The following is a 57,671-nucleotide window of genomic DNA, read 5'->3' on the forward strand; positions in this document are numbered from 1 at the left end:
CGGTCGTGTGTGAGCGGTGCGGACTGAACGTCGTCGCGAGCCAGTTCATCATTCCCACCCGGTGGTGGGGCCTTCCGTCCATCGGCGAGACCGGTCCGGGGGAACGCCCCGCGCTGTCGCGCGGCGGACGGCCGACAGGGGTCCCAGGGTCGGGGCGGAGGGTGCCGCAGACGTGGTGGCCGACGCCGTGCGCGCCTTCGCGCGCGAGCTGGAAGCCGGCCACGAGGCCGCTGATTTAGTCGGGTTAGATGGGCACCACGTCTCCGGTGGAAGGCGAGATCGGGAGCCACTCGTCAGGTGATCCGGTGGGCTGCGGCGGAGTATCCCGGGATCGTTACCGTCGGTCGTCGCCATGTTGTGGCCGTGGGCCTCGGGGTCCGCCTCCCTGACAAGACGTGCGTCCCCGAGGCCCGACTGCCTCGGTTGCACATTGCGATCCGGCCGCCTCGTCTTTCTCCGGGACCGGTGAATGGAGTGCGGCGTGGAAGGGCGGGCCCGCACGGCTCGGGGCGGCACGGGCATGGTGCCTGCCATGCCTTGCCCGGGCGATGCCGTGTCAGCGGGTCATGAAGTGCCCATACCGCAGCTGCTGGGCTGCGGTGACGTGAACCCAGACTTTGATCACTGAAGGTGCCGGAAGCATTACGCTCCGATGTAGGGGGGTCTGCTTGCCGCGCTTTGCACGCGGTCGGGTGGGCCTGCCGTTCCCGTCTGGTTTGGATGGAGTGTTCGATGTCGATTCTGTCTGTGTCCTCTGGCCCGACTGCCGTGCCGGTGTTCATCGCCGACTTCGGTACGGCCTTCGAGGGTGCGGCGCGGGTCAGCGACTGGTCCGACTTTCGCGGGGTCGCCGGCGGGGGCGCGATCCCGGGGGTGACCGATCGGGTGCTGCGCGGGTACTTCGAGAACGGGGGTGGCCACTGCTACCTGGCCAACACCGCGGGCAAGACCGCGCGGGAGGCCCTGGCCGAAGTGGAGGCCTTCGACGAGGTGACGATCCTGGTACCGCTCGGCCTGTGGAACAACGGTGCCGACGCGGCCGGCGATACGGCGAGGGCCGTGACCGCCTACGCGGCGGCCCACCGGGCGATGGCCATTCTGCACGCCCACCAGGACTGCGACGCCCGGCAGGCCCGCGAGGCGGCGAGGTCGTTCAAGCTGGATGCCGACCAGAGCGCGCACGCAGCGCTGTACCACCCGTGGCTGATCCCGTCCGGGGACGGCGCTCAGCCGGTGCCTCCCGTCGGCGCCGTCGCCGGAGTGTGGTGCCAGGTCGACGGCAGGCACGGAGTGTGGAAGGCGCCGGTGAACGTCACGGTGCAGGGCATCGCGCGCCCGTCCCAGGCGGTGGCCGACAAGGAGCAGGGCGAGGCCCAGCCGGTCGACATCCTGCGCGAGTTCGAGGGCCGGGGCACGACCGTCTGGGGCACCCGCACACTCAACGAGACCGATGAACGGTGGAAGTACATTCCGGTGCGGCGTCTGGCCGACACGGTGGAGCGCGACCTGCAGAAGGGTTTCGTCTTCGCGATGTTCGAGCCGAACACCCAGCCGACGTGGGAGAAGCTGCGGTCCGAAGCTGACGCCTACCTGCGTGCCCTCTGGAAGAAGGGTGGGCTGCAGGGGACGAAGCCGGAGGAGGCGTACTCCGTCCAGATCGGCCAGGGCCTCACGATGACCGAGGAGGACGTCAAGGCCGGCAGGATCGTCATGAAGGTCGGCCTCGCCGCAGTCCGCCCCGCCGAGTTCATCCCCGCGACCGTGACCGTGACGGCCGACCGCACCTGACGAGCGGAGTCCTCCAGGCCGGCGCCGCTGCACGGCATCGTGTACCCGCGGCGCCGCTGTCACACTCACTTCCGCCCGCCCGGATGCCGTGAAGTCAGCCGGCCCGAAACGCTTCCTGCGCGACCGTCACGGCCTCGACACGGACGGCCCGCCCCGGGCCACCGCCGGCCCAAGGGGACTGCCCTGCCGGACTGGACGATTCGCACACGGGAATTCGGATCTGCGGAAGGCGTTCGACGTGTGTACTCGATCGGATGACTTCGCGGGTGCATGGGTGCCCTGTCACTGTCTGTCGCCGCTAGCGTCGATGACGTTCCGTCGGCCCGCAGCGAAGTGTGCTGCGAAACGATTCCGGGAGTGACTGTCATGCGCCGTACTGCCACTGTCCTCGCAGGAGTTACCGCCCTGTCCAGCGTGTTCGTCTCCTCGGCCGTCGCCGCGCCGGCCGAGATCGTCGCCCCCAACGCCAGGGCCGCCGCCCAGGTGAGCGCCCGAGGGGAGCTGGAGAGGCAGAAGAACGTGGTCGACAGCTTCGAAACCCCCAACCAGGGCGTCTACTGCGTCATCGTCGACCCGGCCGCCGGCATCGACCTCTCCACCGCCCTGATCCTGGCCAACGGCGGCCCCACGACCACCGGTGTCTCCGCCAGCGGGCTTCCGACATCGTCGTGCAACAACCGCCGGGACGCCATCACCGTGGTGACACTCGACAACGGCCGCCCGGTGGTCGGCAGCTTCACCATCGCCGTCCTGTAGTACGCCCTCACCGGAGCCGTGAGGGTCGCGAGATCGTGCCCGAGCCGTCAATTCCGCGGCGGGAAGAGGGCCTCCTGGGTGGCCTGGTAGCGGTAGGACTCGGTGCCGGTCTGGATGAGGGTGCGGCGGAAGGTGATCCGGTCGGCGATGGCCGCGCACAGGCGGGCATCGCCGAAGGTCTTGTCCCACTCGGTGAACGGCGAGTCAGGACCAGCGGGCGCCCTTCCCGGACCCATCCGGGTGACCTGAGGTCGGCAACGACCTCGGGGGTGACGTTCGGGTTCTTGGCGAAGTCGAAGTCCCGCAGCCGCTTGGGCCGCGGGAAGCGGGCCGTTCGAAGCAGCCGCTGCCGGCGGCGGACATCGCGGTCGGCGAGCTCGACCTGCAGCAGATCGCGGAGAGAACCCCCCTTGACCCAACACGGTGCCAGTCTTCGACGTCCGCAGCCCCGCCCAGGCCGTCGAAGCGCTGCCCTGCCGCCCCCGTTCCTCCTCTTCTTCGAACGCCGGCGCATGTGAACCGAAGGCCGGGGTGTCCAGGTGCGGGCACCCCGGCCGTCTGCAAGGCGCTGTAGGACGGGGCGGGCGGCACAGCGCCGCCCATGGGCGGAGGCGCTATGGGGTTGTGACGCTGGGAGTGTTCGGTGGTGTTGTGCCGGTCGCCGTAAGGTGGGACGGAACCGGGAGCGTTCCGTACGACATCGGGTGAACGACGTGCCAACACCATTCGTCCGGGGTCGCCTCCTGGAACCATCTCACCTGATGCCATGTCACTTTCCTTGTGTGCAGCTCGTATTGGCGAATCACCGGGAGTGGACTGGCATGGGTTCGATGCCGAATCGCCGGGGGCACCGACGCCGCTGGTTATGGCTGGCGGCCGTCGGAGGCGCGATCCTCGTCGCTTCCGCGGTCTACGTCGCCGCCAAGCTGACCGACAAGACCGGGAACAAGCCCCCCGACGTGGCCACCCTCATCGGGATGCCCGTCGCGATCGCCGGACTGGTGGTCGCCGTGTGCATGTGGGCGACGGCCTGCACCGCGTGGTGCAGGCCGTCGCCTTCCTGCCGGCAGTCTCGGAGGAGCTTGTCGTTCTCCATGCGGGCGAGGGCCTGGCCGTCGACGGTGTCGTCCTCGGGTGTGCGGGCAGGGCGCTCGCGACGGTTCAGGGCCGGTCGCGGAGTCTCCTCTTGTCGATCTTGCCCAGGGCGGTGAGGGGCAGCGCGTCCGTGAGGCGGATCCGCTTCGGCGCCCAGAGCGCGCCCCTGCGGGCGCGGACGTGCTCGGTCAGCTCGTCGGGGGTGGCACGCTGCCCCGGGTGCAGCACCACGGTGGCGGTGACGGCCTCGCCCCAGTGCGGGTCGGGGGTGCCGTACACGGCGACGGCGGCGACGGCCGGGTGGTCGGCGAGGACGTCCTCGACCTCGCGCGGGTAGACGTTGAAGCCGCCGGTGATGATGGTGTCCTTGATCCGGTCGATGATCGTGATCAGGCCGGTGTCGTCCCGGCGGGCTATGTCGCCGGTGTGCAGCCAGCCTCCTTCGAAAGCCGCTGAGGTCTGGTCGGGCTTGTTCCAGTAGCCGTCCATCACGAGCGGCCCGCGGACGCACAGCTCGCCGGGCTCGCCGTCCGGTACCGGCAGGCCGTGCAGGTCGAGCAGGGCGACCTCCACGCCGGGCATCGGCCGACCGCAGCTTCCCAGGACGTGCGGGTCGTCCCGGTGTTCGGCCGGGTCCAGGACGGTCAGCGCGTTGGGGGCCTCGGCCTGGCCGTAGTGCTGGCTGAGCACGGGCCCGAGGAGGCGGTGGGCCTCGGCGAGCCGGGCGGGGTCGGCGGGTGCGGCGCCGTAGAGGACCCAGTTCAGCCCCGACAGGTCGGCGGCGGGGAGCCGGGGGTGGTCGAGCAGGGCGTAGAGCATGGTGGGGACGACGAACGTGGCGCTCACCCCGTCGTGCTCGACCGCGTCGAGGACGCGGTCCGGGTCGAAGGAGGGGTGCAGTTCGAAGCTCGCGCCGCGCAGCAGGCCGGGTGCGACGAGGAGGCCGGCGGCGTGGGACATGGGGGTGGTGATCAGGAAGTGGGTGTCCGGCGGCCAGGCCCAGGTGGAGCAGGCCCAGGCGTTGGCGAGCAGGGAGCGGTCGCACAGCATCACGCCCTTGGGCTCGCCGGTCGTGCCGCCGGTGTAGAAGAGGTACAGGGCGGGGCCGCGTGGGTCGCCGGGGCCGGGGGTGGTGTCGGCGGCGAGACCGTCGAGTTCGGCGAGGGTGACCGTTCCGACGCCCTCGGGGCGGGCGCGGGAGGCGAAGCGGGTCTCGTCCACGACCAGGCAGCCGGAGGCGCTGTCGCGCAGGACGGTCCGGTCGGTGTCGGCGGTGGCCAGCGGGTGCAGGGCGGTGTAGCGCAGTCCGGCCAGGCAGGCGGCGGCCATGACGGTGAACGCCCGCGGGTCCGGGCCGCACAGCAGGGCCAGTCCGTCGCCGGGTGCGAGACCCAGCCGCCCGAACGCGGCCGCGGTGCGCTCGATCCGGTTCGCGGTCTCACCGTAGGTCCAGGTGCGCTTGGCCCCGTCGTCGTCGGTGAAGCGGAAGGCGGTGCGTTCGGGCCGTCTGCGCAGCGCGGAGAGGATCAGGTCGGCGTAGCCGGGGCTCATCGGGCTCTCCCCAGGATGGTCACGGCGGCGACCGCCTCCTCGATTCCGTAGAGGCCGCCGCCGTTCTCGGCGATGGCGACGCGCGCGCCGGGGACCTGGCGCTCGCCGGCCCGGCCCCGCAGCTGGGTGACCAGTTCGAAGACCTGCGCCAGCCCGGTGGCGGACACCGGGTGGCCGCGCGATTCGAGTCCGCCCGACGGGTTCACCGGAAGGGAGCCGCCGAGTGCGCTCGCGCCCGAGGCCGACCAGGGGCCGCCGTCGCCGATCGGGCAGAAGCCCAGGTTCTCCACCTGCTGGATCTCGCCGAAGGCGGTGGCGTCGTGGACCTCCGCCACGTCGACGTCCTGCGGCCCGAGTCCCGCCTTCTCGTAGGCGGCGAGCGCGGCCCGGCGGCCGATGTGCCGTCCGGCGTCGTCCGCCGCCCGGTCGGTGCCGGACAGCAGGACGCTGCTCAGCACCGCCACGGCCGAACCGTCGTGGGGGAAGTCGGCCCTGGTCACGACGACGGCGGCGGCGCCGTCGCTGACCGGTGAGCACATCGGCACCGTCAGCGGCCACGCCACCCGGCGCGCCGCCAGGACCTGGTCCGCGGTGAACGGCTTGCGGAAGTGGGCCCAGGGGTTGTGGACGGAGTGTGCGTGGTTCTTCGCGGCGACCGCGGCCAGCTGGGCTTCGGTGGTGCCGAAGCGCTGCATGTGGGCGCGGGCCAGGGAGGCGTAGATCTCCATGAACACCGAACGCTCGCCCTCGGGGACGGACAGCTCGGGCGGCAGGGGCTCGGACAGGGCGGCGAGCGCGGCGAGGGCCTCCTCGCGGTGGGCGACGTCCATGGCTCCGTCGAACACCGCCAGCCCCTGGGCGGGGTCGGCGCAGACCAGCTTGTCCACGCCGACGGCCAGGGCGACGTCCGACAGGCCCGCCCGGACGTGGGCGATGGCCAGCCACAGCGCGGTGGCACCGCCCGCGCAGGCGTTCTCCACGTTCACCACGGGCACGCCGGCGAACCCGTGCGGGCGCAGCGCGACCTGGCCGGGGATCATGTGCTGCCCGTCGATGGCCTTCTGACTGACCGTGGCGTGGAATACCGCGCCGACGTCGGCCGGGGTGAGTCCGGCGTCGCGCAGCGCCTCGTGGGCGGCCTGGCCAGCGAGGTCGCCGGCGGTGCGGTCGAGGTGGCGGCCGAAGGGGGTGGCGCCGACGCCGAGGACCAGTGCTTCGCGGTTCATGACACCACCCGGTTGCGCAGGATGCCGAGGCCGGACACTTCGAGTTCCACGGTGTCGCCGGGTTCCAGGAAGCGACCGTGTTCCAGCCCGCAGCCGGTGGGCACGGTGCCCGAGCCGAAGACCTCGCTGGCGTGCAGCCGGGTCGACCGGGAGGCGAAGACGATCATGTCGGCGAAGGTGTGGTGCATGTCGGCGGTGGTGCCGCGGCTGACCTCCTCGCCGTTGACGCGGGCGGTCATGGTGAGCTTGTAGGGGTCGCCGACCTCGTCGGCGGTGGTGATCCACGGGCCGAGGACGTTGGCGTCGGTGAAGTCCTTGCTCTTGCTCAGGCCCAGGCCGGTGGCGATCTCCTCCAGCTGGGTGTCGCGGGCGCTGAAGTCGTTGAAGACCGTGTAGCCGAAGATGTGCGCGGGGGCGTCCGCGGCCGTGATGTCGGTGCCGCCGCGGCCGAGCACGCAGGCGAACTCCAGCTCGTAGTCCCGCACCGAGGAGTACGCGGGCCAGGTGATGTCGCTGTCGTGGCCGGTCACCGAGAGCCGGTTGGTGAAGTAGTACAGCGGGCGTTCGAGCATGATGGCGGGCAGCTCGACCTGGTCGGCCGGGATGCCCTCGATCCGGGCGCGGGCGTTGCGGAAGTGGCCAGGGAAGGCGCCGAAGTCCCGGATCTGCACGGGCCGGGGCAGCGGGGAGAGCCAGCGCACCTCGGAGGCGGCGGCCACGGCTTCCTCCGGGGCCTGTTCGGCGAGCCGGTCCAGGGTCCGTCGTACGGGGTCGCCGCCCTCGACGATCAGCTGCATGGTGGCCAGCGCGGGGGCGTGCTCACCGGTCGTCAGGTGGTGGGCGCGGTCGAGCAGCAGCAGGCGTGCGCCCCGGTCGAGGACGAGGGCGGTGCGCTCGGCGCCCTGATGCTCCACGGTTGCGAGTTTCACGGTGGGTTCCTCTCCTCAGCGGGGTCCAGCAGGGGTCCAGCGGGGTCCGGGCTCAGACGAAGGCGACGACGCGGGCCGGGGCGGCGCTCGCGCGGGCGATCTTGATCGGGAAGAACGCCACCCGGAACCCGGACGGCGGCAGTGCGGCGAGGTTGGTCATCTGCTGGACGATGAAGACCTCCCGCTCGCGGCCGGCCCGGTGGCCGTCCCACAGCACGGAGTTGTCGCCGCTCTCGTGGAACTTGCGCGCCATCACGGAGAAGCCCAGGTCCCAGCCCCCGGCGTCGGTGCCGAGCACCTTGGCTCCGAGGCCGGCCAGGAAGAGCGTCGACTCGCGGCTCATCCCCGGGTAGCGGAAGAACTCGGGGTCGGACAGCCCGTAGCGCTCCTGGCCGGTGCGCAGCAGGATCGCGCCGCCGGCCGGGACCGGGGCGCCGTTGTCGGCGAGGGCGGCCTCCAGTGCCTCGACGGTGATCGGGGCGTCGAGCTCGCAGCGCCCCCGCAGGTCCAGCACGAGCGCCTCGCACCACAGCTCGTCCAGGGCGATGTCGGTGATGGTGCGGGCCGGCTTGCCTTCGCAGGTCGAGCCGTAGTGCAGCGGGGCGTCCACGTGGGTGCCGAGGTGGGTGTTGAAGTCGGTCAGCGTCTCCGCGCCCCAGCCCTCACCGTCGGGCAGGTCCTCGACGCGGCAGTGCAGGGCGGCGGCGAACTGCTCGCGGCCCTCGCCCGCGGGGTGGGCGTAGGCGATGGAAGGCGCGATCACCTCGGCGAACGGACGCAGCTGCTCGGGGAGCAGCTCGCGGTCGGCGGGGTCCAGCGTCCTGGTCAGGTCGATCAGTTCCATGATGACTCCCCTTGGTTATTGGACGTTCAGCATAGAACTGGACAGTCAGCATAGGCAAGCGGTCGCCGTCCCGGTGCCAGCCGATCGGCGTGACAGAATCGGCCGCGTCAGACGGCCATGACCTTGGGAAAGGACGCCGCGTGGGTGCGACCCGCAAGCAGGAGATCTCCGCCGAGACCCAGCGCCGGCTGGTGGCCGCCGCCTGGGAACTCGCCGCCGAGGGCGGAGCCGCCGCGGCGTCCGTCCAGGCCGTGGCGGAGCGCTCCGGCATCAGCCGGGGCTCCGTGGCCTGGCACTTCGGCTCGAAGGACGGGCTGCTGAAGGCGGTCGTCGAGGAGGCGTTCCGGTGGGGCGCCGACTTCCTGCGCGAACGCCTCGCCGCCGCCGGGCCGGGCGCCGGTGTCGAGGTGCTGATCGAGGCGAACTTCGCCCTGATGTCCCGGCCCGAGGCACGCATCTTCTCGACGCTCCTGATCGAGGCGGTGAGCCGCGAGTCCGCCCTGCGCGCCACCTACGCCGAGGAGTACGCCAAGATCCGCGTCCTGTACGCCGACCACCTGCGTGCGACGGGCGCGCACGTCGCCGACCCGGAGGCCGTCGCGGCGGCGCTGCTCGGCGGCACCCTGGGCGTCAACATCCAGCACCACCTGGACCCGGATCTGGACCGGGCACGAGCCGTGACGGCGATGACCGGCATCTACACCGACGCGCTGTCCGGCACCGGACCGCATGCCCCGTCCGGCGCCTGACCCCCGCCTGGACGGGGGAGGCACCTTCGCGGCTGAGGAGGACGGCTTGCCGGGCGCGGCCGGTGAGGTCGCCGAGTTCGGCGTACTCCACTGCGGCGAGTTCGGTGGCGGTCCCGGTGAGGACGGCGTCGGTGAGGTCCGCGTCGCCGATTGCGTGCAGGGCACGGCCGGCGCGCTGGGCGGATTCGGCCAGGAGGCTGTATTCGACGTCGAGCATGCCCCCAACGAGTTTGTCGAGCAGCACCTTCTGAAGCTGGAACCGGCCGGCGCCGTTCGCGACGCGGGGGTGGCTCGCCGAGCTCGAAGTCGGTGTCGTCGAGGGCACCGAGTCCTCATCTTCCGGAGCGCGTCCACCGGCTGAATCCGGTGAATCCGGTGAATCCGGTTTCCGCGACCCGGTCGACGCCTCCCGATTTCGCGTGTTTGAATTGCCCGGACGTGTCGGTGGACGCCGACCGGGACGGGGGAGGAAATGGCCAGGGCACGGAGGGTGGAAATCGATGCCGGCGCGGGTGGCTCAATGGCCGTCGAGTCGAATCGTTCCATCGAGCGGACAAATCCGTCGGCCCGGCGTGATTTCCGCTGGTACTGGCTCGGCCAGACCGCGAGTGTCGTGGGCCATCAGGTGGCGATCTTCCTCTTCCCCACCACCGCCATCGTCCTGTTCGACGCTTCCGATGTGGGCGTCGGTCTGCTGAATGCGGCGGGCACCGCCCCGTACCCGGCTCTGGCGCTCTTCGCCGGCGTCGCGATGGACCGTCGGCGGCGCAGGCCGGCCATGATGCTGTCGACCGTGGGCATGATGCTGGCGCTCGCCGCGATTCCGCTGGCCGCCGCCGCGGGGGTGCTGGGAATGGCGGAACTGTGTGCGGCGGCGCTCCTCGCCGGTTCGTTCGGCGTCCTCTACGACGTCGCCAACCAGTCGCACCTGCCGACCCTGCTGCCGAGGGACATGCTGCCGCGGGCGAACGCCAGGCTGGAGGTGTCGACCTCGCTCGCCATGCTCGGCGCACCGGCCCTGGGCGGTCTGCTGACTCAGTTCCTCGCCGGTACGACGGCCCTGGCGGTGGTCGCCGCCGGTTTCGTCATACCGGTCTTCACGCTCATGAGGCTTCGCACCCCGGAGCCTCCGGCGCCACGGCGGCAGGGGGGTTCGATGTCCGCCGAGATGAAGGAGGGGGTCGCGGCATTGTGGCGGCACCCGCTGCTGCGTGCCACGACGGTGGCCGCCGTGCTGCGGAACCTGGGGAACGCGGCCGCCTCGACGGTGTCGCTGCTCTTCGCCTACCGGGCCCTCGGTCTCCCGCCCGGCACCGTCGGAGTGCTCTTCACCCTGGTGGGCCTCGGCGGGGTGGGCGGCGCGTGGATGGCGGACCGGATGCTGGCCCGCTTCGGTCTGGGCGCGACCCTCGTCACGGCCTGCGCCTCCGGAGCGGTGTGGGCCGCGGCCCCGCTGGCGCTGTGGTTGCCGGCCGTTCCGACCCTGGTGGTGGTCGGGGCGGCGGCCTCGGTGTGGGTGCCGGTGTGGAACGCCACGATCACCACCTTGCGGCAGTCGGTCACCAGGGCGGATCTGCTGGGCCGCGTGCACGCGACGTCGCGGACCATCAACTTCTGCGCGATGCCGCTCGGGGCCCTGCTGGGCGGGGTGGCCGTCGATGTCCTGGGCGGCGCCATGGGCCCGGAGGCCGGTACGGGGTGGGCACTCGTGCTGACCGGGCTGGCGTCGGCGGCCGCGACCGTCGTGTTGCTCCGCTCCGGGCTGCGTTCGGTGCGGGAGGTTCCCGGCGCGGGGACCGAGGGGGCGGCGTGAGCCGCCGGCGGCGGAGGCGCCGGGTACGGACCGGGGAACGTCCCGCGCCGTCGCGGGACGTTCCCCTGGTGGTCAGCTCTTCTTGACGGCGATCGCGTGGGTGACGGCCGTTCCCGCCGCGAGCAGAACCGCGGCGGCGGCGGCCAGCACGCCCGTGGAGCCCAGGACGTCCGCCGACTTCGACGCGTGCTGGAGGTCGGTCAGCAGGATGTTGACCGGGGACACGCCCTTGCCGAGCATGGCGGCCAGCAGGAGCGCCAGGGCGACGACGAGTGCGTAGCCCTGCCGCCGGAACACCAGCCGTGAGCAGACGAATCCGATGGACATGCCGGTGAAGGCGCAGGTCAGTTGGGCCTCCGTGCCGAGGGCCAGATCGGCGGGGCCGACGGTGTGGGTTCCGAACAGCAGCGGCAGTGCCAGGCCGGCCCCCGTCAGCAGCAGGCACCAGACGGCAGCGGTCGCGACCGATCCGAGCACCATTCTCAGGTGGCTGCCCGCGCTGACGACCACGATCGAGCGATGCGGCGGGTCTTCCAGGCCGATCAGCGTCATGGTCAGCCAGGTGGAGCACAGCAGCATGGCGCCCGCCACCGCGGAATACGTGGCGGGGAGCGGGCCGGTGTCGCTGCTGGTCAGCACGGCGGCGAGGCCGATGAACACGAGCAGCGGCGCGAGGTAGCGCTGGGAGAGCAGCAGAACCGTGAACATGTAGCGGACCAAGGGGATCACCGGGCAACACTCCCGGCGTCGGTGCGGGAGCCGTGGTCGTGCGCGGCCCTGGCCACCGCGTCCACCGACCACCGGTGCTGCAGCGCCGTCATCAGTACGGCGTCGGAGTGTTCCCGGGTCACCCGCAGGATCGTGTCCTGGCCCCGGCGGGCGGCGTTTACCACGCCCGGGAGCGAGTACCAGTCCGGCTCGGCCGGGACCGCGCCGTCGGCCGGCACGGTCAGGACCAGTTCGACCACCGGGGCGGGGCCCTCGGCGTGCGTGCCGCCCCGCCAGACGACCCGGCCGTCGGTGATGGCGTAGGCGCCGGTGGCGTGCGTCCCGGTGATCGCCTCGCGGTGGTCGGTGAAGACCACCGCGCCGCGTCGGGCGGCCACTTCGTCGATGAACTCGCCCAGGACGCCGTGGGCCGAGGCGTCCAGGCCCGACCACGGTTCGTCGAGGACCAGCAGGTCGGGCCGGACGAGCAGGGCCTGGGCCAGCGCGACCTTCTGTGCGTTGCCTTTGGAGAGTGTGCGCAGCGACGCGGTCGGGCCGCCCACGAGGGCCAGCCGGTCCAGCAGGTGGCCTCCCCGCGCGCGGGCGGCGGAGGTGGACATGCCTCGGATGCGTCCCATGTGGGTGAGGTAGGAGATCGCCGAGATGCGTTCGTGCGCCGTGAAGCGGTCCGGTACGTAGCCGATGGTCGGCGGTCGGCCCGACACCTTGCCGGACGTGGGCTGCGACAGCCCGACCAGGATCTTCAGCAGGGTCGACTTCCCGGAACCGTTGGTGCCGACCACGGCGACCACCTCGCCGGCGGAGACCTCCATGTCCACATCGGTGAGGATCCACCGTCCTCCGCCATAGCGTTTGCAGACAGCTTTGCAGTGTAACAAGTCAACTCCCGGCTGTGATGTCCATACTCACGCTACTACAGTGAGGCATCGGGTCGGCGCGGATGTCAACAAGACGCACGCCGCGGTCGGCGAAAAGGGTCGCAAGCCTGTTCAGTCCTTCTTCCAAGTGTTCACCGGAGAGGGAACTGCAGGACAGTCGGAGGTGGTTCCGCCCCTCCTTCCCGGCATGGAAGTGCAATATCGGCGTAAAGAGCGCGCCGAATTCCTGGCCGGACCTTTCGAGCAATTCGTCGCCGACGGTGAACGGCACATCGACGACGACGAAGAAACCGCCGTGCGGGGTTTTCCGGGAAACGTCCGGGCACCGCCGGAACGGCGATTCCGGACCGCGAAGGTGGTGGGCCGGATCGCGCTGGTGGATCCGCCGGTCGCCGGAGGTCGCCCGGGTCGGGCTGAAGCCCGCCTCCGGCAGGGCGCCCCCGACGACGGCCTGCGAGATCGGCGCGGTATTCACGGTGACCGGCACGTCCACGGTCGCCACGAGGGCCCGGCAGCCGAGTGGCGCCGCCCGGTCCGCCGGCGCCACCGCGTCGAAGGCGGCCCGGTCCGCGGACAGCGTGTCGTCTCCCGGCCGCTGCCGCCCTCGACGAAGTCTCACTCCTCGGGCGCCGTGGCGGCGTGCGCCGCGCTCCGCAGGCCGATCAGGCCGCCCAGGCCGGGCGGCGCCGCCCGGCCTGGTCCGGCGCGTCCGTGACGGTCAGCCCGTATCCGCGGACGAACCCGGCGGTCCGGGTATCCAGGTCGGTGACGCGCGGAAGCGGATGTGGTCGACGGTCAGGTTCTCGAAGGGGCTGCGGTCGGTGTTCACGGCGTGGCGCGCCCACCCGCCGCGGCGTCCATCGCCGCGATCAGGCTGTCGGGACGCATGTCGGTCCAGTGCTCGTTCACGTGGTCGATGCAGGACTGGCGGTCGGCCTCGCCGTGGACGGCCTCCCAGCCGGCCGGCACCTCGGCGAACGCGGGCCACAGCGAGTACTGGCCCTCGGCGTTGCGCAGCACGAGGTAGGTGGCGTCGTCGTCCTCGAAGGGATTGGTCATCGGTCGGTTCCCCCTGTGTGTTGTGTGGGTGCGGTGAGTTCCCGGAGCCGGTCCGCGAGTGCCGGGCCGATCACGCCGAGGGCCTGTGGCCGGGTCATCTCCTCGTGCCCGCAGGCGACTTCGTGCGTTCGCAGCGGGCCGTCGAGGTGCGGCTCCCAGAGCTTCGCCTCGAGTCGGTCATGGTCCCGGTCCTGACCCCGGTCGTGGGCCCGGTCCCGGTCGTGGGTCGCGGCGAAGTGCAGCAGCTCCCCGTTGAAGACGCCCGGGGTGAAGGCCTGGGCGGCCCGGGCGACGCCCAGGTACACGGCCGCCAGGTTGTCCCGGACCCGGTCGTCGAGCTGCAGGCCGGCGGTCTCCCGCCGTACCGCCTCGGCGACCTCCTCGGGCGACGGGGCGGCGACCGGGGCCAGGCCGGCCAGCGGATAGCCGTCCAGCACCGCGAGCAGACCCACCTGTTCGCCGGCCGCCTGGAGCTGCACGGCCATCTCGTGGGCGATCAGACCGCCCGCCGACCAGCCGAGCAGGTGGTACGGACCCTGCGGGGCGACCCGGCGGATCTCGGCGACGTACGCCGCCGCCGCGTCGGCCACCGTCGCCGGGAGGCGGTCCGGCCCGCCCTCCAGCCCTGGCGACTGCAGCGCGTACAGCGGGTGGCAGTCGTCCAGGTACCGGGCCAGCCCGGCGAACGACCAGCCGAGGCCGGCGGCCGGATGGACGCAGAACACCGGTGCGCGCCCGCCGCCCGGCCGCAGCGGCAGCAGGACGTCCCAGTCGCCGCCGCGCCGGGACCCGTCCGCGGCACCGTCCAGGGCGGCCGCCAGCTCCGCGACCGACGGGGACTCGAACAGCAGCCGCAGTCCGAGGTCGAGGCCCAGCACGGTGTGGACCCGGTCGATCAGCCGGGCGGCCAGCATGGAGTGGCCGCCGGCGTCGAAGAAGCTGTCGTGGACCCCGAGGTCGGGAGCGCCGAGGACCTCCGCGAAGAGCTCGCGCAGGACCGCTTCGCGTGGGCTGCGCGCGGCGCGGTCCGGCTGTCCGGAGAAGTCCGGCTCCGGCAGCGCGGCACGGTCCAGCTTCCCGTTCGGCGTGACCGGAAGCGCCGGCAGGACGATCACCGCGGCCGGGACCATGTGGGCGGGCAGCAGCCCGGCCGCGTGCGCGCGCAGTTCGGCCGGGTCCGGCGCGTCACCGTGCGGTACGGCGTAGCCGATCAGCCGCGGCTCGCCCCGGCCGTCCTCGCGGACGGTCAGCACGGCCTGGGCGACGGCCGGATGGTCGAGCAGCGCGGCCTCGATCTCGCCCGGCTCCACCCGGAACCCGCGCACCGAGAGCTGGTGGTCGGCGCGGCCCAGGAAGTGCAGCCGGCCCTCGCGGTCCCAGCGGACCAGGTCGCCGGTGCGGTACATCCGTGAGCCCGGCGGGCCGAACGGATCGGGCAGGAACCGTTGCGCGGTCAGCCCGGGCCGGCCGAGGTAGCCGCGGGCCAGGCCGGGACCGCTCACGTACAGCTCCCCGGCGACGCCCGGCGGCACGGGCCGCAGCCGCTCGTCGAGGACCCGCACGCCGGCGCCGCCGATGGGACGGCCGATCGACGGGCGGTCCTGGCCGGTCAGCGGCTCGCTCATGGTGGCGCAGACGGTCGTCTCGGTCGGACCGTACGCGTTGATCAAGCGCCGTCCGGAGCCCCACCGGTGCACCGCGTCGGCGGGCATCGCCTCGCCGGCCACGGCCAGGGTGCGGACCGTCGCCAGCCCGTCCGGCGGCAGGACCGACAGCGCCACCGGCGGCAGGGTCACGTGGGTGACCCGGTGCCGGGCGATCAGCTCGGCCAGCGGGCGGCCCGGCATCAGCTCCTCCCTGGTGGCCAGCACCAGTTCGGCACCGGACAGCAGCGCCATGCACAGTTCGGAGAAGGCGGCGTCGAAGCTCGGCGAGGCGAACTGCAGCACCCGGTCCGCCGCGGTGACCTGGAAGCGGTTGATCTGACGGGCCGCCAGGTTGGCGATGCCCTCATGGGTCACCACCACCCCGTTCGGGCGGCCGGTGGAGCCCGAGGTGTGGATGACGTACGCCGGATGGGCGGTCAGCAGCGCGGCGGTGCGGTCCTGGTCGGCCGGGTCGGTGTCCGGTGCCGCTTCGAGCGTCCGCGCGGTGAGCGGGTCGTCGAGCACCAGCGCGGTGGCCGGCTCCGGCAGCCGGTCGGCCGTCGAGCACAGGGCGAGCACCCGGGACGGCCGGGCGTCGGCCAGCATGTGCCGGATCCGCTCGGCCGGGTAGTCCGGGTCCACCGGCAGGCAGGCGCCGCCCGCCTTGAGCACGGCCAGCACGGCCGTGACCTGCTCGGGCGAGCGCGGCAGCAGCAGCGCCACGGTGCTCTCCGGGCCCACCCCGAGCGAACGGAGGTGGTGCGCCAGCCGGTTGGCCCGGCGGTTCAGCTCCGCGTACGACAGGGTGTCGGCGCCGTAGCGCAGCGCCGTACGGTCCGGTGTGCGCGCCACCTGCCCCTGGAACAGCTCCGGCATCGTTCGCGCGGGGACCGGCGGCTCCGGAGCGCCGGACCACTGCTCGAGGTCGAGCCGCTCGGGCGGCAGTAGCACGTCCAGGGAGCCGATCGGCGCCCGCGGGTCGTCCGCGACGGCGGCCAGCAGGGCCACCAGGCGGCCGGCCAGCGCGGTCACGGTGGCCTCGTCGAACAGGTCCGCGTTGTAGCGGATGCTGCCCTGCACGCCCGCCGCCAGGCCCTCCGGCGTGTGGCTCTCGCGGAGGGAGACGTCGAGGTCGAACCTGGCGGTGCCGGCGTCCACCTCCGGCTGGGTGATCGTCAGGCCGTCCAGGTCGAACCGCGGCGGCTCGGTGTTCTGCAGCACCAGCAGGACCTGGAACAGCGGGTGCCGGGACACCGAGCGGGTCGGGCTCAGCACCTCGACCAGCCGCTCGAACGGCACGTCCTGGTGGGCGTAAGCGGCCAGCGCGGTGGTGCGGACCCGGTGCAGCAGCGTGACGAAGTCCGGATCGCCGGAGGTGTCGGTGCGCAGCACCACGGTGTTGGCGAAGAAGCCCACCAGCCGGTCGAGGGCCTGGTCACCGCGGCCCGCCAGCGGGCTGCCCACCGGGATGTCCGTCCCGGCACCGAGCCGGGTGAGCAGCGCGGCGAGCGCGGCCTGGAAGACCATGAAGGTGGTGACGCCCTCACGCCGGGACAGTTCGGTCAGCTTCCGGTGCAGCCGCGCGTCCAGGTCGAGCGGCACGTGGCCGCCCCGGTGGCCGGGCGCGGTGGGGCGCGGACGGTCGGTGGGCAGCGTCAGCTCCTCCGGCAGGTCCGCCAGGGCATCCTGCCAGTGGGCGAGCTGCCGGGCGATGGCGCTGTCCGGGTCGTCCTCCGTGCCGAGCAGTTCCCGCTGCCAGAGCGTGTAGTCCGCGTACTGGACCGCCAGCGGCTCCCACCGCGGGGCGAGGCCCGCCGAGCGGTCCCGGTAGGCGGTGGTGAGGTCGCGGGCGAGCGGGGCGTACGAGGAGCCGTCGCCGGCGATGTGGTGCAGCACCAGGAGCAGGACGTGCTCGGTGGGCGAGATCCGGAACAGCGCGGTGCGCAACGGCGGTTCGACGGCGAGGTCGAAGCCGGTGCGGGTGGCGGCGGACAGCGCGGCGGGCAGCTCCGCGGCGGTGACCGGCACGGTGACGAGGGCGACCGGGCCGTCCTCGGCCGCGAGGATCCGCTGGTGCGGGTCGCCGTCGTGGTCCGGGAAGACGGTGCGCAGGGCCTCGTGCCGTTCCACCACGTCCCGCAGCGCGGCGTCCAGCGCCGCCGGGTCGAGCTCCCCGGACAGCCGCAGGGCCAGCGGGATGTTGTAGGCCCCGGAGCCGCCGTCGAGCCGGTTGAGGAACCACAGCCGCTGCTGGGCGTACGACAGCGGGATCACCGCGGGGCGTTCGGCGGGGACGAGCGCCGGGCGGGCGGTGTCCGCGGTGTCGAGCCGTGCCACCAGGCCGGCCGGGGTCGGCGTCTCGAAGACCGCGCGCAGCGGAAGTTCGACCCCGAACGCGGAGCGGACGGCGTTGCCGAGCCGGGTGGCCAGCAGGCTGTGCCCGCCGAGCGCGAAGAAGCCGTCGTCCGGGCCGACCGAGGGCACCGCGAGCAGCTGGGCGAAGAGCTCGCCCATCAGCTCCTCGCGCGGGTCGCGCGCCCGGCCGCCGGCGGCGCGGGCGGCGAGGTCGGGGGCCGGGAGGGCGTTGCGGTCGAGCTTGCCGTTGGCGTTCGTCGGCAGCGCGTCCAGCAGGACGAACGCGGTCGGCACCATGTAGTCCGGCAGCGTGGCCGCGGCGTGCGCGGCGAGTTCCGCGCCGGTCACGCCGTTGCCCGGGCGCAGCGCCACGTGGGCCACCAGGCGCCGGTCGCCCGCCGGGTCGGCCGCGGCGCTGACCGCGGCGCCGGTCACCGCCGGGTGGCGGGTCAGGACGTTCTCGATCTCGCCCGGCTCGATCCGAAAGCCGCGTACCTTGACTTGGTCGTCGGTGCGGCCGAGGTAGTCCAGGGCGCCGTCCGGGCGGCGGCGCACCAGGTCGCCGGTGCGGTACATCCGGGCGCCGGGCCCGCCGAAGGGGTCGGCGACGAACCGCTCGGCGGTCAGCGCGGGACGGCGGAGGTAGCCGCGGGCCAGGCCCGGGCCCGCCAGGTAGAGCTCGCCGCGGACCCCGGTGGGGACCGGTCGCAGCCGCTCGTCCAGGACGTGGGCGCGCACGTGCGGCAGGGGCCGGCCGATCGGCGGCGCGGCGCTCTCCGCACCGCTCGCCTCCTCGTCCTCCGAGTACCAGGCGGTCGCGTAGACGGTGGCCTCGGTCGGGCCGTAGATGTTGGCCAGCCGCGTGCCGGGCAGCAGGCGGCGCACCTCCCGGACCAGATGCTCCGGCAGTGCCTCGCCGGCCATCACCAGGGTCCGGGCGGAGAAGGCGGCCTCGCCACCGGCGAGGAGTGCGGCGAACACCGACGGCACACCGCTGACCAGGCTGCCCGACCAGGGCCGTTCGGCCAGTTCCAGCAGGTCGCGCACGATCTCGACGTGACCGCCGGTCAGCAGCGGAGCGAACAGCTCGAACACCGAGACGTCGAAGGAGAGCGAGGTGGCGGCCAGGACGTCCGCCAGTCCCTCGGCCCCGAAGCGGTCCGCGGCCCAGTCCAGCAGCCGGGCCATGCTGCCGTGCGAGACCACGACGCCCTTGGGCCGCCCGGTGGAGCCGGAGGTGTAGATGACGTACGCGGGCGAGTCCGCCGCGATCGCCGCGCACCGCTCCTCGGCGGAGCGGGCGTCGGCGTCGGCGGGGGTGCCGGCGAGGGCGTCCCGGACCGCGGGGTCGTCCAGACGGACCCGGGGCAGCACGGACGGCTCGGGCATCCCCGGTACCGGCTCGCCCTCGGTGATCATCAGGATCGGCCGGGCGTCGGCGCAGGCGAAGGCGATCCGCTCGGCCGGCTGGGCACGGTCCACCGGAAGGTACGCCGCGCCGGACTTCAGCACCGCGAGCACCGCGACCAGCATCCGCTCCGAGCGAGGCAGCGCCACGGCGACCACGTGCTCCGGACCGGCGCCGCCGGCGACCAGCAGCCGGGCCAGGCGGTCGGCCTCGGCGTCGAGTTCGGCGTAGGACAGGGTGCGGCCCGCAGAGCTGACCGCGGGCGCCGCGGGTGTGCGTCGGGCCTGCGCCGAGAAGCGCAGCGGCACCGGGTCGAAGTGCGCCGGGCCGGACGGCTGCGCGTCGGCCGGCCGGGGCCGCTCCTGCGGCGTCAGGATGTCGACGTCCCCGATCGGCAGGGCCGGGTCGGCGGCCAGCGCGCTCAGGAACCGGATCAGCCGGTCGGCCAGCGCGACCGCGCTCGCCTCGTCGAACAGGTCCGCGCAGTAGCCCAGGGTGCCCTCGACACCGGCCGGTTCGCCCGCCGGTGAGAGGGTCTCGCGCAACTGGACGTCGAGGTCGAACTTGGCCGTCCGCTGCGGGATCCGCTGCCCGGTGACGTCGAGCCCCGGCAGGGTCACCGCCTCGCCGCCGCCGGGCTGCAGCGCCAGCATCACCTGGAACAGCGGGTGCCGCGCCAGTGACCGCGGCGGCGCCAGCACCTCGACCAGCCGCTCGAACGGGACGTCCTGGTGGGCGTAGGCCTCCAGGTCGTCCGCGGCCACCCGGCGGAGCAGGTCACCGAAGGCCGGGTTGCCGCTGGTGTCGGTGCGCAGGACCAGGGTGTTGACGAAGAAGCCGACGAGCCCCTCGAGCGAGGCGTCGGCGCGCCCGGCGACCGGGGTGCCGATCGGCAGGTCGGTGCCGGCCCCCAGCCGGGTCAGCAGTGCCGCGAGGGCGGCGTGCAGGACCATGAAGAGGGTGGCGCCGTGCTCGCGGGCCAGGCCGAGCAGGTCCGCGTGCAGTTCGGCGGGCAGTCGGAAGGCGACCTCCGCGCCCCGGTAGCTGAACTCGGGCGGCCGCGGCCGGTCGGTCGGCAGCTCCAGGCCCTCGGGCAGCCCGGCCAGCCTGTCGCGCCAGTAGGCGATCTGGCCGCTGATCCGGCTGTCCGGGTCCTGCTCGCTGCCGAGCACGGCGCGCTGCCACAGCGCGTAGTCGGCATACTGGACGGGCAGCGGCGGGAACTCCGGTGCCCGGTCGGCCAGGCGCGCCGCGTAGGCCGTGCCGAGGTCGTGGGCCAGTGGGTCCATCGACCAGCCGTCGCCGGCGATGTGGTGCAGTACCACGAGCAGCACGTGATCGGTGGGCGTCAGCCGGAAGAGCGTCGCGCGCAGCGGGAGTTCGGAACCGAGGTCGTGGCCGCGGCCGGCCTCGGCCAGCAGCGAGCGTTCGAGCGCGTCGGCGTCGGTGTCCACCACGGCGAGGCCGGGCCGGGCCTGCGCCGGGTCCAGGATCCGCTGGACCGGCTCGCCGTCGACCTCGGCGAAGACCGTGCGCAGCGACTCGTGCCGCACCACCAGGTCGCGCAGGGCCGAGCGCAGTTCGCGCTCCCGCACGGGGCCGGACAGCCGCAGCGCGATCGGGATGTTGTAGGCGCCGCCGTGTTCCTCGAGCCGGTGCAGGAACCACAGCCGGCGCTGGGCGAACGACACCGGCAGCGGGTCCGGCCGCTCCATCGGGACCAGCGGGGCCTGCGCCGGGGCCGCCCGGTCGAGCCGCTCGGCGAGCGCCGCGACGGTGGGGGCCTCGAACACGGTCCGCACGTCGAGTTCGGCGCCGAACGCGGAGCGGATCGCGTTGACCAGCCGGATGGCCAGCAGGGAGTGTCCGCCGAGCTGGAAGAAGTCGTCCTCGATGCCCGCCTCGGGCAGCCCGAGCACATCGGCGAACAGCGTGCAGAGCGCCTCCTCGCGCGGCGAGCGCGGCGCGCCCGAACCGGCCTGCACCTCCCGGTCGGGTTCCGGGAGGGCCGCGCGGTCGAGCTTGCCGTTCGCGGTGACCGGAAGGCGTTCCAGCACCATGAACGCGGCCGGAACCATGTACGCCGGCAGCCGGGCGCCGACGTGCGCCCGCAGGGCCTTGGCGAGCCGCCCGGCCTGCTGGAACAGCAGCGGCGCGTTGGTGTCGCGGGCCGTGTCGTCCTCGGGGGCGGGCTCGGCCCGTCCGGTGGGCAGGAGCGGGCCGACGGGCCCGGAGGCGTCGGCGAAGACCACGTCGAGCAGGCCGCCGGGGCCGGACGGCGACCAGGTGACGGCCGTCCGGTAGCCGAGCCGGTCGCCCAGCTCGTAGAGCAGCGCCGGGTCGACGCCGACGGCCTGCGCCAGCCGGGCCCGTACCCGGGCGAGCGGTTCGCCCGCGTCCAGGGCGGCGGCGGCCGCCGCCTCCGGCCCGGTCCGGCCGTCCGGCACGCCGGTCACCCGCAGGCTCGCCGGCCGGTGCTGCGCGAGGTGGGCCTGGAGGTCCGCCAGGTCGGTGAGGTCCTGCGTCCAGTGCAGGGTGGTCGCCTCGACCGGCGGCACCGGCGCGTCCACGGCGGCGTGCAGCACGACGTCGTAGCGGTAGCGGGTCAGCTCGTTGTGGGCGTGGCCGCGCTTGACGCGGACGTCGGCGCCGGCGAGGCCGTCGGTGGCCCGGGCGAACGCGTGGAAGTAGCGGGGCGCCACCAGTAGTTCCTTCTCCCGGTCCGCCCGGCGCCGGGCCCGGCGCCGGAGCTCGGAGGAGTCCTCGGCGTCGTCGGCGCGCGCCAGTTCGACGCCGGTGTGGAAGGTGTGCAGCAGGTCCAGGTTGCGCACGTCGCCCACGAACAGCGAACCGCCGGGGGCGAGCAGGCCGGTGAGTGCGGTGAGCACGCGCCGCAGGTAGTCGGCGTCGGGGAAGTACTGCACCACCGAGTTGACGACGATCGTGTCGAAGTGCCCGGCGGGCAGCCCGGTGAGGTCGTCCGCGGTCTGGGTGCTCAGCCGCACGGTGGGGTGGGCCCCCAGGTGGGCACGGAGCGTGCGGATCGCCTGCTCGGAGAAGTCGGTGGCCCAGTACGACTCGCACTCGGCGTACAACCGGGACAGGATCAGGCCGCTGCCCACCCCGACCTCCAGCACGTGCCGCGGGCGCAGTTCGCGGATCCGCTCGACGGTGGAGCGGCGCCACTCGTCCATCTCGTCCAGCGGGATGGGCCGGCCGTCGTAGCTGCTCTCCCAGCCGGAGAAGTCCGAGCCGAAGGCAGCGGAGCGGGCGCCGTCGTACATACCGTCGTAGATCTGCCGCCACTCGGCGACGTGCTGGACCGCCCCGGTCTCCTGGTCGGCCGGCCGCAGGCCGCCCGCGACGACGTAGGCGACCAGCTGCCGTTCGCCGCGGTGGTCGGTACGGGCCAGCACCTCGGCCTCGGACACCTCGGGGTGGTCCGCCAGCACCGCGGCGACCTCTCCGGGCTCCACCCGGAAGCCTCGGATCTTGACCTGATCGTCGCCGCGGCCCATGAACTCCAGCTGCCCGCTGCCGTTCCAGCGCGCGAGGTCGCCGGTGCGGTACATCCGGCTTCCGGGCGCGCCGAAGGGATCGGCGACGAACCGCTCGGCGGTCAGGCCGGGCCGGTGGAGGTAGCCGCGCGCCAGACCGGTCCCGGCCAGCCAGGCCTCGCCGGTCACTCCCGGCGGGACCGGCCGCAGCCACTCGTCCAGCACGTAGACCCGGGTGCCGGCCAGCGGCCGCCCGAGCGGCACCCGGACGTCGGCGGTGTACGGCGACCGCAGCTCGTGGTGGGTGGCGCACAGCGTCATCTCGGTGGGCCCGTACAGCTGGCGCACGACCGCTCCCGGCGCGTGCTCCAGGACGCGCTGGACCGCGATCGGCGAGACGACGTCGCCGCCGGTGAGCACCTCGCGGACGGTGGCCAGGCACTCGGGCGCGTCCTCGGCCACGACCCGCAGGAGCCCGGCGGTGAAGTGCACGGCGGTGATCTTCTCGTCCGCGATCAGCCGGGCGATGGCGGCGGTGTCCAGCGGCCCGGGAGGGGCGAGCACCACCTCGTTCCCGGCCAGCAGCGGCACCCACAGCTCGTAGTCGCTGATGTCGAACGCGTACGGGGCGTGCATGAGCACGCGCTCGTGGTTGCCGGAGTCCCAGCACGGGTCGTCGGCGAGGGCCACCACGTCCCGGTGCGCGACGGCCACGCCCTTGGGCAGACCGGTGGAGCCGGAGGTGTACATGATGGTGGCGAGCTGGTCCGGGTGGACGACCGGCAGGTCGGGGCCGGTCGCGGCGGCATCCGCCGGCACCTGGTCGGCCCCCACCACGACGACCCGGGCCTCGTGCCGGAACTCCCGGGCGAGCATCGCCCGGTCGGTCAGCAGTACGGACGCCGCGGTGTCGGCCATGACGTATTCGAGCCGCTCCGCCGGGTACGCCTCGTGCAGCGGGACGCAGACGCCGCCGGCCTTCCAGACGGCGAGCATCGACACGACCAGTTCGGGGGAGCGCTCCAGGAAGACCGCGACCCGGCTCTCCGGTCCGACGCCCCGGGCCGTCAGGGAGCGGGCCAACGCGTCGGCCCGCCGGTCCACGTCCCGGTAGGTCAACTCCCGCTCCCCGGCGCGCAGGGCGACCCCGTCGGGGTGCTCCGCGGCCGTGCGGGAGAACCGGACGTGCAGCACCTCCTCGGCGCCGGTGACCAGCGCGGGGGTACCGGCGAGCAGCCGACGGCGTTCGTCCTCGCCGAGGATCTCCACGGCTCCGATCCGTCGGCGCGGGTCGGCCGCGACGGCCCGGAGGAAGCGGGTCAGCCGCTCGACGACGGTCTCGACCGTGGCGCGGTCGAAGATGTCGGTGCGGTACTCGACGGTGCCCTGGACGCCGTCCGCGAGCCGACCCTCGCGGAACCGCTCGGAGAGGTTGAACGCCAGGTCGAACTTGGCCGACGGCAGCGGCTCCTCGGCCAGGGTCACGTCCAGGTCGGCGAAGCGGAGCTCGGCGTCGGGGGTGTTCTGCAGCGCGAGGAAGACCTGGAAGAGCGGGTGCTGGGAGAGCGAGCGCTCGGGCTTGAGGATCTCGACCAGGCGCTCGAACGGGAGGTCCTGGTGGGCGTAGGCGGCCAGGGCGTTGTCCCGGACCGCCGTCAGCAGCTCGGTGAAGCGGGGGTCGCCCGACGTACGGGTGCGCAGTACCAGGGTGTTGACGAAGAAGCCGATCAGGTCCTCGAGGGCGGCGTCCGTTCGTCCCGAGATGGGCGAGCCGATCGGGATGTCGGTGCCCGCGCCGAGCCGGGTGCACAGGGCGGCCAGCGCGGCCTGCAGCACCATGAAGAGGCTGGCGTTGTGCCGGTGGGCGAGGTCGAGCAGCTGCTGGTGGAGTTCGGCGTCCAGGCTGAGGCCGACCGTCCCGCCGTGGAAGCCGGCCTCGCGCGAGCGCGGCCGGTCCGTCGGCAGCACGGTCTGCTCGGGCAGTGCGCGCAGCGCGTCCTGCCAGAAGCCGGTCTGCACCGCGAGGACGCTCGCCGGGTCGTCGGGCCCGCCGAGGACCTCGCGCTGCCACAGGGTGTAGTCCGCGTACTGGACCGGGAGCGGACGCCAACCTGGCTCCTGGCCGCGGCTCCTGCTGCGGTAGGCCTGGGCGAGGTCGCGGGCGAGCACGGTCAGGGACCAGCCGTCGGCGGCGATGTGGTGCTGGACGACCAGCAGCACGTGCTCGGTCGGCGACAGTGCGAACAGGTGGGCGCGCAGGGGGGCTTCACGGGTGAGGTCGAAGGCCTCGGCCGCGGCGGCGCGCAGCCGGCCGGGCAGGTCCGCCTCGCCGGTGTCCGTCACGGTCAGGACGGGACGGGCCTCCCGCGGGTCGAGGACGAGCTGGTGGGGCTCGCCGTCGACCTCGGGGAAGACGGTGCGCAGGGCTTCGTGGCGGGCGGCCACATCGGCGAGGGCCTCGGCGAGCGCCGCGCGGTCCAGTTCGCCGCGCAGCCGCAGCACGCTCTGCATGTGGTACGCGGAGCCGTCGTCCGCCAGTCGGTTGATGAACCAGAGCCGGCGCTGCCCGAAGGACAGCGGGATCCGCGCGGGTCGTGCGGCGGGGGCGAGGGGCGTGCGCGCGCCGGCCGAGCCGTCGATCCTGGCGGCGAGGGCGGCGACGGTGGGCGCCTCGAAGAGGGTGCGCACCGGGATCTCCACGCGCAGCCGCGAGCGCAGGGCGTTCACCAGGCGGGTGGCGAGCAGGGAGTGGCCGCCGAGCTGGAAGAAGTCGTCGTCCAGCCCGACCCGGGACACTTCGAGGACCTCGGCGAACAGCTCGCAGAGGATTTCCTCCTGCGGGGTGCGCGGCCTGCGCCCGGGCCCGGCCGGGCCGAGGTCGGGGGTCGGAAGTGCCTTGCGGTCCAACTTGCCGTTGGGGGTGAGCGGCAGCACGTCGAGCACGGTCAGGACGGCCGGGACCATGTGGCCGGGCAGCCGGCGGGCGAGGTGGTCGCGCAGCGCGGCCGGGTCCGGAGCGGTGCCGGGGACGGGCACGGCGTAGCCGGTCAGGGCCGGCCCGCCGGAGCCGAGGTCCCGGACCACGACGGCGGCCTGGGCCACCTCGGGGTGGTCGGTGAGCGCGTGTTCGACCTCGCCGAGCTCGATCCGGAATCCGCGGACCTTGACCTGGCCGTCGGTGCGGCCGAGGTACTCCAGGCTGCCGTCGTCGCGCCAGCGGACCAGGTCCCCGGTGCGGTACATCCGGGATCCGGGCGGGCCGAAGGGGTCGGCCACGAAGCGTTCGGCGGTCAGCCCGGGCCGGTTCAGGTACCCGCGGGCCACGCCGGCGCCCGCGATGAACAGCTCGCCGGTGGCACCGGTGGGCGCGGGGCGCAGCGCGCGATCGAGCACGTAGGCGCGGGTGTTCGCGAGCGGGCGTCCGATCGGCGGACGGCCGGGAAGCGCCGGGTCGACGGTGGCCGCCGTCGACCAGATGGTGGTCTCGGTCGGGCCGTAGACGTTGGTGACCTCGGCGGCGGCCTCGCCCAGCTCCCGGGCCAGGCCCTCGGGCAGCGCCTCGCCGCCGACCAGCACCTTCAGTCCCGTCAGGCCGTCCGGGCCGTGGTCCAGCATGCTGCGCCACAGTGTGGGCGTGGCCTGGACGGCCGTCACTCCGGCATCGGTGATCAGCTGCTTGAGCATCTGCGGGTCGTGCGCGCCGTCCTGCCCCGCGAGGACCAGCTCGCCGCCGGACAGCAGCGGCAGCAGCAGTTCCAGGTTGGCGATGTCGAAGCCGAAGGTGGTGACCGCGAGCATGCGGTCGTCGGGGCCGAAGTCCAGCCGCTCCTGGAAGTCCGTCAGCAGGTTGACGAGGTTCTCGCCCGGGATCACCGTGCCCTTGGGCAGTCCGGTCGAGCCGGACGTGTAGATCACATACGCGGGGCTGAGCGGGTGGGGGCGGGTGGGACGGTCATTCGCCATGGGATCCCTCGCTGAGGACGGCAGGGTGGAGCACAGAGCGGTGCGGGGGCGCCGGGCCCGGGCCGGTCGCGGCCCGGGCCCGGCGGGGTCAGCCGGCCCGGGTGGCGCGGCGCACGGCGACGGGCAGTCGTACCGGGCCGAGGACGCCGATCGAGGGGTGGAACCGGATGCCGGATTCCGGAAGCACCGCGATCCGCTCGAAGCGCTCCAGCAGGGCGGTGAGCGCGATGCGCGCCTCCATACGGGCCAGCGGCGCGCCCAGGCAGTAGTGGATGCCCTTGCCGAAGGCGACGTGACGGCCCTGGTTCGGCCGGTGGATGTCGAACTCCTCGGCCCGGCCGAAGTGGGCGGCGTCGCGCTGGGCGGAGAGCAGCCACACGCACACCATCGCGCCGGCCGGGATGCGCTCCCCGCCGAGCTCCGTGTCGCACGCCGTCACCCGCTGGTCCCGCACCAGCGGCGGGCGCCAGCGCAGCACCTCCTCGACGACCTTGGGCAGGAGGTCCACGTCGGAGCGGACCTCGGCGAGGACCTCGGGGTGGCTGTCCAGACTCATCACGGTGTTGCCGACGAGCACGGAGGACGGCAGGTGCCCGGCGATCACGAACATGCCGATGACGCCCACGATCTCGTGGTCGTCCAGGCGCCGCCCGTCGACCTCGGCCTGCGCCAGGGCGCTGATCAGGTCGTCCCGGGGCTCGGCACGGCGCTGGTGGATGATCTCGAGGAGGTAGGCGGAGGCGAAGCGGACGAGCTCGCCCAGTTCGCGCACCGCGGACTCGTCGGCCCGGCCGAGCTCACCGGCCGGCCGGGCGCCGAGCAGCGCGTCCGCCCAGACCGTGAACATCCCGTGGTCCTTCTCGGGGATGCCGAAGAGCTTGGCGATCACCCGGGCGGTCAGCGGGGCGGCGTAGTCGGCCACCACGTCGAAGGCGCCGGTGCCGTCGGCCGACAGCTCGATCCGGTCCAGCAGTTCGTTCGCGGTCTCGGTGATGATCGGTTCGAGACTCGCGACGACGTTGGGAGTGAACGCGCGCCGCACCAGTTCGCGCATCCGGGTGTGGTGGGGCGGGTCGACGCCGAGGAAGTTGCCCTGGGCGGCGCTGGCCAGCTCCCGCTCGTCCTCGGGGATCATGTCGTTCATGTCACTGGAGAAGGTGCGGTGGTCGCCCAGCACCTGGAGCGCCTCGTCGTAGCCGAACACCTCCCACACACCCGGCTGGTAGCTCTTGGCCACCGGACCGGCGGCGCGACCGCGGTCCAGGTACTCCAGGAACGCCTTGGTGCGCTGGTCGTAGGAAAGGCTCGTCAAAGCTGCGAGATCGGTCATGAGATAGCCCCCGCGAGCAGGAAATGGTTAACGAGGGCTGGTGACGAAAGGAGCCGGAAGCGGCCGGCATCCGTGCTCGCCTGGCCGCTCAGACGGAGTCCCCCGTACCGCCCTGAATCGTCGAATTCGAGTACCGGAAGGGGCAGCCCGAATTGACGCCGACGGAGCTGGAGCCTAGGTAGCCCGTCTCGGCAGTGTCAAGAGTGATCTCCGACGGTGCGTCAGGACCGCGCGTCGGCCCGGGGGGTCTGACCTGGGTGAACGGCGCCGGCGGTGCCGTCTGCGCCGGGTTTCGGACCGGAGGGCACGGTTTCGGCCAGAAGGACGGCGTTCCGGTTGGGCCTTTGCGATCTCTAAAGGTCGGGGTACGCTGCGGAACAGTGCCTGCGGGACTGTTGTTCGAGAGCATCGGGGAACAGGGCGCACGGCACGAGACACGGGGGACGGGGGATATGCACGTGATCGTGCGGTTTTTTCGATGCCGGGACCGCGCTGGGCCTTCGCGCTGAATCTTCGCTGGAACTCGCGGGGATCCCGAAGGAAACAGCCGGAGGCGCGTGCCCGCCGCAGCGCGGTACCGCCATCCAATCCTCGGGACCTCGCCTGTTCGTGAGTTGACTTCAACCGCCGACAGCTCTGCGAAGGACTCTGCATGCCCGCAACAGCGCGTCAGGAATTCGCTCTCACTTCCGCGCAGACCGGAATATGGCTGGCCCAGCGTTTCGCGCGGGACGGCCTCGACTACAGCGTCGCGCTGTACGCCGACATCGTCGGCCCGCTCGATGTCGACCTGCTGGTGCGGGCGGCTCGCGGGGCCTTCGCCGACACCCCGACCATGCGGGCCCGCATCGTGGCCTCCGGCCCGGAGCCGGCGCAGGTGGTCGACGACGCGGCCGAACTCGTCATGCCCTGCCTGGACCTGCGCGACCAGGAGCAGCCGCACCGGGCGGCGCTGGCCTGGATGGAGGACGAGCTCGCCGTGCCGCTCGCCCCGGACAGCGGCCGGATGCACTCCTTCGCGCTGCTGCGAATCGGCGAGGACCGGTACCTGTGGTACCTGCGGGCCCACCACGTGGCCATGGACGGTTTCTCCGGCGCGTTGTTCGTACGGGAAATCGCCGCCCGGTACACCGCGCTGGCGACCGGCCGGGACGCCGTGAACGGCCTCGGGCGTTTCGGGGAGATGTTGCGGTCGGATCGTGCCTATCGCGAGTCCGCCGCATTCCACACGGACCGCGCGTACTGGATGGAGAAACTGGCGGACAGCCCGGCGCCGGCGACCTTCGGACAGGCCGAGCCGAATCGTCGGGGCGGCCGGACCCGCGAGACGGTGGAAATCGAAAGCGGGCTGAGCGAGGCACTCGGCAGGCTGGCGCAGCGTTGCGGCGTGACGCCCGCCGCTGTTTACGCCGCCGCCGCCGCCCGTTACACCGCACGACTCACCGGTGAAACGGACGTCGTGCTCGGGCTGCCCGTCACCGCCCGGTTCGGCAAGGCCATGCGCGGTATTCCCGGAATGATGTCCAATGTGGTGCCGCTGCGCGTTTCGGCCGGACCGGAGCTGCCGCTGTCCGGATTGCTGCAGAACGTCTCCGCGGAAATGCTGCTCGGCCTTCGGCACCAGCGCTACCGATATGAGGACCTGCGCAACGACCTCGGCGCGGGAGAGGAAAGCAGCCCGCTGGTCGGGCCGCACGTCAACCTGCAGTTCTTCGACCAGGATGTGGATCTCGCCGGATGCGCGACGACGATCCACAACCTGACCAACGGACCGGTCGACGACCTGGCCTTCGTGTTCTACGGAGACGTCCGGCGGGGCAGCGGACGGATCGACGTCGACGGCAACACCGAGCTGTACCACCGCGCCGATCTGCGGGTGCACGGCCAGGGCCTGCTGCGGCTGCTGGAACAGATGGCCGAGGCGGACCCGGACACCCCGTGCCGTGGACTCGACGTCTTCCGGCCCGACGACCTGGAGCGGCTGCTCGTCGGCCGCAACGACACCGGGCGGCCGGCCGGCCCCGAGACTGTCGTCGATCTGTTCCAGGCCCGGGCGGCGGCCACTCCGGACGCCCCGGCCGTCTTGCACGGGCCGCACGGCCTCTCCTACCGGGAGCTGAACGAGCGGGCGAACCGGCTCGCGTCGCTGCTGCTCGCCCGCGGCCTCGGCCCGGAGGACCTCGTCGCTCTCGCGGTGCCGCGGTCCGTGGACCTGGTCACCGCTCTGCTGGCCGTGGTCAAGTCCGGCGCCGCGTTCCTGCCGGTCGACCCGGACTACCCGACCGACCGCATCGCGTACATGCTCGACGACGCCCGGCCGGCGCTGCTGATCACCACACAGGACACCGCGCCCCGGCTGCCCGGGGCCACGGCCACCCCGCGGCTGCTGCTCGACGACGCCGACCTGGCGGCGGCCCTGGACACGGCGCCCGACCGGGACGTCACCCAGGCCGACCGCCCGCGCCCGCTCTCGCCGGACTCGCCCTCCTACGTCATCTACACCTCCGGCTCGACCGGTCGGCCCAAGGGAGCGGTCAACACCCACGCCGGCCTGGCGAACCGGCTCCTGTGGATGCAGGACCGCTACCGGCTGACCGCGCGGGACCGGGTGCTGCAGAAGACCTCCTGCGGATTCGACGTCTCCGTCTGGGAGTTCTTCTGGCCCCTGGTGAGCGGCGCGACCCTGGTGATGGCCGACCCCGGGCTGCACCGCGACCCGGGCTACCTCGCCGCGGTGATCCGCGAACAGCAGGTCACCACCGTCCACTTCGTCCCCGCCATGCTCCAGGCCTTCCTGGCCGAGCCCGAGACCGGCCGGTGCGCCAGCCTGCGCAGGGTGATCTGCAGCGGTGAAGCGCTGCCCGCCGAACTCGCCGCCCGGTTCTCCGCCGTCCTCGACTGCGAGCTGCACAACCTGTACGGACCGACCGAGGCGTCCATCGACGTGACGTCCTGGCAGTGCGACCCGGCGCGCACCGGCGCCCCGCCGATCGGACTCCCGATCGCCAACACCCGGGTGTACGTGCTGAACCAGGCCCTGGAGCCGGTGCCCGACGGCGTGCCCGGCGAGCTCTACCTGGCCGGCACCGGCCTCGCGCGCGGTTACCTCGGCCGGCCGACCGTCACCGCGGAGCGCTTCGTGGCCTGCCCGTTCGGCCGGCCCGGTGAGCGGATGTACCGCACCGGCGACCTCGCCCGGTGGGACGCCGACGGGCGGCTGGCCTACCTGGGCCGGACCGACGACCAGGTGAAGATCCGGGGCGTGCGGATCGAACCCGGCGAAATCGCCTCGGTCCTCGGCGAGCACCCCGAGGTCGGCGAGGCGGTGGTGGTGGCCCGCGACGACCGCTCGTCCGGGAAGTACCTCGTCGGGTACGTGGTGCCCGAGCGCGACCGCCCCGCCTCCGTGCGGGAGCGGGCCGACGGCGAGCACGTCGACCAATGGCAGCAGCTGTACCAGTCGATGTACGGCGCGCCGTCCGAGGCCGCCTTCGGCGAGGAGTTCGCCGGCTGGGACAGCAGCTACACCGACCGCCCGCTGCCGCTGGAGGACATGCGGCAGTGGCGCGACCGGACGGTGGAAGCGATCCGCGCCCTCCGGCCCCGCCGGGTGCTGGAGATCGGCGTCGGCAGCGGCCTGCTGCTCGCCCGGCTCGCGCCGGACACCGAGCGCTACTGGGCGACCGACTTCTCCCCCGCGGCGGTCGCCGCGCTGCGCCGGCACCTCGGCACCCGGCCGGACCTGGCCGGGCGGGTGGAGCTGCGCACCCAGCCGGCCGACGACCTGGCCGGGCTGCCCGAGGGCTTCTTCGACACCGTGGTCATCAACTCCGTGGCGCAGTACTTCCCCACCGCGGAGTACCTCGGGACCGTCCTGCGCGGAGCGCTCGGACTGCTGCGCCCCGGCGGCGCCGTGTTCCTCGGAGACGTCCGCGACCTGAGGCTCCGCCGGATCCTCGCCACCGGTGTGCAACTCGCGCACAGCCCGGCGGACGCGGACCCGCAGGCCGTGCGCCGGGCCGTGGAACAGCGGACCCGGCAGGAGAACGAACTCCTGGTCGACCCGCGGTTCTTCACCGCGCTCCAGCAGGAGAGCGCCGACCTCGCCGGCGTCGACATCCGGGTCAAGCGCGGCGACTACGACACCGAACTGATCCGCTACCGCTACGACGTGGTACTGCACAAGCACTCGGAGCACCGGCCCGTCTCGCTGCTCGACGTGCCGGGTGCGCACTGGGGCACCGAGGTCGCCGACCTGACCGCGCTGCGGGACCGGCTCGCCACCGAGGCGCCGGCCCGGCTGCGGATCACCGGCGTGCCCAACGTCCGCCTGGTGCCCGAGGCCTCCGCCACCCGGCAGCTGTTCGCCGGGGCGCCGATGGCGGATGTCCGGCGGGCGGTGGACGGGGACGGCCCGGCCGGCCCGCTGCCGGAGACCTTCCACGAGCTCGGCGAGGACCTCGGCTACCGCACGGTGGTCACCTGGTCCGGCGAGGGCACCGACGGCGAACTCGACGTGCTCTTCCTGAGTTACCGGACCGACTCCGCCACCGCGGCCCTGACCGACGTCTTCCTCCCGGCCGCGGCGGCGCCGCAGGCCCTGACCAACAACCCCGCGGTCGGCCGCGAGGCCGGGCGGCTCGCCGCCGCCCTGCGCGAGCACCTGCGGGAGAACCTGCCCGACTACATGGTCCCGGCCGCCGTCATGGTGCTCGACGCACTGCCCACCACGGCCAACGGGAAGCTGGACCGGCGCGCCCTGCCCGCACCGGAGTTCCGCGCCACCGGCGGCGGCCGGCCGGCCCGGGGTCCACGCGAGGAACTGCTGAGCCGGCTCTTCGCCGAGGTCCTGGGCCTGCCCGGAATCGGTGCCGACGACAGCTTCTTCGACCACGGCGGCGACAGCATCGGCGCGATCCAGCTGGTCAGCCGCGCGCGCGGCGCCGGAGTTCTGTTCACCCCGCGCGAGGTCTTCGAGCACCGGACGGTCGCCCGGCTCGCCGAGGTGGCCCGTACCCAGGACACCCAGGCACCGCCGCCCGACACCGGAGCCGGTCCCGTTCCGCTGCTGCCGATCGTCCACCGGTTGCGTGAACTCGGCGGCCCGGTCGGCCGGTTCAGCCAGTCGATGCGTCTCGACGTGCCCGCCGGACTGCGCCTGGAAACCCTCGGCGACGCCCTGCAGACCGTGCTCGACCACCACGACGCGCTGCGCCTGCGGCTGGCGCGGGACGGCGACGACGCGTGGTCGCTGACGGTACGGCCGGTCGGCGCCGTCGACGCCGCCGGGTGCCTGCGACGGGTGGCCGTCGCCGAGACCGGCGAACCCACCGAGGCGGAGCTGCGGGCCTGGGAGGAAGCCGCTCTCGACCGGCTCGACCCCGACGACGGCGTCCTGGTGCAGGCCGTCTGGTTCGACGCCGGCCCGACCCGCCGAGGCAGGCTGTTCCTGGCCGTCCACCACCTGGCTGTGGACGGGGTGTCCTGGCGCGTGCTGGTGCCCGACCTGGCCGACGCCTACGCCGCCCTGGCCGAGGGCGGGCGCCCCGCACCCGCCCCGGTGGGCACCTCGCTGCGGCAGTGGTCGCGGCAGCTGGTCGAGCGGGCCGGCACCGCCGAGGTGGTCGGCGAGCTCAACCACTGGCGGGAGACGCTCACCGGTGCCACCGCCCCGCTCGGGGCACGCGCGCTCGATCCCGTCCGGGACGTCCTCGCTACCCGGCGCACCCTGGTGTCCTCCGTCGACGCCGACACCACCGCGGCGCTGCTCACCGAGGTGACCACCGCCTTCCACGCCGGTGCGAACGATGTCCTGCTCGCCGCCCTGGCCCTGGCCCTACAGGACTGGCGCCGGCGGCGCGGGCACGGGGCCGCGCCGGTGCTGGTCGACCTGGAGGGGCACGGCCGCGAGGAGGAGGCCGTCCCGGGCACCGACCTGTCCCGCACCGTCGGATGGTTCACCAGCCTCTTCCCGGTGCGGCTCGACCCCGGCGTGACCGACCCGGCCGAGACCTGGGCCGCGGGCCAGGCCGTCGGAACGGCGCTGCGCACGGTCAAGGAACAGCTCGCGGCGGTGCCCGGCAGGGGACTGGGCTTCGGGCTGCTGCGCCACCTCAACCCGCGGACCGCCACGGCCCTGGCCGGCCTCGGCAGCCCCGACGTCCTCTTCAACTACCTGGGCCGCTCCCTCACCACCCGGGGCCAGGGCACCTGGACACCGGTGCGCGACGGCAGCCCACTGGCCGGACACACCGACCCCGGAACGCCCTTCGCCCACACGCTGGAGATCAACGCGCTCGTCCACGAGGGCGCGACGGACGGCGGGGAGAACGGGGAGAACGGCCCCCGGCTGTCCGCCGAGTGGTCCTGGCCCGCGGGCCTGCTCACCGAGGACGAGGTCCGGGACCTCGCCGACACCTGGTCCACCGCCCTGCGCGCGCTGGCCACCCACGCCCGCCGACCGGGCGCCGGCGGCCACACGCCGTCCGACTTCCCGCTCGCCCGGCTCGAACAGCAGGACATCGACGAGATCGAGGCCGCCTGCCCCGACGTCGAGGACGTCCTGCCGCTGACGCCGCTCCAGGAGGGCCTGGCCTTCCACGCCGCGTACGACGACCACGCACCGGACGTCTACCACGTCCAGATCGCCCTCGACCTGGATGGCGAGATCGACCCCGGGACGCTGCGCGAGGCCGCCGAGGCCCTGCTGCGCCGCCACCCGGTGCTGCGCACCTGCGTACGGAACCGGGCGAGCGGCGGCCTGATCCAGGCGGTCCGGGCCGAGGTCCCGGTGCCGTGGCGGTACCTGGACCTGAGCGGGCTCGACCCCGAGCAGCGGGCGGCCCAGGCCGAGGCGGCGCTCCGGGACGACCTGAGCCGCCGCTTCGACCTGGCCGAAGCACCCCTGCTGCGCCTGACGCTGCTGCGCCTCGGCGAGGGCCGCCACACCCTCGCGGTGACCAACCACCACATCGTCCTGGACGGCTGGTCGATGCCCCTGCTGCTGCAGGAGCTGTTCGCCCACTACGGCGCCCGGGGCGCCGACACACCGGCGCGGCCGGCCGGCTCCTGGCGCACCTACCTGGACTGGCGGGCCGGCCAGGACCGCACCGCGGCCGAGCAGGCGTGGCAGGCGGCGCTGCGAGGACTGGACGCGCCGACCCGGCTGGCTCCGCACGGTGACGCGCACGCCTCCGTCCAGCCCGCCTCCCGCTCCGTCCGGCTGCCCGAATCCCTCACCGCCGCGCTGGCCGGGCGGGCCCGGGAACACGGCGTCACGCTCAACACGGTCGTGCAGGCCGCCTGGGGGCTCCTGCTGAGCCGGCTGACCGGCAGCGAGGACATCGTCTTCGGCACCACCGTCTCCGGACGGCCGCCCGAGCTGCCGGGCACCGAGACGATGATCGGCTGCTTCATCAACACCGTCCCGGTGCGGCTGCGGCTGCGCCCCGACGAGCCGATCGGCGCGCTGCTGGCCAGGCTGCAGGACGAGCAGTCCCGCCTCGCCGCCCACCAGCACCTCGGGATCGCCGAGATCCGACGCCTGACCGGAGTCGACGGCGAACTCTTCGACACGCTCACCGTGTTCGAGAACTACCCGCTGGACCCGGACGCCCTGAACCAGGGCGCGCGGACCGGCCCGCGGGTGGGCGCAGTCCGCACGCACAACGACGTGCACTACCCGCTGGCCCTGATCGCCACCCCGGGCCCCTCGCTCGACCTGCAGTTCACGTACCGGCCGGACCTGTTCGCGGCCGCCGACGCCGAGCAGGTCGTCCGGCGGTATACCCGGCTGCTCCAGGAGATCGCCGAGGCGGGCCCGGACACCCGGGCGGACCGCATCGAGGCCCTGGAGCCGGCCGAGACGCGGCAGCTCACCGAGGAGTGGAACGACACCGGCCGCCCGGCGGCCCCGGTCGCCGTGGCCGACGCCGTGCGGGACTGGGCGGCGCGGGAACCCGGCCGCACCGCGGTGGTCTGCGCGGCCGAGGAGCTGACCTACCGCGAGCTCGACGAGCGGGCGGACCGGCTGGCCCAGCAGCTGCGGGCCCGCGGCGTCGGACCGGAGGACCTGGTCGCGGTGGCGGTGCCGCGCTCGGCCGAGCTGATGGTCGCGCTGCTGGCCGTGCTCAGGACCGGCGCCGGCTACCTGCCGCTGGACCATCGGCACCCCGCCGAGCGGACCGCGTTCATGATCCAGGACGCCGCGCCGGCGCTGGTGCTGACCAGCGGCGAGGAGGTGCCCGGGCTGCCGCCGGCGGACCGGCTGGCGCGGCTCGCGTTGGACGGACCCGGCACGCCCGGCACGCCCAGCGACCCGGACGTCCCGGCCGGCGCCGTCCCGTCCGGTGCCCTTCTGGCCGGCACCGTCCCGGCCGCGCCCGACGGTTCGCTCGCCTACGTCATCTACACCTCCGGGTCCACCGGCCGACCCAAAGCCGTCGCCGTGTCGCGCGCCGCCATGGACGCGCTGGTGGGCTGGGCGGTGGAGCGCTTCGGCGGCGACGGGCTTCAGCGGGTCCTGGCCGCCACCTCGCTCTCATTCGACGTCTCGGTGTTCGAGCTGTTCGCCCCGCTGGCCGCCGGCGGCCGGCTGGAGATCGTCCGCGACCTGCTGGAACTGGCCGAACGGCCCTGGCAGGGCTCGCTCATCAGCGGTGTCCCGTCAGCGCTGGCCGGGCTGCTCGCCGACCCGTCGCCGAGTTTCGCGGCCTGGCGGCTCGTCCTGGCGGGCGAGGCCCTGCCCGAGCCCCTGGTACGGCGGATCCGGCAGTCGCTGCCCGGTACGGAGATCGTCAACCTCTACGGGCCGACCGAGGCGACGGTGTACGCCACCGACTGGACGTGCGCCGACGACGAGGTGCTCGCCCCGCCCATCGGCCGTCCGCTGCCGCACACCCGGGCCTACGTGCTGGACAGCTGGCTGCGCCCGGTCCCGGCCGGCGTGCCCGGCGAGCTGTACCTGGCGGGCACCGGTGTCGCGCGCGGCTACCTCAACCGGCCCGCGCTGACCGCCGACCGCTTCGTCGCGGACCCGTACGGCGCCCCGGGAAGCCGGATGTACCGCACCGGCGACCTCGCCCGCCGGCTGCCCGACGGCGCGCTGGACTACCTGGGCCGCACCGACAACCAGGTAAAGGTCCGCGGCCACCGGATCGAACTCGGCGAGGTCGAGACGGTGGTGGCCCGCCATCCGGACGTCGCCCAGGCCGTCGTCCTGGCCCGCGACACCTCTGCGGGCACCACCCGGCTGATCGCCTACGTGGTCCCGCGGCCCGGCGCCGAACCGGACGTCACCGACATCGCGGAGCGGACCGCGGGCGAACTGCCCGGCTACATGCTCCCGGGCGGCTACGTCCTCCTGGACCGGCTGCCGGTCACCGCCAACGGAAAGCTGGACCGGGCCGCCCTGCCGGCGCCGGACCCGGGCGAGCACGCCCCGGGCACCGGCCTGGTCCCGCGGACCTCGCGCGAGGAACTGCTGTGCGGACTCTTCGCGCAGACCCTGGGCGTGCCGCTGGTCGGGCCGGACGAGAGCTTCTTCGCACTCGGCGGGGACAGCATCACCTCGATCCAGCTGGTGAGCCAGGCCCGGCGCCAGGGCCTGGAGTTCACCCCCCGGGACGTCTTCGACCACCGCACCCCGGCGAACCTGGCCAGGGTGGCGCGCGAGCAGGCCCACCCGGTGGCCGAGAAGGACACCGAGGCCGGTCCGGGGCCACTGGCACCGACTCCGGTGATGGAGTGGCTGCGCGAACTGGGCGGCCCGGTCGACCGGTTCAACCAGTCGATGTTCGTCCGGCTGCCCGCCGGCATCGACGAGCCGACGCTGACGGCGGCACTGCGGTCGCTGGTGGACCGTCACGAGGCCCTGCGGCTGCGGCTGCGCCGCAAGGACGACGACGCCCGCTGGGACCTGGAGATCACCGAGCCGGACGCCGACCTCGCGGACCGGTTCGCCCGCCACGATGTCGCCGGGCTGACCGGGGACGCGCTGCGCGAGGCCGCTCGGCACCAGGCCGAGCTCGCCTGGGACCGACTGGCTCCCGAGCACGGCACCGTGTGGCAGGCCGTGTGGCTCGACGCCGGCCCGGCCGACCCCGGGCACCTGCTGCTGGCCGTGCACCACCTCGCGGTGGACGGCGTCTCCTGGCGCATCCTGCTCGGCGACCTCGCGGAGGTCACCGACGCGCTGCGGCGCGGCGCCGACGCCGCGGTGGCCCCGGTCGGCACCTCGCTGCGCCGCTGGTCGAGGCTGCTCGCCGAGGAGGCCGACAGCGACCGGCGGACGGCGGAACTCGGCCTGTGGACGGCGATGCTGGACGGCGCCGACGCGCCGCTCGGCCGCCGGGCGCCGGACCCGGCCCGGGACGTGGTGGCCTCCCGGCGCACCGTGGAGCTGACGCTGCCGGCGGATGCCACCAAGGCGCTGCTGACCGACGTGACCACCGTCTTCCACGCCACGGTCAACGACGTCCTGCTCACCGCGGTGGCCCTGGCCGTGCAGGACTGGTCCCGTCGGCGGGGCCGTCCCGCCGGGCCGGTGCTGGTGGACGTCGAGGGCCACGGCCGGGAGGAGGACGCGGTCGGCGGCGTGGACCTGTCCCGCACGGTGGGCTGGTTCACCACCGTCCACCCGGTCCGGCTGGACCCGGGCGCGGTCGAGTGGCCGGACCTCTGGGCGGCCGGTCCCGAGGTCGGACGGGTGCTGAAGCGGGTCAAGGAGCAACTGGCCGCCGTCCCTGACCACGGTCTGGGCTACGGACTGCTGCGCCACCTCAACCCGCGCACCAGGCAGGTGCTCGCCGGGCTGGCGGTGCCGCAGATCGGCTTCAACCACCTCGGCCGGTTCGGCACGCCCGCCGAGTCCGGCGCGTGGGCGCCGGCGCACGAGGTCGGCGGGTTCACCGGCGGCGCCGACCCGGGCCTGCCGCTGGCGCACGCGGTGGAGGTCAACACGCTCGTCCGGGAGGACGACGGCACGGAGCCGGTGCTCGTGGCCGAGTGGTCCTGGGCGGCGGAGCTGTTCACGGCGGCGGAGGTCGAGGACCTGGGAGCCACCTGGTTCCGCGTCCTGCGGGCCCTGGTCGACCATGCCCGACGACCCGACTCGGGGGGCCAGAGCCCCTCCGACCTGCCACTGGTCCTGCTCTCCCAGGACGAGATCGACCAGTTTCAGGAAGAACTGGCCCTGGAGGGGGACCTGTGACAACGGCGACGAAGCGCACGCCCAGGATCGAGACCGTCCTACCGCTCACGCCGGTCCAGGAAGGGCTGGTGTTCCACGCGGCGTACGACGAGGACGGATCGGCCCTGTACAACGTCCAGGTGGTGCTGGACCTGGAAGGACCGCTCGACGCCGCCGTGCTGCGGCGGTCGGTGGAGGCCGTGGTACGGCGCCACCCGACTCTGCGGGCGAGCTTCCGGCGCCGGGCCATCGGCGACACCCTGCAGGTGGTCCAGTCGGAGGTGCCGCTGCCGTGGGAGGAGGCGGACCTCACCGCGGTCGCGGACGGCGACCGCGAGGCCGAGGTCGGGCGGATCACCCGGGAGGCCCGCACCCGCCGGTTCGACCTGGCCGCGGCGCCGCTCGTGCGGTTCACGCTGATCCGGCGCCGGTCCGACCGGTTCCGGCTGGTGCTGACGAACCACCACGCCGTGCTGGACGGCTGGTCCACCGGGCTGCTGCTGCGCGAGCTCTTCGAGGTCTACGGCGCCGGCGGCGACGCGTCGGCGCTGCCGGCCGCCGTGCCGCTGCAGGAGTTCTTCGCCTGGCGGGCCCGCCAGGACGCTCCGCAGGCCCGGACGGCGTGGCGCACGGCGCTGACCGGCCTGGAGGAGGCCACCCGGGTGGCGCCGAACGCGGACAGCCGTACGGCGGTGCCGACCGAGCAGGTGCTGGTCACCGTGCCCCGGGACCTGACCGCGGCCGTCGCCGAACGCGCCAGGCTGCTGGGCCTGACCGTCAACACCGTGGTCCAGGGCACCTGGGGCCTGCTGCTGTCCCGGCTGACGGGCCGTGACGACGTCGTCTTCGGTACCACGGTCGCCGGCCGGGCACCCGAGCTGCGCGACGTCGAGGCCATGGTCGGGATGCTGGTCAACACCGTGCCGGTGCGGGTCCGGATCGACCCGCGGGAGACCCTCGCCGGGCTGTTCGGGCGGCTCCAGGAGGAGCAGTCCCGGCTCGGCGCTCACCAGTACCTCGGACTGACCGAGATCCAGGGCCTGTCGGAGATCGACGGCGACCTCTTCGACTCGCTCGTGGTGTTCGAGAACTACCCGCTGGACCGGACCGTCGACTCCGTCGCCGGCGTGCGCGTGACGGGCACGGAGGCGCACAACAGCATCCACTACCCGCTGAGCCTGATCGCCCACCCGGGCGAGACCCTCGTGCTCTGCTTCGGCTACCGGCCGGACCTCCTCACCGGCGCCGCGGCCCGGCGCGTCGCCGACCGCTTCGTCCACGTGCTCGGCGGCTTCGCCACCGGTGCGCCGGACGCCGCCGTCGGCGACATCGACGTGCTGACGGCGGAGGAACGGTACCGGCTGATCGTCGGGCTGAACGATACGGCCCGCCCGGCGCCGGACCGCTCGGTGGCCGAGCTGTTCGCCGCACAGGCCGCCGCCACGCCGGACAGCGTCGCCGTCCGGTACGGTCAACAGACCACCTCTTACCGCGAGTTGGACGACCGGGCGAACCGGTTGGCAGCCGACCTCGGCAGCTGGGGCATCAGGCCCGAGGCCATCGTCGCCCTGGCGGTGCCGCGGTCGACCGAGATGGTGGTGGCCATGCTCGCCGTCCTGAAGACCGGCGCGGCCTACCTGCCGATCGACCCCGGCTATCCGGCCGAACGCATCGCGTACATGCTCGCCGACGCACGTCCCGCCCTGCTCATCACCACGACCGGCCTCGTCGAACGCCTCGACGGCAGCAGCCCGGAAACGCCCCGGCTCCTCGTCGACGACGCGCACGCTTCGGAAGGGAACCTGCAATGAGAGTACTGTCCATGGCCGCCCCGGGCTCCGGCCTCTTCCTGCCCACTGTCCCACTGGCCTGGGCGCTGCGGACCGCCGGGCACGAGGTCCTGGTCGCCAACAACGGCCAGGCCGCCGAAACGCTGGTCGCGGCCGGACTCCCGGCGGTCGACGTGTGCCCCGGCCGCGACGTGTTCGGCGAGTTCATGGCGGCCAGCCACGCGATCAACATGACGCCGCCGGGCGAACCGCGGCCCCGACGCGGCGGGCTGGGGTTGTTCGGCGAGGAGATGGCCGAGGGCCTGCTGAAGGTCGCCGAGGAGTTCCGGCCGGACCTCGTGCTGTCCACCCTGGAGCAGGGCGCCGGACCCCTGGTGGCCACCGCGCTCGGTGTCCCCTACGTGGAGCAGAGCGTTCGGCTGGCCTGGGCGGGCAGCGACGAACAAGCGGTGACGTACCGCCATTCCATAGCCCAGTACCTGGAACCCACACGGGCCAGGCTGGGCTTGGCCGAGTCGGCCGCTGCGGCCGCGACGATCGACGTCCGGCCGCCGAGCATGGGGGGCCACGACGACGCGGCTGAGTGGTCGATGCGCTACGTGCCCTACAACGAGAGCCGACTGCTGCCCGAGTGGGCGCTGGCGGCGCCGTCCCGGCCACGTGTGTGCCTGACCCTGGGCAGTGTCCTGCCACTGTCCGGCGAGCTCGGCGAGCTCGCCGCGTTCCTGCAGAAGTGCGCCGGGCTGGACGTCGAGCTCATCCTCGCCATGGGGGCGGACCAGGCGGCGGCCCTGGGCCCGGTGCCCGACAACGTGCGCGTGGCCGGCTGGGTGCCGCTCAGCGCCCTGCTGCCGACCTGCGCCGCCATCGTCCACCACGGTGGGGCGGGCACCGCGCTGACCGCACTGGTCCACGGCGTCCCGCAGCTGGTCGTGCCCCGGCTCGCCGACCAGCCCGCGAACGCGGCCGTGATCGCGGCCCGGGGCGTCGGACTGGCCTGCTCCGCGCACGAGGCGACCGCGGCCGCCGTGCAGGACGGCCTGCTGCGGCTGCTCGACGTGCCGGACTACCGGCGGACCGCACGCGAGGTGCAGGCGGAGATCGCCTCCCGGCCCAGCCCGGCGGCGCTGGTCTCGCGGCTGGAGGAGCTGGTCGGCGAGCGCTGACCGGGAGCAGCCGCGGCTCCTGGCCGAAGAACTCCGCGCCGCCTTCAGGACGCTGAGGTGACACGGCGCGGTGGTGCCGGGCCCCGCACCACCGCGCGTGCCACCGGCTGACCGCCGCGCGCCGGTCGTGACGGAACCCGTGCGACTCGGCCGGCCCCGCCCTTCGTAGGATGGGTGCAGCTCCTCCGGGAGGAACTCTCCCCGGAGGTGCCATGCCGCAGTCCGCGAACCACCAGCTCATCGGGCGTACCCGGGAGGTGGAGGTGCTGGACCGTCTGCTGCGCGAGGTGCGCGAGGTGCGCGACGGGCGCAGCCGGGTGCTGGTGCTGCGGGGTGAGGCGGGTGTCGGCAAGTCGGCGCTGCTCGACCATCTGGCGGGGCAGGCTGGGCCGTGGCAGGTGGTACGCGCGGCCGGTGTCGAGGCCGAGGCCGAGTTCGCCTATGCGGCCCTGCAACGGCTGTGCGCCCCGCTGTTGTCGCACCTCGGCCGGCTGCCGGAGGTGCAGCAGGACGCGCTGCGGGTCGCGTTCGGCCTGAGCACGGGAAACCCGCCCGAGATGCTGCTGGTGGGGCTCGCGGTCCTCGGTCTCCTCGCCGAGGCGGCGGCCCGGTCCGCGCTGGTGTGCCTGGTCGACGACGCGCAGTGGCTGGACCTGATGTCCCGGCGAATCCTGGCGTTCGTCGGGCGCCGGCTGGACGCGGAGTCGGTGGCGCTGGTGTTCGCCGAGCGGATCACCGACGGGAAGGCGGACGACGAGGGCCTTTCCGGTCTGCCGGACCTTCCGCTGGGCGGGCTGGCCGATGCCGACGCCCGGGCGCTGCTGGACGGCGTGCTGCCGGGGCCGGTCGACGCCCGGGTGCGGGACCGGATCGTGGCCGAGACCGGCGGGAATCCGCTCGCCCTGCTGGAGCTGCCCCGGGGCCTGTCGCCGGCGGAGTTGGCGTTCGGCTTCGGCGGGCCCGGCGCCGGCCCGCTGGCGACCCGGCTCGAGGACGGCTTCCGCCGGCGCGTCGACGCCCTGCCGGCCGACACCCGCGCCCTGCTGCTGGTCGCGGCGGTCGAACCGGTCGGCGACGGGCCGCTGTTGTGGCACGCCCTGCGTCTGCTGGGCATCGGGCCGGAGGCCGTGGCGCCGGCCGAGGCCGCGGACCTGATCACCCTGGGAGCCGCCGTGCGGTTCCGGCACCCGCTGGTGCGTTCGGCGGTGTGGCGCGGCGCGGATGCCGCGGCGCTGCATGCGGCGCACGCGGCCCTGGCCGAGGCCACCGACGCCGAGCGCGACCCCGACCGGCGGGCCTGGCACCGGGCCCACGCCGCGGTCGGGCCGGACGAACAGGTGGCGGCCGCACTGGAGAGCTCCGCCGACCGGGCCCTGGCACGCGGCGGCCGGGCGGCCGCCGCCTCCTTCCTGGAACGTGCCGCCGCGCTCACCCCTTGCCCGGAGGCGCGGGCGCGGCGCGCACTGGCGGCCGCGGCGGCCCATGTCGCGGCGGGCGTGCCGGCCCGGGTGCCCGACCTGCTCGCCGCCGCGGAGCTGGGGCCGCTGGACCGGCTGCAGCAGGCCCATGCCGGCCGGCTGCGGGCCAAGGCGTCGTCCATGACCGACTCGGGGAGGGGCGCGGTGCAGCCGCTGCTCGACGCGGCCGGTCGGCTCAGGGACCTCGACCCGGCCCTCGCGCGGGAGACCTGCCTCGCGGCGTACGACGCGGCCATCTGGGTCGGCCGGTACGACGAAGGCGCACTGCGCCGGGTCGCCGAGGCCGCTCGGGACCTGCCGCCCGGCGACGAGCCGGCGGGAGTCTTCCTCAGGGCCCTGGTCGCCCGGAGCGTGGACGGGCCGGCTGCCGTCTTCCCGCAGCTGGCACGGGCGCTGCGCTCCCTCACCGACGAGGAGGACCCGTCCGTCCTGTGGGCGGCCGCGAACGCCGCCGCGGAGCTGGGCGATCTCCAGGGCTGGCTGGACATCGGCGGCCGGGCGGTCCGCTTCGCACGCCGGACGGGAACCCTGTCGCTCCTCTCGACGGCGCTGCCCTACCAGGCGTCCGCGCTGGGCTTCGCGGGGCGTTTCTCCCCGGCGGGCGACCTGCTGGCCGAGGCCGCGGCCCTGGACAAGGTCACCGGCTCGGTGGCGCGCACGGCCACGGCGGCCTTGATCAGCGCGTACCAGGGACGGGAACGACCGGCCCTGGAAGCGATCGAGGCGATGGAACACGAGGGCGAGCAGCGCGGCCTGGGCCGACTCGTCGGCGTAGCCGCGTGCGCGAGGGCTGTGCTCCACAACGGCCTGGGCAACTATCCGCTCGCCATGGAAGCGGCGCTCCGGGGCGGGGAGTACCAGGACCTCGTGGTGCACGTCTGGACGTGCGGCGAGCTGGTCGAGGCCGCGACCAGGGCCGGCGAGCCGGCCGTGGCGGCCGGGGCGCGCGAGCGGCTCGCCGACTGGAGCCGGGCCGGCACGCCCTGGGCCCTGGGCGCGCACGCGGTCGCCGAAGCCCTGACCGGAGCACCCGAGCAGGCCGAGGACCGCTACCGCGAGGCCGTCGACCACTTCGGCCGCGGTGGGCTCGGCGTGTTCGAGACCCGGGCCCGACTGCTGTACGGGGAGTGGCTGCGCCGCCGGAACCGGCGCGCGCAGGCCCGTACCGAGCTGCGGGCGGCGTACGAGGCGGCCGGGCGCACGGGTATGGAGGGGTTCGCCGAGCGGGCCCGGCGTGAGCTGCTCGCCACCGGTGAGACGGTTCGCAAGAGGACCGTCGGCGCGCCGGTCCTGACCCCGCAGGAGGCGCGGATCGCCCGCCTCGCGGCCGCCGGGCACCCGAACGCGGAGATCGGCGAGCACCTGTTCCTCAGCCCCCGTACGGTCGAGTGGCACCTGCGCAAGGTCTTCGCCAAGCTGGGGATCTCCTCCCGTCGAGAGATCGACGGCGCCCTGTCCGTGCGGTGACGGCCGTGCGGTGACGGCGATGCGGTGACGGCCGTGCGGTGACGGCCGTGCGGGATCAGCAGGGGTCACAGATGGTCGGCGTCCACCACGGCCTGGGCGAACGCCGTCGGCGCCTCCTGCGGCGCGTTGTGGCCGATGCCGGTGAGGACGCGGTGCTCGTAGGGGCCGGTGAAGAACGTCCGGTACCCACTGCCGTCGGTGGTGGGCAGGAACGGGTCGAGGGCGGGGTCCACGGCGATGGCCGGCACCGTGACGGGCGGTCGGGCTGCGAGTAGCCGCTCGTAGTGCTCGTAGCGGCGCTCGCCGTCGGCCAGGCCCAGACGCCAGCGGTAGTTGTGGATCACGATGGCGGCGTAGTCGGGGTTCTCGAACGCCGCCGCGGTGCGTTCGAAGGTGGCGTCGTCGAACCTCCAGGTGGGGGAGGTCTCCTCCCACACCAGTCGGCACAGGTCGTGCCGGTTCTGCCTGGTCTCCATGGCGACGCGGCCGCGGTCGGTGGCGAAGTAGTACTGGTACCACCAGGTGCGCTCGGCCTTCGGCGGCAGCGGGTTCTTCTGCGAGGGGAGGTTGACGATCAGGTAACCGCTCACCGCCACCAGGGCCTTGACCCGCTCCGGCCACAGCGCCGCGACGGTGCCGGCGGCCCGCGAGCCCCAGTCGAAGCCGGCCAGCACCGCCTCGGGGATCTTCAGGGCGTCCATCAGGGCGATGACGTCGAGGGCGATCGCGGACTGCTGCCCGGTACGGACGGTCGTCGGGGACAGGAAGGTGGTGGTGCCGTGGCCCCGCAGGTACGGCACGATCACCCGGTAGCCGGCGTCCGCCAGCAGCGGCGCCACGTCGACATAGCTGTGGATGTCGTAGGGCCAGCCGTGCAGGCAGATGACCACGGGCCCGTGCTTCGGCCCGGCCTCGGCGTAGCCGATGTCGAGCACGCCGGCCTGGACCCGCTTCAGGTCGGTGAACGTGGTGTGGGTGCCCGCGGTGACGGCCGGGACGACCGGGGCCGGGCGGCCGGGCCGGTCGGAACCGGCCGCGAAGGCGGCAGGCGCGTTCGAGACCGCGCCGACCGACACGGCCGTGGCGCCCACGCCGAGACCGACCGCTTTGGTGAAGGCACGCCTGTCGATCATGTCTGATCCTTCCTGGAGACCCGCTGGTGCCTCCACTGTTCTCCGGCCGCCTGCCGGACGCATCGGTCACATGACGTCGAGACGCGGGAAGACGCCCGCGGACCCGCGAAGGGTCTGCCGGGCCGCCGGATTCAGTCATTCGACTGTGTCCGCCGGCCTGCCGCTCGGTGATCCTCGATGGAGCGCCGTGATGCCGGCGGATCGTCGTGCGTGCAATTCGGAAGGTCTGGCCGTGAAACAAACCCCCGTCGTCCTCATCCACGGTGCGTGGTTCCACATGTCCTCCTGGGAGGGCTGGGCCGAGCGGTTCACCGCGTACGGTTACGCGGTGTGCGTCCCGGGCTGGCCCGGCGAAGCCCACACCGCCGACCGGGCCCGCCGCGATCCCGGCCCGCCGCGCGACCTCGGGCTCGCCGCGCTCGCGGCCCACTACGAGCAGGTCGTGCGCGGCTTCGACGACCCGCCGGTCCTCATCGGGCACTCGGCCGGCGGCCTCATCGCCCAGCACCTCCTCGGGGCCGACCTCGGCCGCGCCGCCGTCGCCCTCGCACCGCTGCCGGCCGGCGGTGTGCCGCCGGCCGACGGCCGGTCCCGGCCGTGGCCGCTGATGTCGGCCGGCCCGACCCGGCACCCGGGCTTCGGGCAGCTGCCGCGCGCCCGGTTCCGACACCTCGTCGTCAACACGGTCGGAGAGGGGGAGGCCGAGCAGCTCTTCGACCGGTACGCCGTCCCGGCCCCGCTCCGGCTGCTCGCGGACCTCGGTCTCGACGGCACCGCCACCGGGCCGGTCGGCACCGTCGTGGACACGGCCAATACGGCGCGCGGACCGCTGCTGCTGGTCTCCGGCCAGGAGGACCGGATGGTCCCGGACGCCGTGACCCGCTCGGTCTACAAGCTCTACGGCGACTCCTCCGCCGTGACGGACCTGAAGCAGTTCGCCGATCGGGGGCACTCCCTGGTGTTCGACAGCGGCTGGCGTTCGGTCGCCGACCACGTCCTCCGCTGGCTGGCCGCCAACGGCGTCGAGGCCGTGGCCCCACAGGGGTGAGCGCGGGCATCAGACCTGCGCCGCGTCGGTCCGGCTCAACGCGTCGCGCAGTGCCGCCCGCGCCGTGATGCCCAGCTTGGGGAAGACGCGGTACAGGTGCGAGCTGACGGTACGCGGCGACAGGTGCATCCGCGCGCCGATCTCCTTGTTCGTCAGGCCGCCGGCGGCCAGGTCGGCGATGCGGCGTTCCTGCCAGGTCAGCGGGGCCGCGGTCAGCGTCGGGACGCGGGGCGGGGCCCCGGTGGCGCGCAGTTCGGCCCGGGCCCGTTCGGTCCAGCCGGCCGCGCCCAGCCGCTCGAACACCTCGGCCGCCGGGACCAGGTACTGCCGCGCCGGGGCCGGGCCCTGGACGTGGCGCACCCGGATGCCGTGCGCCAGCCGGATCCGGGCCAGCTCGAACGGGAAGCGGGTGGCCTCCGGCTGGGATTCGGCCCGCGTGAACATCTCGGCGGCCTCCCGCTCGTCCTCGGCGGTCATCGCCAGCGCGCCGTAGGTGATCAGCGCCAGGCGGGGCGACACCTCCGGCAGACCGGCGTCGCGGGCGGCGAGGGCGTGCGCCCGGGCCTGGTCGACGCGTCCGGTGTGCCGGGCGGCCTCGACGAGATCGAGCAGGGTGCGCGAGGCCTGGTAGGCGTAGGGCCGGAACCTGCCCGGCTGGGTGATGCCGATGGCGTAGAGGTACGCGGTCTCGTAGTCGCCGGAGCTCAGCGCGGCGGTCGCGCCGGCGGCGTCGGCGACCTGGGTCAGGAATCCCAGTCCGCGCGGGCGGGCCCAGGCGTCCACCTCGGCCTGCAGGTCCCGGGCCCGCCCGACCTGTCCGCGCAGCGCCGCGAGCTGGGCCAGGTAGGCGCGGCTCTGGGCGGCGAACAGCTGGTGGCCGTGCTCGGTCGCCAGGTCCAGGCCGCGTTGTCCGGTGTCCTCGGCCTCGGCCCATTCTCCGACCGTCAACTGGTCGAGCATGATCTGGTGCAGCATGACCATGCCGGTTGCCACGGCCCCGGTCTCCAGCTCGCGGTCGACGACACGCTGCAGGTGGGGGCGGTAGTGGCTCAGGAGGTCGAGGTGGTACGCGGCCGCGCCGAACTGCGTGACGTCCCAGGGTTCCAGATCCGGCAGGGTCGCGGCGGCCTGTCGCACCGGCCCGGCGAAGCCGGCTCCGTGCCTGGTCACGTCGCTCCAGGTGCCGCTGTAGAGACGCGAGCGCCGGGTGAGGAGGCTGCCCAGGGAGGCGAGGAGTTCGTGCGTGCTCTCCCAGGCCGCGCGGTCCCCGCTGTACTGGCTGATCGTCAGGAGCAGGACCACCAGCCGGGTGAGGACCTCGTCAGGTTCGGCTTCGCCGGCAGTCGACGCGACGGCCGACCCGCCGTCCCGGAGCTTCTCGATCGCGGCCGAGACCTGGCGGTGCGTGGAGCGGACGTCCCCGTCCTGGTGGAGCGCCCGGTAGGCGGCCGCCAGCACCGAGGCCGGCGACCCCGTCGAGCCGGGCGTGAGGTCCGCCTGGACCAGCCGGTGCGCCTGGCCGAGGCGGGCGGCGTGAGCGGCGACGAAGGCCGCGTCGGCCAGGCGCCGGGACCGGCCGGTGTGGGTCTCGCTGAGCTCGGCGGCCCGGGTCAGCCAGGCCACGGCCGCCAGCGCGCCGCCGCGCCGGGTCGCCGACTCGGCCGCCGCCTCCAGGATGTCGGCGACGTCCTCGTCCGGATCGACCGTTGCCGCCGCCAGGTGCGTCGCCCGGCGTTCGAGGTTCTCCCGGTGAACCTGTGCCAGCGCCAGGTGGGCGGCGCGGCGCTGGTTGGGAGTGGCCATCCGCACGACGGCGGACCGTACGAGCGGGTGCCGGAAGACGAGATCGCCGGTGACCACCTCGATGTCCAGCAGCCCCGCGGCCACCGCCGTGTCGGCGTCACGCATGCCGTAACGGGTGCCGGGGACGGTGTCGGTGCCGCTCGGGGCCCCGGCGCCGTCGAGCGCGCCCATCAGCAGCTCGGTCCGCACCCGCTCGTCGAGGGCGGCGATGCGGGTGCCGAACAGTCGTTGCAGCCGTCGGGGCAACGGCACGCCGTGCTGGCCGACCAGGTCTTCGACCGGGAGATCGCTCGACCGGCCGGCGAAGTGGGCGGGCAGCTCCAGCAGGGCCAGCGGGTTGCCCCGGGCCCGCTCCAGGACGATTCGACGGACCTGTCGGCTCAGCTCCGGGTACCGGTGGTCCAGCAGGCGGGCCGCGTCCTCGTCGGTGAGGGCGGTGACCGGCAGTTCGGGCAGTGCGGCGGTGTCGAAGCGGGACGTGATGTCGCTGCAGACCGCGACCAGCATCTTCGCCGGGCCGCCGGCCAGGCGTCGGCCCACGAAGCCGCAGACGTCGGCGCTGGAGTCGTCCAGCCACTGCGCGTCGTCGAGGACCAGCAGCAGCGGCCGCTGCGCGGCGGAGAGCGACAGCAGGCTGAGCACGGCGATGCCGAGCGCCATGACCGACGGCGGATCGCCCCGCACTCCGCTGAACACGGCGTCGAACACCGCCCGGGTCCCGTCGTCCAGCCGCGCGACGTCGGTGAGCAGCGGATGGAGGACCTGGTGCAGCCCGGCATAGGGCAGCTCGGACTCCGCCTCGACACCGGCGGCCCGGATGACGACCTGGCTCTCCCGCTCCGCCAGCGCGGCGGCGTGGCTCAACAACGAACTCTTGCCGACCCCCGTCTCCCCCCGCAGGACCAGCGCCTGGCCCGTCGCGGCCGTCACGAACGCCGCGAGCTCCGCCTGCTCGTCCTCGCGGCCCACCATCGCCGTGGTGACGCCCCATCGCTGGAACCCGGTCATGTCCCCTTGCCCCTTCCTGATTTCGTTCCCACCGCGCGGCAGCTCCCGCAGCGCCGGCGGGTTGACGCGTGCTTCGACGACGATCGCGTCCCGCACGCGGAGGTGCACCGGACCGGGCGGCATCGAGTCGAGCAACGTCCGGGCGTCGTCGCCGCGGAGCCCGTCCACCCGTGGTTCCGGCAGGCCGGCAAGGCGTCCGGCGCTGGTCGGCGTGCGGGCCCCAGGGCGGTCGTGCCGACGCCGGAAGCCCCTGCCAACAGGCCCCACCCCCGTCAGCTCCTTCGCGGCCATGGAAGCCGTGCGGCGTCCACCGACCACGATCCCGGGACCACGGGCCCGTCGAGCCAGTGTCGAACCCTGGCCAGTACCCTGGCCGGGGGCGGCCGGTGTCCGGCACGGGCGCGGTGGGGCCGGCATCCTCCTGGCCCCCGGGGGCCAGCTGACGGGACGCCACGCCGACGCCCTCCACCACCCGTAGACGCCCGCCGCGCGACGGGTTCCCCTCGCGTCGACGGGCGCGGAGGAGTCCGGGGCGGACGAACACCGACCGAGCGCCCCACCCGCACAACGGAAGCAGAGACATGAGCGATCAGCACACCATCGGCTGGGACGACGCGACCTGGCTCAACCCTCCGCTGGACGCCGTCCACGACGGCTCCGGGCTGCTGGTCACCACCCGGGACCGCAGCGACTTCTGGCGCACCACCAGTTACGGCTTCGTCCGGGACGACGGGCACGCGCTGCTGACCCCCTTGCCGGACGCCAGCGCCGTCGAAGTGACCTTCGTCGCCGACTTCGACGCCCTCTACGACCAGGCCGGACTCATGGTCCGGGTGGACGAGCGGACGTGGATCAAGGCCGGCGTGGAGATGACGGACGGCGTCCCGCACCTGGGCGCCGTCGTCACCCGCGGGCAGTCCGACTGGTCCCTGGCCCCCGTGCCGGACTGGAACGGGCGCCGCATCACCGTCCGGGCCAGCCGCGTCGGCGATGCCCTGACCATCCGGGCCCGCCGCGACGACGACCCGTGGCGCATGGTCCGGCTCGCCCCGCTGGCACCGGAGGCGGTGGCATCAGCCGGCCCCTTCTGCTGCTCCCCGCAGCGCGAGGGCCTGCAGGTACGGTTCACCGGCTTCCGTCAGGGGCCCGCCGACGCGTCGCTCCACGACCCGGGCGCGGCGTAGACCGAGCGTGCCACGGCCCCCGCACCTTCCCTGAGTCAGGAAGCATATTTGCGAAAACGGCAAGTCTGATTGCCGTCTCTGCGATTGCGGGCGCACCCTCGGAGCTGAGGTTCGAGCGCCGCCCCGGTCCCGGTCCGGTCCCGCCGGGAGCGGCGCTCGTGCGCGAACGCACCGGAAGAGGAGAGCCCCGCCATGGCCGCAAAGTCCACCCGCTTCGTGGAGAGTGTCACCGAACAGACCTTCCCCGCCCGCGTGTTGAAGGCGGAGCGCCCCGTCCTGGTCCAGTTCTGGGCCGCGTGGTGCGGGCCGTGCATCAGGGTCACTCCCATCGTCGAGGCGTTGGCCGCCGAGCACGCGGGCGTCCTGGACGTCGTCAAGATCAACGTCGATGAGGAGGCCGGACTGGCGGAGCGGCACGGGGTCACGTCGATCCCCGCCTTCGTGGTCTACACCGACGGCGCCGCCGCCATGGCGTGGACGGGTGCCGCGCCGAAGCCGGTCCTGGAGCGCCAGCTCGCCCCCTTCCTCCGCTGAGCGCGGACCCGGACCGACCTACGAAGGAAGGCATGGACTCATGAACCCGCAGCACGACCAGGACCTCGGGTGGGACGCCTCCGGCGCGCTCCGGGAACGCGAAGCCGGCGTGCACGCCCCCGCTCTCCTGCGGGCCGTGGAGTGGTTGCGGGGTCTGCTGCGGATCGGCGGCGGCGGACACGCCCCCGTCCACCGGGTGCTGGACGTCGGCAGCGGGCCTGGCGTGGTGACCTGCCTGTTGGCGCAGACCTTCCCGGACGCCGAGGTCGTAGCCGTCGACCGGTCGCCCGGCCTCCTGGAGCAGGTCCGTTCGCGTGCGGCGGCTCAGGGGGTGGCGGACCGCGTCGTCACTCAACTGACGGACGTCGGCGGCGAGTTCGACGCGCTGGGTGCCGCCGACCTGATCTGGAGCCGTCACGGTGTCCAGCAGGTGGGGGACCAGCAGGCGGCACTGCGCTCCCTGGTCGCCTGCCTGCGGCCGGGCGGGCTCCTCGCCGTCGCCGAGAGCGGGCTTCCCCCGCGTTTCCTGCCCCGCGACATCGGCACGGGGCGTCCGGGCTTGCAGGCCCGCCTGGACGCGGCCGCCGAGGACGCCTTCGGCGCGATGCGCGACCAACTGCCGGGCGCGGCCGCGACGGTGGAGGACTGGCCGGCCATGCTCGCCCGTGCCGGGCTCGTCCCCAGCGGGACGCGCAGCTTCTTCACCGATCTCACGTCCCCCCTCGGGATGTCGGCGCGGGAGTACCTGCACCTGCGTCTGACCCGGCTGCGCGACCGGATCGGTGACCGGCTGGATCCGGAGGACCGCGCAACGCTGGAGCAGCTCCTGGACAGCGACACGTCCGCGGGCATCCTCGGACGTCCTGACGCCTTCTACCTCACGGCCGACACCGTCCACACCGCCCGGCTGTGCCACGGCGGCGTTCGGCACTGAAACGCTCCTCACCGTGACGAGGCCGCAGCTCCCGGGCTGCGGCCTCGTCGCTCGTCGTGGCCGGTCCGGACCCGGTGTCGGCGTCGGTGACGCCAACGGGATCGTCAGCCGTTCTCGCAACGATCGGGAGCCGGGGCCGCGGGCCGCTCCATCTCGCGCAGTCGTGCGAACGGCGCGGCCGTGGCGAGAGCGAGAGCGATCGCTCCCACGAGCAGGAGGGCGAACCAGCCGCCGGACTCGTCGATGACGACTCCGGCCGCGGCGGACGCCAGCGAGGCGCCGAGGTTCACGGAGGTGTTGATCCAGGTCGACGCCTCCGTCCGGCCGGACTCCGGGACGACGGTGTCGGCGATGAGGTACCCGGTGATGAGGGAGGGGGCGAGGAAGAGGCCGACGAGGGCGAGGCCCGCGGCGAAGAGACCGAGCGGGTGCAGCTGGGACACGAGCACCGCGGCGAGCCCCATGCCGGTGCACAGGGTGAACAGCCTCGTGCCGATTCCCGACGTGAGCTTCAGCTGCCCGTAGAGGAACCCGCCGAGGGCGCTTCCGCCGGCGAAGGCCGCCAGGAGCCAGCCCGAGGCCGCGACGGCGTCACGCTGCGCGGCGACGGCCGGCGCCGCGATCTCCGCGACGCCGAGCACGCCGCCGACGCCCACGAGGACGGTCAACACCCGTGCGAATCCCGGCTGCTGGAGCGGGCGGTCACCCCGAGCGACACCCCCTCCCGTTCCGCGCAGCGCCCCCGACGACGCGCTGGACGTCATCGCCGCGGTGCCGAGGAAGACCGTGGCGGCGGTCACCCAGAGTCCGGTGGCGGGAGACGTGGCCACGATGACCGCGGTGATGACGACGGGACCGCCGACGAAGAGGAGCTCCTCGCAGACCGCGTCGATGCTGAACGCCTTCGTCCGCTGGTCACCGGCGGTCGTGAGCGACGCCCAGATCATCCGCATCGCGGCTCCCAGGGGCGGCGCGGTCAGGCCGACCACCGCGCCGAGGACGAGGAACCAGGCATCCGGGACGCCTTCGGTTCCCGCGATGAGCGCGAGGGCGACGAACCCCGAGGCCTGGCCTGCCGCCATGGCGGTGAGCGCGATCCGCTGCCCGAGCCGGTCGACGGCCCGGGCGCGCCAAGGGGCGGCGACGACGTTGGCGATCCCGAACGTCGCTGTCGCGAAGCCGGCCTGGGAGTACGAACCCGTACTGTCCTGGACGGCGAGGAGGAGGGCCAGGCCGCCCATCGCCAGGGCGGACCGGGCGACCAGGGCGGGGAGGAAGGCGCGAAGCGCGCCGGGAAGAAGAAGCACTGCGAGCATGAGGAGGCTCCGATGATGCGCGGCCGGAGTCGTGTGCGCGGCCGCCGACGTCTGACGGTGATCGAAGTCCGGAGGGCATGGGGAACCGCACCCTCGACGGATCAGAACCTGGGCGGGAGGGACCCAGGACCGTCAGATGAACATCACGATGAACACCCGTGGAGCCTAACAGGCGGGTCGCGGAGACCAGCCGGAATTATCGCCCCGCCGGTGCCGCCCAGGTCCTCGACGTCGGCCTCGCGGCCTGAGACACCACAGGGCCCGGGGCATTGGTCCGTGCCGGTGAGCGGTCCCGTCGCGTGCCCGGGGATGGGCGGTCCGGCGGGCCGGGCGTGGTTCAGTGGCGCGGACGGCGGTGACCAGGGGCTTCGGAGGGTGGTGCGGATGTCGGGCGAGGGCGGGTTCCCTTCCCGCGGCGTGTGGCGGCGCCCGGCACTGCGCTGGGTGGACGTGCTGGTGACGGCGGCGCTGGTGGGGCTGCTGTACGGCCTGCTGCGGCTGGCCCCGTCGCTGGACGCGCCGTTCCTGCCGGAGCAGGCGCCGTCCACGGTGTCGACCGACCCGTCGGACCTGCCGTACTACGCGGTGCGGTCCCTGCTGCGGATGTTCGTGGGGCTCGTCGTCTCCGTGCTGTTCACCTTCGTCTACGCCACGGCCGCGGCGCGGATGCGGCGGGCGGAGAAGGTGCTGCTGCCGGTGCTGGACGTCCTCCAGTCGGTGCCCGTGCTGGGGTTCCTGTCGGTGACCGTGACCGCGTTCATCAACCTCTTTCCCGGTTCCACGCTGGGGCTGGAGTGCGCGTCGATCTTCGCGATCTTCACGTCGATGGCGTGGAACATGACGTTCGCCTTCTACGCCTCGCTGACCAGCCAGCCCGGGGAACTGGACGAGGCGTCCCGGGTGATGCGGCTGACCAAGTGGCAGCGGTTCTGGCAGCTGGACGTGCCGGGCGGGATGATCCCGCTGGTGTGGAACGGGATGATGAGCTTCGGCGGGGCGTGGTTCTTCCTCGCCGCGTCCGAGTCGATCAGGGTCCTGGGGCACCAGTACGCCCTGCCGGGCATCGGGTCCTACGCCGCCGCCGCGATCCAGGAGGGGGACCTGGGGAAGGTGGGCGTCGCGATCGCGGTGATGGTCGTGATGGTGGTCGGGGTGAACGTGTTGTTCTGGCGGCCGGTGGTGGCCTGGTCGGAGCGGTTCCGGGTGGAGGAATCGGAGGCCGCCGAGCGGCCCCGCAGCGCCGTGCTGGACCTCCTGCGCCGCTCCAGCGTGCCGGAGCTGCTCGGACGGCCGCTGCGGCCGGTCGGCACGGCGCTCGACCGCGGCACCCGGGCCTTCGGCCTGGCCGAGCACCCGCTGGCCCCTCCAGCGGCGCGCGAGCGGACCGGGGACGTGTTCTTCGCGGGCGCGGTGACGGCCGTGGTGCTGCTCGGCACCTGGCGGGCCCTGGACTACGTCGACGCCACGGTCGGGCTGGGCGAGTTCGTCCACGCCCTGTGGCTGGGCGCGGTCACCTTCGGCCGGGTCGTGGTCCTGCTCGTCGCGGCGACCGTGGTGTGGGTGCCGATCGGTGTGTGGATCGGCATGAACCCCAAGGTCACCCGCTTCGCCCAGCCGGTGGTGCAGGTACTGGCGAGCTTCCCCGCGAACTTCCTCTTCCCCTTCGCCACGGTGCTCTTCGTGGCGCTGGGCATCTCGCTGAACGTCGGCGCGGTGCTGCTGATGGCCCTGGGCGCGCAGTGGTACATCCTGTTCAACGTCATCGCCGGCGCCTACGCGATCCCCTCCGACCTGCGCGAGGCGATGACCGGCTTCGGGGTGAGCGGGACGCTGCGCTGGCGCGCGTTCATCCTGCCGGCGGTCTTCCCGTACTACGTCACCGGCGGGATCACCGCGGCGGGCGGCGCGTGGAACGCCTCGATCGTCGCCGAGGTCGTCGACTACGGATCCCACCACCTGACCGCGACCGGGCTCGGCGCCTACATCACCGCCGCCACCGCCACCGGCGACTTCCCGAGGATCCTGGTCGGGATCAGCGTCATGAGCATCTACGTCGTCGCCCTCAACCGCCTGCTGTGGCGCAGGCTCTACCGGATCGCCGACACCCGCTACGCACTCTGACCGAGGGGCCGAGGGACCGAGAGACCGAGGGACGGGGAGACAGCGGGACGGCGAGACAGCGGGACGGCGAGACAGAGGGACCGAGAGGCCGAGGACCGAGGGAGCGCGATGACCACCAGCACCGTCCACACCCCGATCGTCGAGGCGGTCGGCGTGACCAAGACCTTCACCACCCCCGACGGGCGGGCCCTGCCGGTGCTGGAGGACATCGGCCTGCGCCTGGTCGAGGGCGAGATCGTCGCCCTGCTCGGCAAGTCCGGCTCCGGCAAGTCCACCCTGCTGCGCTGCCTGGCCGGCCTGATCGCCCCGTCGTCCGGCACCGTCTCCTACCGGGGCGATCCGCTCACCGCCGCCAACCCCGGGGTGGCGATGGTCTTCCAGTCGTTCGCGCTGCTGCCGTGGCTGACGGTCCAGCAGAACGTCGAAGTCAGCCTGCGGGCCCGCGGGGTGGGGGAGGAGGAGCGGCGCCGGCGGGCGCTGGACGCGATCGACCTGATCGGCCTGGACGGCTTCGAGGGCGCCTACCCCAAGGAGCTGTCCGGAGGCATGCGGCAGCGGGTCGGGTTCGCCCGGGCCCTGGTGGTCGAGCCGGACGCGCTGTTCATGGACGAACCGTTCTCCGCGCTGGACGTGCTGACCGCCGAGAACCTGCGCTCCGAGCTGGTGGGCCTGTGGGAAGGGCACGAGGCGCCGGTCAAGGCGATCCTGATCGTCACCCACAACATCGAGGAGGCGGTGCTGCTCGCCGACCGGATCCTGGTGCTCTCCTCCAACCCCGGGCGGATCCGCGCCGAACTCACGGTGGACCTGACCCGGCCCCGCGACCGCCGCACCCCGCAGTTCGAGGCGCTGGTCGACACGGTCTACGGCATCCTCACCGGGCGGGAGGAGGGCGCGGCCGCCGGCGCCGGACCGGCCGCCCGTCCGGTCGAGACCCCGATCACCGTCCCGCTGCCGCAGGCGAGCGTGGGCGGCCTCGCCGGCCTGCTGGAGATCCTGCTCGCGATGGGCGGGGAGGAGAGCCTCGCGGAGATCGCCGACGAGCTCAACTTCGAGGTGGACGACCTCCTGCCGATCGTGGACGCCGCCGTCCTGCTGGGCCTGGCCACCACCATGGCCGGCCGGATCGCGGTCACCGGCGTCGGCCGGGAGTTCGCGGCCGCCGACATCCTCGCCAGCAAGCAGCTCTTCGCCCGGCTGGCCGCCCGCCGCGCCCCGCTGGTGCGCGCCATCGTCCAGTCCCTGGCGGCCACCGAGGACCACACCCTGCGCGAGGGCCTCTTCCTCGACCTGCTGCGGCGCGGCTTCGACCCGGTCGGCGCGCGCCGGCAGCTGGAGACCGCCATCGACTGGGGTCGGTACGCGGAGCTGTACGACTACGACGCCGACGACGCCGAGTTCGAGCTCGAACCCGGGGCGGAAGCCGCGCTGTGACGCGCCCGGCCCGTCCGGTCAGGGGGCCGAGGCTTCGACGAACTCCAGGAGATTGCCCACGGGGTCGGTGGTGTAGAAGCGGCGCTGGGGCGGCAGGCTGTCGTCCCAGACCACCTGCGCGCCGAGTTCGGCGAGCCGGTGGGCGAAGTCGTCGATCTCGCAGACCTCGAGGCCGGGGTGGGCCTTGGTACTGGGGCGGAAGCGCTCCTCGACGCCGAGGTAGAGCCGGACCCGGCCGCCGTCGGCGGCGAACCAGCAGCCGCCGCGGCCGGTCAGCGGCCCGGGCTTGGGCAGCTCCGCCATCTGGAGGACGTCGCCGTAGAAGGCGCGCAGCAGTGCCTCGCTGCCGGGTGGTGCGGAGAGCTGGACGTGGTCGAGGGCCGTGATCACTGCGGTGTCCTCTCGGTCGGGGTGGTCGGGGCGGTTTCGACGGGCGGCCGGGTGCGGGCCG

31 protein-coding genes and 2 pseudogenes (1 of these 33 running past the window's edge) are annotated in these 57,671 nt (G+C 73.7%); 16 read left to right on the top strand and 17 right to left on the bottom strand.

Translation table 11 applies throughout. From position 1 onward, the window contains the following. From ACFVU7_RS23325 to ACFVU7_RS23335, 3 genes are all read left to right on the top strand, one after another. A protein-coding gene (locus tag ACFVU7_RS23325) for a hypothetical protein (RefSeq protein WP_380740630.1) crosses the window boundary here: on the top strand, positions 1–239 show its 3' portion. 322 nt of this gene lie to the left of the window's left edge; the window shows 239 of its 561 coding nt (coding positions 323–561); its start codon lies off the left edge, out of view; the stop codon is at positions 237–239. A gap of 493 nt (positions 240–732) precedes the next feature. After that, complete coding sequence (locus tag ACFVU7_RS23330; protein WP_388046893.1) at positions 733–1,788, top strand: phage tail sheath family protein; 1,056 nt, start codon at positions 733–735, stop codon at positions 1,786–1,788. Between the two features lie 366 nt (positions 1,789–2,154). Further along, the gene (locus tag ACFVU7_RS23335) at positions 2,155–2,544 is read left to right on the top strand and encodes a hypothetical protein (RefSeq protein WP_380740562.1); all 390 of its coding nucleotides are present in this window, start codon (positions 2,155–2,157) and stop codon (positions 2,542–2,544) included. A 47-nt stretch (positions 2,545–2,591) separates the two neighbouring features. Here the strand turns inward: ACFVU7_RS23335 and ACFVU7_RS23340 are convergent, their stop codons facing one another. The 7 genes and pseudogenes from ACFVU7_RS23340 to ACFVU7_RS23370 all read right to left on the bottom strand — a co-directional run bounded on the left by ACFVU7_RS23340 (position 2,592) and on the right by ACFVU7_RS23370 (position 8,189). Next, a complete protein-coding gene (locus ACFVU7_RS23340) occupies positions 2,592–2,780 on the bottom strand; it encodes an ATP-binding protein (protein ID WP_380740560.1) in 189 nt (62 codons plus the stop codon). Between the two features lie 23 nt (positions 2,781–2,803). Further along, a pseudogene (locus tag ACFVU7_RS23345) lies at positions 2,804–3,058 on the bottom strand (ATP-binding protein); the annotation flags it as partial. 498 nt (positions 3,059–3,556) lie between these two features. Beyond that, a pseudogene (locus ACFVU7_RS23350) lies at positions 3,557–3,643 on the bottom strand (IS5/IS1182 family transposase); the annotation flags it as partial. A gap of 62 nt (positions 3,644–3,705) precedes the next feature. Further along, the gene (locus ACFVU7_RS23355) at positions 3,706–5,190 is read right to left on the bottom strand and encodes an AMP-binding protein (protein ID WP_380743138.1); all 1,485 of its coding nucleotides are present in this window, start codon (positions 5,188–5,190) and stop codon (positions 3,706–3,708) included. Further along, positions 5,187–6,416, bottom strand: a complete 1,230-nt coding sequence (locus ACFVU7_RS23360) for a thiolase family protein (protein WP_074003406.1) — start codon at positions 6,414–6,416, stop codon at positions 5,187–5,189. The genes ACFVU7_RS23355 and ACFVU7_RS23360 overlap by 4 nt, the downstream gene beginning before the upstream one ends. After that, a complete protein-coding gene (locus ACFVU7_RS23365; RefSeq protein WP_388046895.1) occupies positions 6,413–7,345 on the bottom strand; it encodes a fumarylacetoacetate hydrolase family protein in 933 nt (310 codons plus the stop codon). Before ACFVU7_RS23365 ends, ACFVU7_RS23360 begins: the two co-directional genes overlap by 4 nt. A 52-nt stretch (positions 7,346–7,397) precedes the next feature. Continuing rightward, on the bottom strand, positions 7,398–8,189 hold the full coding sequence (locus ACFVU7_RS23370; RefSeq protein ID WP_388046896.1) for a cyclase family protein: 792 nt from the start codon (positions 8,187–8,189) through the stop codon (positions 7,398–7,400). A gap of 140 nt (positions 8,190–8,329) precedes the next feature. Here ACFVU7_RS23370 and ACFVU7_RS23375 point away from each other — a divergent pair, with 140 nt between their 5' ends. The 3 genes from ACFVU7_RS23375 (at position 8,330) to ACFVU7_RS23385 (ending at position 10,751) form a co-directional block, all read left to right on the top strand. Continuing rightward, entirely contained in the window at positions 8,330–8,938 is a 609-nt protein-coding gene (locus ACFVU7_RS23375; RefSeq protein WP_380743143.1) for a TetR/AcrR family transcriptional regulator, read from the top strand. Between the two features lie 46 nt (positions 8,939–8,984). Then, entirely contained in the window at positions 8,985–9,299 is a 315-nt protein-coding gene (locus tag ACFVU7_RS23380) for a hypothetical protein (protein ID WP_074003402.1), read from the top strand. Positions 9,300–9,428: 129 nt separating this feature from the next. Continuing rightward, positions 9,429–10,751 (top strand): MFS transporter, encoded by a 1,323-nt coding sequence (locus ACFVU7_RS23385; protein WP_380743144.1) that lies wholly within the window; start codon positions 9,429–9,431, stop codon positions 10,749–10,751. Positions 10,752–10,823: 72 nt separating this feature from the next. Here ACFVU7_RS23385 and ACFVU7_RS23390 read toward each other — a convergent pair whose 3' ends face one another. The 6 genes from ACFVU7_RS23390 to ACFVU7_RS23415 form a co-directional block, all read right to left on the bottom strand. Then, a complete protein-coding gene (locus tag ACFVU7_RS23390) occupies positions 10,824–11,480 on the bottom strand; it encodes a hypothetical protein (protein ID WP_074003400.1) in 657 nt (218 codons plus the stop codon). After that, positions 11,477–12,298, bottom strand: a complete 822-nt coding sequence (locus ACFVU7_RS23395) for an ATP-binding cassette domain-containing protein (RefSeq protein ID WP_241852954.1) — start codon at positions 12,296–12,298, stop codon at positions 11,477–11,479. Before ACFVU7_RS23395 ends, ACFVU7_RS23390 begins: the two co-directional genes overlap by 4 nt. 61 nt (positions 12,299–12,359) lie before the next feature. After that, positions 12,360–12,851 carry a hypothetical protein gene (locus tag ACFVU7_RS23400; RefSeq protein ID WP_143204575.1) on the bottom strand — a complete coding sequence of 164 codons (492 nt, stop codon included), beginning with the start codon at positions 12,849–12,851 and terminating at the stop codon, positions 12,360–12,362. 332 nt (positions 12,852–13,183) lie between these two features. After that, positions 13,184–13,417, bottom strand: a complete 234-nt coding sequence (locus ACFVU7_RS23405; protein WP_074003397.1) for an MbtH family protein — start codon at positions 13,415–13,417, stop codon at positions 13,184–13,186. Further along, positions 13,414–26,286 (bottom strand): amino acid adenylation domain-containing protein, encoded by a 12,873-nt coding sequence (locus ACFVU7_RS23410; RefSeq protein WP_388046900.1) that lies wholly within the window; start codon positions 26,284–26,286, stop codon positions 13,414–13,416. The genes ACFVU7_RS23405 and ACFVU7_RS23410 overlap by 4 nt, the downstream gene beginning before the upstream one ends. A gap of 88 nt (positions 26,287–26,374) precedes the next feature. After that, on the bottom strand, positions 26,375–27,616 hold the full coding sequence (locus ACFVU7_RS23415) for a cytochrome P450 (RefSeq protein WP_388046901.1): 1,242 nt from the start codon (positions 27,614–27,616) through the stop codon (positions 26,375–26,377). Positions 27,617–28,268: 652 nt separating this feature from the next. Here ACFVU7_RS23415 and ACFVU7_RS23420 point away from each other — a divergent pair. The 4 genes from ACFVU7_RS23420 to ACFVU7_RS23435 all read left to right on the top strand — a co-directional run bounded on the left by ACFVU7_RS23420 (position 28,269) and on the right by ACFVU7_RS23435 (position 44,705). Beyond that, the gene (locus ACFVU7_RS23420) at positions 28,269–38,825 is read left to right on the top strand and encodes an amino acid adenylation domain-containing protein (protein WP_388046903.1); all 10,557 of its coding nucleotides are present in this window, start codon (positions 28,269–28,271) and stop codon (positions 38,823–38,825) included. Then, positions 38,822–40,615 carry a condensation domain-containing protein gene (locus ACFVU7_RS23425; RefSeq protein WP_074003393.1) on the top strand — a complete coding sequence of 598 codons (1,794 nt, stop codon included), beginning with the start codon at positions 38,822–38,824 and terminating at the stop codon, positions 40,613–40,615. Before ACFVU7_RS23420 ends, ACFVU7_RS23425 begins: the two co-directional genes overlap by 4 nt. After that, positions 40,612–41,760 carry a nucleotide disphospho-sugar-binding domain-containing protein gene (locus ACFVU7_RS23430; RefSeq protein ID WP_074003392.1) on the top strand — a complete coding sequence of 383 codons (1,149 nt, stop codon included), beginning with the start codon at positions 40,612–40,614 and terminating at the stop codon, positions 41,758–41,760. The genes ACFVU7_RS23425 and ACFVU7_RS23430 overlap by 4 nt, the downstream gene beginning before the upstream one ends. A gap of 212 nt (positions 41,761–41,972) precedes the next feature. Next, positions 41,973–44,705: an AAA family ATPase gene (locus ACFVU7_RS23435; RefSeq protein WP_388046905.1), complete on the top strand. Its 2,733-nt coding sequence runs from the start codon at positions 41,973–41,975 to the stop codon at positions 44,703–44,705. A 65-nt stretch (positions 44,706–44,770) separates the two neighbouring features. Here ACFVU7_RS23435 and ACFVU7_RS23440 read toward each other — a convergent pair whose 3' ends face one another. Next, positions 44,771–45,838: an alpha/beta fold hydrolase gene (locus ACFVU7_RS23440; protein WP_388046906.1), complete on the bottom strand. Its 1,068-nt coding sequence runs from the start codon at positions 45,836–45,838 to the stop codon at positions 44,771–44,773. A gap of 232 nt (positions 45,839–46,070) precedes the next feature. On the opposite strand from ACFVU7_RS23440, the gene ACFVU7_RS23445 reads away from it, so the two are divergent. Further along, a complete protein-coding gene (locus tag ACFVU7_RS23445; RefSeq protein WP_388046908.1) occupies positions 46,071–46,886 on the top strand; it encodes an alpha/beta hydrolase in 816 nt (271 codons plus the stop codon). A 9-nt stretch (positions 46,887–46,895) separates the two neighbouring features. Here ACFVU7_RS23445 and ACFVU7_RS23450 read toward each other — a convergent pair whose 3' ends face one another. After that, positions 46,896–49,661 (bottom strand): AAA family ATPase, encoded by a 2,766-nt coding sequence (locus ACFVU7_RS23450; RefSeq protein WP_388046956.1) that lies wholly within the window; start codon positions 49,659–49,661, stop codon positions 46,896–46,898. Positions 49,662–50,278: 617 nt separating this feature from the next. Here ACFVU7_RS23450 and ACFVU7_RS23455 point away from each other — a divergent pair. The 3 genes from ACFVU7_RS23455 to ACFVU7_RS23465 all read left to right on the top strand — a co-directional run bounded on the left by ACFVU7_RS23455 (position 50,279) and on the right by ACFVU7_RS23465 (position 52,349). Then, positions 50,279–50,881: a DUF1349 domain-containing protein gene (locus ACFVU7_RS23455; RefSeq protein WP_388046909.1), complete on the top strand. Its 603-nt coding sequence runs from the start codon at positions 50,279–50,281 to the stop codon at positions 50,879–50,881. Between the two features lie 192 nt (positions 50,882–51,073). Next, a complete protein-coding gene (locus tag ACFVU7_RS23460; protein ID WP_388046910.1) occupies positions 51,074–51,415 on the top strand; it encodes a thioredoxin family protein in 342 nt (113 codons plus the stop codon). A 40-nt stretch (positions 51,416–51,455) separates the two neighbouring features. Beyond that, positions 51,456–52,349 carry a class I SAM-dependent methyltransferase gene (locus tag ACFVU7_RS23465; RefSeq protein WP_388046912.1) on the top strand — a complete coding sequence of 298 codons (894 nt, stop codon included), beginning with the start codon at positions 51,456–51,458 and terminating at the stop codon, positions 52,347–52,349. Between the two features lie 104 nt (positions 52,350–52,453). On the opposite strand, the gene ACFVU7_RS23470 is transcribed toward ACFVU7_RS23465, so the two are convergent. Further along, positions 52,454–53,665 (bottom strand): MFS transporter, encoded by a 1,212-nt coding sequence (locus tag ACFVU7_RS23470; protein ID WP_388046913.1) that lies wholly within the window; start codon positions 53,663–53,665, stop codon positions 52,454–52,456. Positions 53,666–54,049: 384 nt separating this feature from the next. On the opposite strand from ACFVU7_RS23470, the gene ACFVU7_RS23475 reads away from it, so the two are divergent. Beyond that, a complete protein-coding gene (locus tag ACFVU7_RS23475) occupies positions 54,050–55,786 on the top strand; it encodes an ABC transporter permease (RefSeq protein ID WP_388046915.1) in 1,737 nt (578 codons plus the stop codon). A gap of 108 nt (positions 55,787–55,894) precedes the next feature. Then, positions 55,895–57,220, top strand: coding sequence for a nitrate/sulfonate/bicarbonate ABC transporter ATP-binding protein (locus ACFVU7_RS23480; protein WP_388046917.1), 1,326 nt, complete (start codon positions 55,895–55,897; stop codon positions 57,218–57,220). 18 nt (positions 57,221–57,238) lie between these two features. On the opposite strand, the gene ACFVU7_RS23485 is transcribed toward ACFVU7_RS23480, so the two are convergent. Then, complete coding sequence (locus tag ACFVU7_RS23485; protein ID WP_388046919.1) at positions 57,239–57,610, bottom strand: VOC family protein; 372 nt, start codon at positions 57,608–57,610, stop codon at positions 57,239–57,241. Between the last annotated feature and the right edge of the window lie 61 nt (positions 57,611–57,671).

Origin of the sequence: Kitasatospora sp. NPDC058046 (genome assembly GCF_042885595.1) — a bacterium.
Classification (GTDB): Bacteria; Actinomycetota; Actinomycetes; order Streptomycetales; family Streptomycetaceae; genus Kitasatospora.

Bases quoted from the DNA above. Each gene is read 5' to 3' on its own strand.
- ACFVU7_RS23455 (WP_388046909.1), top strand. From the start codon at position 50,279: ATGAGCGATCAGCACACCATCGGCTGGGACGACGCGACCTGGCTCAAC.
- ACFVU7_RS23355 (WP_380743138.1), bottom strand. From the start codon at position 5,190: ATGAGCCCCGGCTACGCCGACCTGATCCTCTCCGCGCTGCGCAGACGG.
- ACFVU7_RS23470 (WP_388046913.1), bottom strand. From the start codon at position 53,665: ATGCTCGCAGTGCTTCTTCTTCCCGGCGCGCTTCGCGCCTTCCTCCCC.
- ACFVU7_RS23340 (WP_380740560.1), bottom strand. From the start codon at position 2,780: ATGGGTCCGGGAAGGGCGCCCGCTGGTCCTGACTCGCCGTTCACCGAG.
- ACFVU7_RS23480 (WP_388046917.1), top strand. From the start codon at position 55,895: ATGACCACCAGCACCGTCCACACCCCGATCGTCGAGGCGGTCGGCGTG.
- ACFVU7_RS23330 (WP_388046893.1), top strand. From the start codon at position 733: ATGTCGATTCTGTCTGTGTCCTCTGGCCCGACTGCCGTGCCGGTGTTC.
- ACFVU7_RS23415 (WP_388046901.1), bottom strand. From the start codon at position 27,616: ATGACCGATCTCGCAGCTTTGACGAGCCTTTCCTACGACCAGCGCACC.
- ACFVU7_RS23450 (WP_388046956.1), bottom strand. From the start codon at position 49,661: ATGGTGGGCCGCGAGGACGAGCAGGCGGAGCTCGCGGCGTTCGTGACG.
- ACFVU7_RS23435 (WP_388046905.1), top strand. From the start codon at position 41,973: ATGCCGCAGTCCGCGAACCACCAGCTCATCGGGCGTACCCGGGAGGTG.
- ACFVU7_RS23460 (WP_388046910.1), top strand. From the start codon at position 51,074: ATGGCCGCAAAGTCCACCCGCTTCGTGGAGAGTGTCACCGAACAGACC.
- ACFVU7_RS23360 (WP_074003406.1), bottom strand. From the start codon at position 6,416: ATGAACCGCGAAGCACTGGTCCTCGGCGTCGGCGCCACCCCCTTCGGC.
- ACFVU7_RS23405 (WP_074003397.1), bottom strand. From the start codon at position 13,417: ATGACCAATCCCTTCGAGGACGACGACGCCACCTACCTCGTGCTGCGC.
- ACFVU7_RS23430 (WP_074003392.1), top strand. From the start codon at position 40,612: ATGAGAGTACTGTCCATGGCCGCCCCGGGCTCCGGCCTCTTCCTGCCC.
- ACFVU7_RS23465 (WP_388046912.1), top strand. From the start codon at position 51,456: ATGAACCCGCAGCACGACCAGGACCTCGGGTGGGACGCCTCCGGCGCG.
- ACFVU7_RS23440 (WP_388046906.1), bottom strand. From the start codon at position 45,838: ATGATCGACAGGCGTGCCTTCACCAAAGCGGTCGGTCTCGGCGTGGGC.
- ACFVU7_RS23475 (WP_388046915.1), top strand. From the start codon at position 54,050: ATGTCGGGCGAGGGCGGGTTCCCTTCCCGCGGCGTGTGGCGGCGCCCG.
- ACFVU7_RS23410 (WP_388046900.1), bottom strand. From the start codon at position 26,286: ATGGCGAATGACCGTCCCACCCGCCCCCACCCGCTCAGCCCCGCGTAT.
- ACFVU7_RS23335 (WP_380740562.1), top strand. From the start codon at position 2,155: ATGCGCCGTACTGCCACTGTCCTCGCAGGAGTTACCGCCCTGTCCAGC.
- ACFVU7_RS23370 (WP_388046896.1), bottom strand. From the start codon at position 8,189: ATGGAACTGATCGACCTGACCAGGACGCTGGACCCCGCCGACCGCGAG.
- ACFVU7_RS23420 (WP_388046903.1), top strand. From the start codon at position 28,269: ATGCCCGCAACAGCGCGTCAGGAATTCGCTCTCACTTCCGCGCAGACC.